Origin of the sequence: Rhodococcus sp. NPDC003318 (genome assembly GCF_042879035.1) — a bacterium.
In the GTDB taxonomy this organism is placed as follows: domain Bacteria; phylum Actinomycetota; class Actinomycetes; order Mycobacteriales; family Mycobacteriaceae; genus Rhodococcus_G.
Genome location: NZ_JBIAOU010000006.1, coordinates 169,376 through 226,070, shown reverse-complemented (window position 1 = coordinate 226,070; position 56,695 = coordinate 169,376). Strand labels below are relative to the sequence as shown.

Annotated in this window: 52 protein-coding genes and 1 tRNA gene (2 of these 53 cut by a window edge); 30 read left to right on the top strand and 23 right to left on the bottom strand. The window is 69.2% G+C overall.

The genetic code is table 11. The features are described 5' to 3' along the window. Positions 1–517 carry the 3' portion of a UDP-glucose dehydrogenase family protein gene (locus ACFYVR_RS13200; protein ID WP_387473571.1) on the top strand. The gene continues 806 nt to the left of window position 1, outside the view, so 517 of the gene's 1,323 nt are visible here — the last part of the coding sequence; its start codon lies beyond the left edge, outside the window; the stop codon is at positions 515–517. A 7-nt stretch (positions 518–524) separates the two neighbouring features. On the opposite strand, the gene ACFYVR_RS13195 is transcribed toward ACFYVR_RS13200, so the two are convergent. The 4 genes from ACFYVR_RS13195 to ACFYVR_RS13180 all read right to left on the bottom strand — a co-directional run bounded on the left by ACFYVR_RS13195 (position 525) and on the right by ACFYVR_RS13180 (position 6,331). Continuing rightward, complete coding sequence (locus ACFYVR_RS13195) at positions 525–1,196, bottom strand: MazG family protein (RefSeq protein ID WP_387473569.1); 672 nt, start codon at positions 1,194–1,196, stop codon at positions 525–527. After that, entirely contained in the window at positions 1,193–4,876 is a 3,684-nt protein-coding gene (gene mfd / locus ACFYVR_RS13190) for a transcription-repair coupling factor (protein WP_387473566.1), read from the bottom strand. The genes ACFYVR_RS13195 and mfd overlap by 4 nt, the downstream gene beginning before the upstream one ends. A 120-nt stretch (positions 4,877–4,996) precedes the next feature. After that, positions 4,997–5,632, bottom strand: coding sequence for a ScbR family autoregulator-binding transcription factor (locus ACFYVR_RS13185; protein WP_387473563.1), 636 nt, complete (start codon positions 5,630–5,632; stop codon positions 4,997–4,999). 108 nt (positions 5,633–5,740) lie between these two features. Beyond that, positions 5,741–6,331: a TetR/AcrR family transcriptional regulator gene (locus ACFYVR_RS13180; protein WP_387473702.1), complete on the bottom strand. Its 591-nt coding sequence runs from the start codon at positions 6,329–6,331 to the stop codon at positions 5,741–5,743. A 210-nt stretch (positions 6,332–6,541) separates the two neighbouring features. On the opposite strand from ACFYVR_RS13180, the gene ACFYVR_RS13175 reads away from it, so the two are divergent. The 6 genes from ACFYVR_RS13175 (at position 6,542) to gmd (ending at position 12,255) form a co-directional block, all read left to right on the top strand. After that, positions 6,542–6,612: transfer RNA gene (locus ACFYVR_RS13175), tRNA-Gln, on the top strand. Between the two features lie 81 nt (positions 6,613–6,693). After that, entirely contained in the window at positions 6,694–8,169 is a 1,476-nt protein-coding gene (gene glmU, locus ACFYVR_RS13170; protein ID WP_387473561.1) for a bifunctional UDP-N-acetylglucosamine diphosphorylase/glucosamine-1-phosphate N-acetyltransferase GlmU, read from the top strand. Further along, positions 8,166–9,146 (top strand): ribose-phosphate diphosphokinase, encoded by a 981-nt coding sequence (locus tag ACFYVR_RS13165; protein WP_387473559.1) that lies wholly within the window; start codon positions 8,166–8,168, stop codon positions 9,144–9,146. Before glmU ends, ACFYVR_RS13165 begins: the two co-directional genes overlap by 4 nt. Positions 9,147–9,170: 24 nt before the next feature. Then, positions 9,171–9,854, top strand: coding sequence for an SDR family oxidoreductase (locus ACFYVR_RS13160; RefSeq protein WP_387473556.1), 684 nt, complete (start codon positions 9,171–9,173; stop codon positions 9,852–9,854). Positions 9,855–9,940: 86 nt separating this feature from the next. Beyond that, positions 9,941–11,206 carry a glycosyltransferase family 4 protein gene (locus tag ACFYVR_RS13155; protein WP_387473553.1) on the top strand — a complete coding sequence of 422 codons (1,266 nt, stop codon included), beginning with the start codon at positions 9,941–9,943 and terminating at the stop codon, positions 11,204–11,206. Further along, positions 11,203–12,255: a GDP-mannose 4,6-dehydratase gene (gene gmd, locus ACFYVR_RS13150; protein WP_387473550.1), complete on the top strand. Its 1,053-nt coding sequence runs from the start codon at positions 11,203–11,205 to the stop codon at positions 12,253–12,255. The genes ACFYVR_RS13155 and gmd overlap by 4 nt, the downstream gene beginning before the upstream one ends. Here the strand turns inward: gmd and ACFYVR_RS13145 are convergent. Next, entirely contained in the window at positions 12,243–13,199 is a 957-nt protein-coding gene (locus ACFYVR_RS13145) for a GDP-L-fucose synthase family protein (RefSeq protein WP_387473548.1), read from the bottom strand. The two genes, gmd and ACFYVR_RS13145, sit on opposite strands and share 13 nt — an antisense overlap. A 49-nt stretch (positions 13,200–13,248) precedes the next feature. Between ACFYVR_RS13145 and ACFYVR_RS13140 the strand changes: the two genes are divergently transcribed. Then, positions 13,249–13,851, top strand: a complete 603-nt coding sequence (locus ACFYVR_RS13140; RefSeq protein ID WP_387473546.1) for a serine acetyltransferase — start codon at positions 13,249–13,251, stop codon at positions 13,849–13,851. Here ACFYVR_RS13140 and ACFYVR_RS13135 read toward each other — a convergent pair. Genes ACFYVR_RS13135 through ACFYVR_RS13125 form a run of 3 tightly spaced genes read right to left on the bottom strand, consistent with a single transcriptional unit; the run spans position 13,848 to position 17,271 of the window. Then, positions 13,848–15,167: a lipopolysaccharide biosynthesis protein gene (locus tag ACFYVR_RS13135; protein ID WP_387473544.1), complete on the bottom strand. Its 1,320-nt coding sequence runs from the start codon at positions 15,165–15,167 to the stop codon at positions 13,848–13,850. The genes ACFYVR_RS13140 and ACFYVR_RS13135 overlap by 4 nt on opposite strands. Next, the gene (locus tag ACFYVR_RS13130) at positions 15,164–16,081 is read right to left on the bottom strand and encodes a glycosyltransferase family 2 protein (RefSeq protein ID WP_387473542.1); all 918 of its coding nucleotides are present in this window, start codon (positions 16,079–16,081) and stop codon (positions 15,164–15,166) included. The genes ACFYVR_RS13135 and ACFYVR_RS13130 overlap by 4 nt, the downstream gene beginning before the upstream one ends. After that, on the bottom strand, positions 16,078–17,271 hold the full coding sequence (locus ACFYVR_RS13125; protein ID WP_387473540.1) for a hypothetical protein: 1,194 nt from the start codon (positions 17,269–17,271) through the stop codon (positions 16,078–16,080). The genes ACFYVR_RS13130 and ACFYVR_RS13125 overlap by 4 nt, the downstream gene beginning before the upstream one ends. A gap of 201 nt (positions 17,272–17,472) precedes the next feature. Here ACFYVR_RS13125 and ACFYVR_RS13120 point away from each other — a divergent pair, with 201 nt between their 5' ends. The 9 genes from ACFYVR_RS13120 (at position 17,473) to ACFYVR_RS13080 (ending at position 25,278) form a co-directional block, all read left to right on the top strand. Continuing rightward, positions 17,473–18,021: a DapH/DapD/GlmU-related protein gene (locus ACFYVR_RS13120; RefSeq protein WP_387473538.1), complete on the top strand. Its 549-nt coding sequence runs from the start codon at positions 17,473–17,475 to the stop codon at positions 18,019–18,021. A 5-nt stretch (positions 18,022–18,026) separates the two neighbouring features. Then, positions 18,027–19,160 carry a glycosyltransferase gene (locus ACFYVR_RS13115; RefSeq protein WP_387473535.1) on the top strand — a complete coding sequence of 378 codons (1,134 nt, stop codon included), beginning with the start codon at positions 18,027–18,029 and terminating at the stop codon, positions 19,158–19,160. Between the two features lie 26 nt (positions 19,161–19,186). After that, positions 19,187–19,822, top strand: coding sequence for an SGNH/GDSL hydrolase family protein (locus tag ACFYVR_RS13110; protein ID WP_387473533.1), 636 nt, complete (start codon positions 19,187–19,189; stop codon positions 19,820–19,822). Beyond that, on the top strand, positions 19,819–20,589 hold the full coding sequence (locus ACFYVR_RS13105; RefSeq protein ID WP_387473531.1) for an SGNH/GDSL hydrolase family protein: 771 nt from the start codon (positions 19,819–19,821) through the stop codon (positions 20,587–20,589). The genes ACFYVR_RS13110 and ACFYVR_RS13105 overlap by 4 nt, the downstream gene beginning before the upstream one ends. Continuing rightward, positions 20,586–21,905: a hypothetical protein gene (locus ACFYVR_RS13100; RefSeq protein ID WP_387473529.1), complete on the top strand. Its 1,320-nt coding sequence runs from the start codon at positions 20,586–20,588 to the stop codon at positions 21,903–21,905. Before ACFYVR_RS13105 ends, ACFYVR_RS13100 begins: the two co-directional genes overlap by 4 nt. After that, positions 21,902–23,233 carry a Wzz/FepE/Etk N-terminal domain-containing protein gene (locus ACFYVR_RS13095; RefSeq protein WP_387473526.1) on the top strand — a complete coding sequence of 444 codons (1,332 nt, stop codon included), beginning with the start codon at positions 21,902–21,904 and terminating at the stop codon, positions 23,231–23,233. Before ACFYVR_RS13100 ends, ACFYVR_RS13095 begins: the two co-directional genes overlap by 4 nt. Continuing rightward, positions 23,230–23,871, top strand: coding sequence for a DUF2461 domain-containing protein (locus tag ACFYVR_RS13090; RefSeq protein WP_387473524.1), 642 nt, complete (start codon positions 23,230–23,232; stop codon positions 23,869–23,871). The genes ACFYVR_RS13095 and ACFYVR_RS13090 overlap by 4 nt, the downstream gene beginning before the upstream one ends. A 164-nt stretch (positions 23,872–24,035) precedes the next feature. Continuing rightward, the gene (locus tag ACFYVR_RS13085) at positions 24,036–24,728 is read left to right on the top strand and encodes a hypothetical protein (RefSeq protein WP_387473521.1); all 693 of its coding nucleotides are present in this window, start codon (positions 24,036–24,038) and stop codon (positions 24,726–24,728) included. A gap of 61 nt (positions 24,729–24,789) precedes the next feature. Then, entirely contained in the window at positions 24,790–25,278 is a 489-nt protein-coding gene (locus tag ACFYVR_RS13080) for a GNAT family N-acetyltransferase (RefSeq protein WP_387473699.1), read from the top strand. A gap of 57 nt (positions 25,279–25,335) precedes the next feature. Here ACFYVR_RS13080 and ACFYVR_RS13075 read toward each other — a convergent pair whose 3' ends face one another. Further along, complete coding sequence (locus tag ACFYVR_RS13075; RefSeq protein ID WP_387473519.1) at positions 25,336–26,118, bottom strand: IclR family transcriptional regulator; 783 nt, start codon at positions 26,116–26,118, stop codon at positions 25,336–25,338. A gap of 706 nt (positions 26,119–26,824) precedes the next feature. Between ACFYVR_RS13075 and ACFYVR_RS13070 the strand changes: the two genes are divergently transcribed. Both ACFYVR_RS13070 and ACFYVR_RS13065 read left to right on the top strand, forming a co-directional pair. Then, on the top strand, positions 26,825–27,073 hold the full coding sequence (locus ACFYVR_RS13070) for a hypothetical protein (RefSeq protein WP_387473516.1): 249 nt from the start codon (positions 26,825–26,827) through the stop codon (positions 27,071–27,073). A 223-nt stretch (positions 27,074–27,296) separates the two neighbouring features. Further along, a complete protein-coding gene (locus ACFYVR_RS13065; RefSeq protein ID WP_387473514.1) occupies positions 27,297–27,446 on the top strand; it encodes a hypothetical protein in 150 nt (49 codons plus the stop codon). Positions 27,447–27,543: 97 nt separating this feature from the next. Here ACFYVR_RS13065 and egtD read toward each other — a convergent pair whose 3' ends face one another. The 4 genes from egtD to egtA are packed head-to-tail and all read right to left on the bottom strand — an operon-like array spanning position 27,544 to position 31,820. Beyond that, on the bottom strand, positions 27,544–28,521 hold the full coding sequence (gene egtD, locus ACFYVR_RS13060) for an L-histidine N(alpha)-methyltransferase (protein WP_387473512.1): 978 nt from the start codon (positions 28,519–28,521) through the stop codon (positions 27,544–27,546). Next, positions 28,518–29,285, bottom strand: coding sequence for an ergothioneine biosynthesis protein EgtC (gene egtC / locus ACFYVR_RS13055; protein WP_387473509.1), 768 nt, complete (start codon positions 29,283–29,285; stop codon positions 28,518–28,520). Before egtC ends, egtD begins: the two co-directional genes overlap by 4 nt. Further along, positions 29,278–30,597, bottom strand: a complete 1,320-nt coding sequence (gene egtB / locus ACFYVR_RS13050; protein ID WP_387473507.1) for an ergothioneine biosynthesis protein EgtB — start codon at positions 30,595–30,597, stop codon at positions 29,278–29,280. Before egtB ends, egtC begins: the two co-directional genes overlap by 8 nt. Further along, on the bottom strand, positions 30,594–31,820 hold the full coding sequence (gene egtA / locus ACFYVR_RS13045; protein ID WP_387473504.1) for an ergothioneine biosynthesis glutamate--cysteine ligase EgtA: 1,227 nt from the start codon (positions 31,818–31,820) through the stop codon (positions 30,594–30,596). Before egtA ends, egtB begins: the two co-directional genes overlap by 4 nt. Before the next feature lie 160 nt (positions 31,821–31,980). On the opposite strand from egtA, the gene ACFYVR_RS13040 reads away from it, so the two are divergent. Together ACFYVR_RS13040 and ACFYVR_RS13035 are read left to right on the top strand one after the other, a co-directional pair. After that, on the top strand, positions 31,981–33,150 hold the full coding sequence (locus tag ACFYVR_RS13040) for an aminotransferase class V-fold PLP-dependent enzyme (RefSeq protein WP_387473502.1): 1,170 nt from the start codon (positions 31,981–31,983) through the stop codon (positions 33,148–33,150). A gap of 53 nt (positions 33,151–33,203) precedes the next feature. After that, the gene (locus ACFYVR_RS13035; RefSeq protein ID WP_387473499.1) at positions 33,204–34,280 is read left to right on the top strand and encodes a CapA family protein; all 1,077 of its coding nucleotides are present in this window, start codon (positions 33,204–33,206) and stop codon (positions 34,278–34,280) included. 58 nt (positions 34,281–34,338) lie between these two features. On the opposite strand, the gene ACFYVR_RS13030 is transcribed toward ACFYVR_RS13035, so the two are convergent. After that, a complete protein-coding gene (locus ACFYVR_RS13030; protein WP_387473496.1) occupies positions 34,339–36,213 on the bottom strand; it encodes an NAD(P)-binding domain-containing protein in 1,875 nt (624 codons plus the stop codon). A 189-nt stretch (positions 36,214–36,402) separates the two neighbouring features. Between ACFYVR_RS13030 and ACFYVR_RS13025 the strand changes: the two genes are divergently transcribed. From ACFYVR_RS13025 to pth, 3 genes are all read left to right on the top strand, one after another. After that, the gene (locus tag ACFYVR_RS13025; protein ID WP_387473494.1) at positions 36,403–37,665 is read left to right on the top strand and encodes a GAF domain-containing protein; all 1,263 of its coding nucleotides are present in this window, start codon (positions 36,403–36,405) and stop codon (positions 37,663–37,665) included. 208 nt (positions 37,666–37,873) lie between these two features. Then, a complete protein-coding gene (locus ACFYVR_RS13020) occupies positions 37,874–38,497 on the top strand; it encodes a 50S ribosomal protein L25/general stress protein Ctc (RefSeq protein ID WP_387473491.1) in 624 nt (207 codons plus the stop codon). Positions 38,498–38,590: 93 nt separating this feature from the next. Continuing rightward, positions 38,591–39,169 carry an aminoacyl-tRNA hydrolase gene (gene pth / locus ACFYVR_RS13015; RefSeq protein WP_387473489.1) on the top strand — a complete coding sequence of 193 codons (579 nt, stop codon included), beginning with the start codon at positions 38,591–38,593 and terminating at the stop codon, positions 39,167–39,169. Between the two features lie 22 nt (positions 39,170–39,191). Here the strand turns inward: pth and ACFYVR_RS13010 are convergent, their stop codons facing one another. Next, the gene (locus ACFYVR_RS13010; protein WP_387473486.1) at positions 39,192–40,847 is read right to left on the bottom strand and encodes a class I adenylate-forming enzyme family protein; all 1,656 of its coding nucleotides are present in this window, start codon (positions 40,845–40,847) and stop codon (positions 39,192–39,194) included. Between the two features lie 89 nt (positions 40,848–40,936). On the opposite strand from ACFYVR_RS13010, the gene ACFYVR_RS13005 reads away from it, so the two are divergent. Together ACFYVR_RS13005 and ACFYVR_RS13000 are read left to right on the top strand one after the other, a co-directional pair. Next, positions 40,937–41,779 (top strand): TetR family transcriptional regulator, encoded by an 843-nt coding sequence (locus ACFYVR_RS13005; protein WP_387473483.1) that lies wholly within the window; start codon positions 40,937–40,939, stop codon positions 41,777–41,779. 146 nt (positions 41,780–41,925) lie between these two features. Continuing rightward, positions 41,926–43,638, top strand: coding sequence for a class I adenylate-forming enzyme family protein (locus ACFYVR_RS13000; protein ID WP_387473480.1), 1,713 nt, complete (start codon positions 41,926–41,928; stop codon positions 43,636–43,638). Positions 43,639–43,688: 50 nt separating this feature from the next. Here ACFYVR_RS13000 and ACFYVR_RS12995 read toward each other — a convergent pair whose 3' ends face one another. Further along, a complete protein-coding gene (locus tag ACFYVR_RS12995; RefSeq protein WP_387473478.1) occupies positions 43,689–44,798 on the bottom strand; it encodes an acyl-CoA dehydrogenase family protein in 1,110 nt (369 codons plus the stop codon). Continuing rightward, complete coding sequence (locus ACFYVR_RS12990) at positions 44,795–46,117, bottom strand: LLM class flavin-dependent oxidoreductase (protein ID WP_387473476.1); 1,323 nt, start codon at positions 46,115–46,117, stop codon at positions 44,795–44,797. Before ACFYVR_RS12990 ends, ACFYVR_RS12995 begins: the two co-directional genes overlap by 4 nt. Before the next feature lie 261 nt (positions 46,118–46,378). Here ACFYVR_RS12990 and ACFYVR_RS12985 point away from each other — a divergent pair, with 261 nt between their 5' ends. The 4 genes from ACFYVR_RS12985 to ACFYVR_RS12970 all read left to right on the top strand — a co-directional run bounded on the left by ACFYVR_RS12985 (position 46,379) and on the right by ACFYVR_RS12970 (position 50,367). Continuing rightward, on the top strand, positions 46,379–47,497 hold the full coding sequence (locus ACFYVR_RS12985) for an ABC transporter substrate-binding protein (RefSeq protein WP_387473474.1): 1,119 nt from the start codon (positions 46,379–46,381) through the stop codon (positions 47,495–47,497). Between the two features lie 111 nt (positions 47,498–47,608). Then, complete coding sequence (locus tag ACFYVR_RS12980; RefSeq protein ID WP_387473471.1) at positions 47,609–48,475, top strand: ABC transporter ATP-binding protein; 867 nt, start codon at positions 47,609–47,611, stop codon at positions 48,473–48,475. After that, positions 48,459–49,310, top strand: coding sequence for an ABC transporter permease (locus tag ACFYVR_RS12975; protein ID WP_387473469.1), 852 nt, complete (start codon positions 48,459–48,461; stop codon positions 49,308–49,310). Before ACFYVR_RS12980 ends, ACFYVR_RS12975 begins: the two co-directional genes overlap by 17 nt. Before the next feature lie 124 nt (positions 49,311–49,434). Beyond that, positions 49,435–50,367 carry a MetQ/NlpA family ABC transporter substrate-binding protein gene (locus ACFYVR_RS12970; protein WP_387473467.1) on the top strand — a complete coding sequence of 311 codons (933 nt, stop codon included), beginning with the start codon at positions 49,435–49,437 and terminating at the stop codon, positions 50,365–50,367. 99 nt (positions 50,368–50,466) lie between these two features. On the opposite strand, the gene ACFYVR_RS12965 is transcribed toward ACFYVR_RS12970, so the two are convergent. The 6 genes from ACFYVR_RS12965 to ACFYVR_RS12940 form a co-directional block, all read right to left on the bottom strand. Next, the gene (locus ACFYVR_RS12965) at positions 50,467–52,086 is read right to left on the bottom strand and encodes a copper resistance CopC/CopD family protein (protein ID WP_387473464.1); all 1,620 of its coding nucleotides are present in this window, start codon (positions 52,084–52,086) and stop codon (positions 50,467–50,469) included. Then, positions 52,070–52,822 (bottom strand): YcnI family protein, encoded by a 753-nt coding sequence (locus ACFYVR_RS12960; protein ID WP_387473696.1) that lies wholly within the window; start codon positions 52,820–52,822, stop codon positions 52,070–52,072. The genes ACFYVR_RS12965 and ACFYVR_RS12960 overlap by 17 nt, the downstream gene beginning before the upstream one ends. Before the next feature lie 5 nt (positions 52,823–52,827). Beyond that, a complete protein-coding gene (locus tag ACFYVR_RS12955) occupies positions 52,828–54,249 on the bottom strand; it encodes an NAD(P)-binding domain-containing protein (protein ID WP_387473462.1) in 1,422 nt (473 codons plus the stop codon). 227 nt (positions 54,250–54,476) lie between these two features. After that, positions 54,477–55,097 (bottom strand): TauD/TfdA dioxygenase family protein, encoded by a 621-nt coding sequence (locus ACFYVR_RS12950; RefSeq protein WP_387473694.1) that lies wholly within the window; start codon positions 55,095–55,097, stop codon positions 54,477–54,479. A gap of 101 nt (positions 55,098–55,198) precedes the next feature. Next, entirely contained in the window at positions 55,199–56,488 is a 1,290-nt protein-coding gene (locus tag ACFYVR_RS12945; protein WP_387473460.1) for an NtaA/DmoA family FMN-dependent monooxygenase, read from the bottom strand. Positions 56,489–56,514: 26 nt separating this feature from the next. Then, a protein-coding gene (locus tag ACFYVR_RS12940; RefSeq protein ID WP_387473457.1) for an acyl-CoA dehydrogenase family protein crosses the window boundary here: on the bottom strand, positions 56,515–56,695 show its 3' end. It continues 1,052 nt past the right edge of the window; only the last 181 of its 1,233 coding nucleotides appear in the window; its start codon lies off the right edge, out of view; its stop codon occupies positions 56,515–56,517.

Here is a 56,695-nt window from a genome sequence, read left to right as displayed (position 1 = left end):
GCCCAAGGACATTCGGGCGTTCATGGCGCGCGCGGGTGAGCTCGGCGCGAACGAGGCACTGACCTTTCTCCGTGAGGTCGACAACATCAACATGCGGCGCCGGACCCGGATGGTCGAGCTCGCGAGGGAAGCGTGCGGGTCCTTCCTCGGATCGCGGGTTGCGGTGCTCGGCGCGGCGTTCAAACCGGACTCCGACGACGTTCGCGACTCGCCCGCGCTCAACGTCGCCGGCCAGATCCAGCTGCAGGGCGCCGCGGTCAACGTGTACGACCCCAAGGCCATGGACAATTCGCACGCGCTGTTTCCCACATTGAACTACGCAGCGAGCACCCTGGAGGCGTGCGAGGGCGCTGATGTCGTGCTGGTGTTGACGGAGTGGCAGGAGTTTCGTCACCTCGAGCCCACCGCACTCGACGACGTCGTCCGCGAAAGGCAGATCATCGACGGCCGCAACTGCCTCGATCCGGACCAATGGCGTAAGTCGGGGTGGAGCTACCGAGGACTCGGTAGACCATGAGCGCGCCTCACCAGTAGGACTCCCACAATTCCGCCGAGAGCGGCCCCGACGCGGCCCCGGCCTCCCGCGCACCCGCCTCCGCCGCCCGGATCCGCGACGCGAATGCCAGCACCGCCATCCGCAACCTGTCTTCGGCGTTGCCCCCCTGACCGATCCGCACCACCCGCAACTCCTCCGGCACGAGCTCGGCAGGCAGTCCGGCCTTTGTGGCCCTCTCGATCACCTTCTCTGCCAACGCAAGTGCGGGCTGAGCCATCGCGATGCCGTCGAGGCACGAGGCCCGCGCCTTCTCCGCCGCCTTCGCGACCTCCCAGGCCCGTTCCTGCTCGGCGACGTCGATCGGTCCGGTGTGGCCGTTGGTCAGATGCGGGCTGCGCTGGGCGAGCTTGGTGACCAGTCCTCGGGCCACGTCGTCGACGGTGAACGGGTCGGTCGCCGATTCCTGCGCGATCCGCGAGTGGAACAGCACCTGCAGCAGCAGGTCGCCGAGCTCCTCGCGCAGGCCGACCGGGTCGCCCGCGTCGATCGCGTCGAGCAGTTCGTACGTCTCCTCGAGCAGGTAGCGGCGCAGCGAGTCGTGGGTCTGGGTGACCTCCCACCCCCCGAACCGCCACAGCCGATCCATCACCTCGGCGGCCTCGACCAGCCCGTCTCCGAGTCGCCCCGGCTCGGCGTTCACGCGGGCGCCCCCACTGCGACGGACACGTCGACCGCCCCCGCGGCCTTGCCGTCCATCGCCAGCAGGAAGTCGGCGATGTACTGCAGCAGCTGCACATCGCGCACCCGGTCGGAGCCGACACCACCGGTCCGCGGCAGCGGCATCTGCACCATGCCGGTGGTGGCGCGGTACTGCGCCGCGGAGTAGAGCCGCTTGAGCCGCAACTGTTTCGAGTCGGGAAGCTGCATCGGGGAGATCTTCAGCTGGGTTCCGGTCACGGCCACCTCGTCGATCTCGTACTGCCGGCACAGCAGCCGCAGCTTCGCCACCGACACCAGCCGGCCGACCTCCTCCGGCAGTGGGCCGTAGCGGTCGACGAGTTCGTCGATGACGGCGGTGATCTCGTCGTCGTTGCCCGCCGCCGCGAGTTTCCGGTACGCCTCGAGCCGCAGCCGGTCGCTGGTCACGTAGTCCGGCGGAATGTGCGCGTCCACCGGCAGGTCGATCCGCACCTCCTTCGGTGCCTCGTCGGTGGTGATCGGCCGACCGTCCGCGACCGCGCGGTACGCCTCGACCGCCTCCCCCACCAGACGCACGTACAGGTCGAAGCCGACGCCGGCGACGTGGCCGGACTGCTCGGCACCGAGGACGTTGCCGGCGCCGCGGATCTCGAGGTCCTTCATCGCGACGGCCATGCCGGCGCCGAGGTCGGAGTTCTGCGAGATGGTCGCGAGCCGGTCGTAGGCGGTCTCGGTGAGCGGCTTCTCCGGCGGGTACAGGAAGTACGCGTACCCACGTTCGCGGCTGCGTCCGACGCGACCGCGGAGCTGGTGCAGCTGCGACAGGCCGAGCGAGTCGGCCCGCTCCACGATCAGGGTGTTGGCGTTGGAGATGTCGAGGCCGGTCTCGATGATCGTGGTGCACACCAGCACGTCGAACTCGCGCTCCCAGAATCCCTGGACGGTCTTCTCGAGGGTTTCCTCGTTCATCTGACCGTGCGCCACGACCACCCGAGCCTCGGGTACCAGGTCACGAATTCGCTTGGCGGCCTTGTCGATCGAACTGACCCGGTTGTGCACGTAGAACACCTGGCCGTCACGCAGCAGCTCGCGCCGGATCGCGGCCGCGACCTGCTTGTCGGAGTAGGCGCCGACGTAGGTGAGGATCGGGTGCCGCTCCTCCGGCGGGGTGAGGATCGTCGACATCTCCCGGATGCCGGCCATGCTCATCTCCAGGGTGCGCGGAATCGGGGTGGCCGACATCGTGAGCACGTCGACGTGGGTACGCAGCGCCTTGATGTGCTCCTTGTGTTCGACACCGAACCGCTGCTCCTCGTCCACGACGACCAGCCCGAGGTCCTTCCAGCGGACTCCGGTCTGCAGCAGACGGTGGGTGCCGACCACGACGTCGATCTCGCCGTCCGCCAGCTGCGAAATGATCTCCTTCGACTCCCCCGGGTCGGTGAACCGGGACAGTCCGCGCACCTTGACCGGGAAGCTGGCCATCCGTTCGGTGAAGGTCTGCAGGTGCTGTTGCGCGAGAAGCGTTGTCGGCACCAGGACCGCCACCTGCTTGCCGTCCTGTACGGCCTTGAACGCGGCCCGGACCGCGACCTCGGTCTTGCCGTAGCCGACGTCGCCGATCACGACACGGTCCATCGGGACCGGCTTCTCCATGTCCGCCTTGACCTCGTCGATGACGGTCAGCTGGTCCTGCGTCTCGGTGAACGCGAAGGCGTCCTCCATCTCCTTCTGCCACGGGGTGTCCTGGCCGAAGGCGTGACCGGGCGCCGCCTGCCGGGCCGCGTACAGCTGGACGAGCTCACCGGCGATCTCCCGAACCGCTTTGCGCGCCTTGCGTTTCGTGTTCGCCCAGTCGGATCCGCCGAGTTTGCTCAGCGCGGGCATCTCGCCGCCGACGTAGCGGGAGAGCTGATCGAGGGACTCCATCGGGACGAACAACCGGTCCCCGGGGTGACCGCGCTTGCTCGCCGCGTACTCGATGACCAGGTACTCGCGGCGGGCGCCGCCGACGGTGCGTTCGACCATCTCCACGAACCGGCCGATGCCGTGTTGGTCGTGCACGACCATGTCGCCGGCGGTCAGGGCCAGCGGATCCACCTGGTTACGGCGCTTCGGCGGCAGCCGCCTGCCCTCGCCGGCCGCGGCGACGCGGTTGCCGGTGAGATCCGATTCCGAGATCAGCACCAGCCCGGCGTCCGGCCGTTCGGCCGGGAGCACGAGTCCGTTCTGCAGCGAACCGCACAGCACCGACACCTGGCCTCGTGCCGGTTCGGCGCCGGGCGCGAGTGTCACCGCGGGGACCTCGGCTTCCGACAGCCGTTCGACGGCGCGCTTCGCGGTGCCTGCGCCCGCCACCACGATCGCGGCCCGTCCACCGGTGGTCACGTGTGCGCGCAGCATCACGAACAGTTCGGCGAGCAGGTCGTCGGAGCCCCGGACCTCCGGCGCCGCCTGCAGGTCGAGCACCAGTTCGGTGTCGCTGCCCGAGGCCAGCGGGCTGACCGTCCACCAGGGTCGCCCCTGTTCCGTCACGCTCTGGTGCACCTGCCGCAGCGTCCGGTACGCCGACGCGGCGAGGTCGACCCCCGACACCCCGACGCTGGACGTGTCCAGCGTGGCGGTGTCGAGCGGGGCGGCGGCACCGATCGACGCCGCGGTCCAGGACGCCTCGAGGAACTCCTGCCCGGTGCGGACGAGATCGGTGGCCCGGGTCCGGATCTTCTCGGGGTCGCAGAGCAGGACGTGGGCGCCTTCGGGCAGCACCTCGGTGAGCAGCACCAACTCACCGCTCTGCAGCACCGGGAGCAGAGCCTCCATACCGTCGACGGGGATCCCGGCCGAGAGCTTGTCGAGCATCTCGACCAGCGCCGCGTCGGCCTGGTTGTCGCGCGCGAGGGCGGCGGCACGATCGCGCACCCTCGCCGTGAGCAGCAACTCCCGGCACGGCGGCGCGATGAGCGTGGTGACCGTCAGCTCCGGAATCGACCGCTGGTCGGCGACGGAGAAGGACCTCAGTTCGGTGACCTCGTCCCCCCAGAACTCGACGCGCACCGGGTGGTCCGCGGTCGGCGAGAAGATGTCGAGAATGCCGCCGCGGACGGCGAATTCGCCGCGCTTGCCGACCATGTCGACGCGTGTGTACGCCATCTCGACGAGCCGGGTGATCAGGTCGTCGAACGGAACCTCGGTGCCCACCCGCAACGTCACCGGTTCGATCTCGCCGAGGCCGGGCGCCATCGGCTGCACCAGCGACCGCACGGTGGTGACCACGACCCGCAACGGCGGACCGTAGTCGGCGTTCTCCGGGTGCGCCAGTCGGCGCAGCACCTCGAGCCGGCGACCGACGGTGTCCGCGCCGGGCGAGAGCCGCTCGTGCGGCAGGGTCTCCCACGACGGGAACTGGGCGACCGCGTCACCGAGGATCTCCCTCAGTTCCGTCGTCAGGTCGTCCGCCTCGCGCCCGGTCGCGGTGACCAGCAGCAACTGGCTGTGCTCGGCCATCGCCGTGGCGAGGAAGGGACGGACCGGGTTCGGCGCGACGAGCGCGAGGTCCGCGCGGCCGAGGGCCTGCCGGACCGGTTCGAAGGCTGCACTCTCGAGCGCGACCCGGGCGACGCCTGCGAGCGGGAGATGCGCCTGCCCGGAATCCGGGTTGGCCGTGGACAGCGTCGATGGCATGTGGTTGTGACCGCCCCTGGATCGCCGAACGAGGACTGGCCGCCGTCGGGCGGCCACGTCGATTCTAGGCCGGGGTACCGACGGTGCCCGATCCCGGTCACCGCCGCGAGCGGCGCGGTGTCACCGCCGCGAGCGGCGCAGGGCGAACTGCCGGAAGTAGTCGATCTTCGACGGGTCGACCAGGGCGGGAAGCATGTAGTGCCAGGCGCGCTCCAAGCGGGCGGGGAGTACGTCGAGCGTGCCGGTGGCGTGCGCGACGACCCGGGCTCCGAACAGCGTCCCGAACACGAAGGTTCCGATTTCGACGGGGTCGGCGTCGGGATCGAGGTCGCCTTCGGCCTGGCCCCGGCGGGTCAGGGCGATCTGGTTCTCCCGCCACGCGTCGACGATGTTTTTCCCGGTGCCTCGGTGGTCGCCGATCTCGTGGTGCAACCGGAACATCGCGCCGACGATCTGGTCTGCGGCCGCCACGTCGGTCACCAGGTAGGACAGCCCGATCATGACTTCGAGCGCCGGATCACGCAGGTCGGTCAGGGGCGCGCACGCGACCTGCATGCGTCGGACACCCTCGTCGATGACACCGCGAGCGAGATCCTCCTTGGACGCGAAGTGGAAGTACAGCGACCCTTTGGTGACGCCGGACTTGTCGATGATGTCGCTGAGATTCGCCGCGGCGTATCCGTCCCGCTCGAAGACGTCGGCCGCGGCCGCGAGTACCGCGTTCCGGGTCGCCTCGGCACGTTCCTGCCTGACCATGACCGCCTCTGGTGACCACGACGTGGAGCACCCTGCTCCATGTCGGACATGGACAAAACCTAACACGCGTCCGGAATTTCCGCCCTCTTCGAACCCCAGGTTTGTTGTTCACTCCCCGAGCTGCGGATCCGCCTCCAGGTTCGTCAGTCCGTTCCAGCACAGGTTCACCAGGTGCGCGGCCACGACCTCCTTGGACGGGGTGCGCACGTCCAGCCACCAGGTCGCGGTGGTCGCAACCATCCCGACCAGGGCCTGTGCGTACAGCGGCGCGAGTTCGGCGTCGAAACCGCGACGCGAGAAGTCGCCGGCCAGGATGTGGCCGACCTGGGACACCGCCTCGTTCAGCAGACTCGAGTACGTGCCGTCCTCGGCCGCCATCGGCGAGTCACGCACCAGGATCCGGAAGCCCTCGGTGCGTTCCTCGACGTAGGTGAGCAGGGCGAGCGCGGCGCGTTCGACGCGGATCCGGGAACGGTTCTGGGCGAGCGAGTTCGTCACCATCTCGAGGAGTACGGACATCTCGCGGTCGACCACCACGGCGTACAGGCCTTCCTTGCCGCCGAAATGCTCGTAGACGACCGGCTTGGACACGTTCGCGCGGGCGGAGATGTCCTCGATCGATGCGGCCTCGTAGCCGCGCTCGGCGAACACACTGCGTCCGATCTGGATCAGCTGCTCGCGGCGCTGGGTGCCGGTCATGCGGGTCCGGACGGGCTTGTCGGCCGGGGCCGGTTTGTCCGCGGAATCCTGCGGTGGTCTGGACATGCGATCCAGCGTATCGGCCGCCCGACGAGATCGACGGCGAGGCGGTTGGCACGGACGCGGGTGCTCGTGCGAGGATCGTGGGCGCACAGCGGACCGCCGAAGCCGGGGTTTCGATTCCTGGATGTTCTGCGAACCCGCAGGCAATCCGCCGTAGTGTAATGGCAGCACCTCTGATTTTGGTTCAGATAGTTCAGGTTCGAGTCCTGGCGGCGGAGCGAGGCGTGCGGAGTTTCCACGTTCACGGGGCACTCGCGAGCACGGGCTACGCCGACCGACCAGTCGATTCGAGGAGCTTCATGCCAACCGGAACCGCAGTGATCGTCCTCGCCGCCGGAGCAGGGACACGGATGCGGTCCAAGACCCCGAAGGTCCTGCACACCCTGGCCGGCCGGTCGATGCTCGCGCACTCGCTGTACGCGGCCGCCGAACTGGATCCGACGCACCTCGTCGTCGTCATCGGACACGAACGCGAGGCCGTCGCGGCCGCCGTCGCCGATGTCGCGACCGCGCTCGGCCGCGACATCGTGACCGCGGTCCAGGTTGAACAGAACGGCACCGGCGACGCGGTCGCATGCGGTCTGGCCGCACTGCCCGTCGACTTCGACGGCACCGTCGTCGTCACGTCCGCCGACGTCCCTCTGCTCGACGGCCACACTCTGCGCGGTCTCCTCGACGAACACCGGTCGGAACCGACCCCAGCCGGCGTCACGGTCCTGACCTTCGTGCCCGCCGACCCGAACGGGTACGGACGGATCGTGCGCGACGCCGCGGGCGAGGTCACCGAGATCGTCGAGCACGCCGACGCGACACCCGAGCAGGTGGCGATCACGGAGGTCAACTCCGGTGTCTACGCGTTCGACACCCAGGTGCTGCGGGACGCCCTGACGAAGCTCGACACCCACAACGCCCAGCGCGAGCTCTACCTCACCGATGTGTTGAAGATCGCGCGCGAGCTCGGACGTGACGTGTACGCCGCCCAGTTGGACGATCCGGCCAAGGTGGCGGGCGCGAACGACCGGGTGCAGCTCGCCGAGCTGGCACGGGATCTGAACCGTCGGATCCTCGATGCGCACATGCGTGCCGGGGTCACCGTCGTCGATCCGGCCTCGACCTGGGTCGACGTGGAGGTCACGATCGGCCAGGACGCCGTCCTGCGGCCGGGCGTGCAGCTGCACGGGCGCACCGCGATCGGCGAGGACGCGGTGATCGGACCGGAGTGCACGCTCACGGACGTGACGGTCGGCGCCGGCGCCAAGGTGGTCCGTACGCACGGGAACGAAGCGGTGATCGGCGCGGGCGCCACGGTCGGACCGTTCGCCTATCTGCGCCCGGGTACCGTGCTCGGCGAGTCCGGCAAGCTGGGAGCGTTCGTCGAGGTCAAGAATTCCGACATCGGCGACTACTCGAAGGTCCCCCACCTGACATACGTCGGGGACGCGACCATCGGGTCGCACAGCAACATCGGCGCGTCGAGCGTCTTCGTCAATTACGACGGGGTCAACAAGACCCGTACCGTGGTGGGGTCGCACGTGCGGACGGGGTCGGACACCATGTTCGTCGCCCCCGTCCGGGTCGGTGACGGCGCCTACACGGGTGCGGGCACCGTCCTGCGCGACGACGTGCCGCCGGGAGCGCTTGCCGTGTCCGGTGGCAAACAACGAAATATCGAGGGCTGGGTCGAACGCAATCGCCCCGGCACTCCGGCCGCCGAGGCGGCCGCATCCGCACAGCAGCACAACGAGAACACGAGCAAGGACGGCGAAGAGCAGTGACCTCGAATTGGATCGACAACCAGAAGAACCTCATGCTCTTCTCCGGTCGCGCGCATCCCGAACTGGCAGAGCAGGTGGCCAAGGAACTCGACATCCAGGTCACTCCGCAGACGGCGACCGACTTCGCCAACGGCGAGATCTTCGTCCGATTCGAGGAGTCGGTGCGCGGTTCGGACGCGTTCGTGCTGCAGAGCCACCCCGCCCCGCTGAACCAGTGGGTGATGGAGCAGCTGATCATGATCGACGCGCTCAAGCGGGGTTCCGCCAAGCGCATCACCGCGATCCTGCCGTTCTACCCGTACGCCCGCCAGGACAAGAAGCACCGTGGCCGTGAGCCGATCTCGGCGCGCCTGATCGCGGACATGCTCAAGACGGCCGGCGCGGACCGGATCATCACCGTCGACCTGCACACCGATCAGATCCAGGGTTTCTTCGACGGTCCCGTCGACCACATGCACGCTTTGGGTCAGCTGGCCGGCTACGTGCGTGAGAACTACGGCACCGACAACATCTGCGTCGTCTCCCCCGACGCCGGCCGCGTGAAGGTCGCCGAGAAGTGGGCCGACGCCCTCGACGGCGCCCCGCTGGCCTTCGTGCACAAGACTCGCGACCCGCTGGTCCCGAACCAGGTCAAGTCCAACCGCGTCGTCGGTGACGTCAAGGGCCGCACCTGCGTCCTGATCGACGACATGATCGACACCGGCGGCACCATCGCCGGCGCGGTGAAGGTGCTCAAGGACTCGGGCGCGGGTGACGTGATCATCGCGACCACCCACGGCGTGTTCTCCGATCCGGCGGCCGAGCGTCTCGCGACCTGCGGCGCGAAGGAGGTCATCGCGACCAACACGCTGCCGATCCCCGAGGAGAAGCGCTTCCCGACCCTGACGATCCTGTCGATCGCCCCGCTGCTGGCGCGGACGATCAAGGAGGTCTTCGAGAACGGCTCGGTGACCTCGCTGTTCAACGGCAGCGCGTAGCCCGCCGGGGTAGGCTGTTGGCCCATGCGGCCCACAGCCCTGATCACCGGCGCCAGTCGCGGGGTGGGTGCAGCCGTTGCCCGCGAGCTTGCATCCACCCATCAACTGCTTCTCGGGGCGACCTCCGCCGACTCGCTGTCGGGCATACTCGACGAGTTGCCTGGTGCAGTGGGATGGCCAGTGGACCTGACGGACTTCCAGAAGGTCGTCCGGATGGCAGAGCCCATCTCCAAGCTGGAAGTACTCGTCCATTGCGCGGCGGTGACGGAACTGTCGAGTGTCGCGGAGTCCGATCTCGGACAGTGGCGGCGCACACTCGAGCTGAATCTGGTCGCCATCGCGGAGCTGACCAGGCTCCTGTTGCCTGCGCTCCGGGCCGCCAATGGCCGTGTGGTGCTGATCAATTCAGGAGCCGGTCAGTACGTCAACCCCGGTCGCGGTATCTACGCCGCCAGCAAGTTCGGTTTGCGCGCCTGGGGCGATGCGCTGCGACTGGAAGAACCGGCCCTGCGCGTCACATCCATATTCCCTGGGCGTATCGATACCGACATGCAGCGACGCGTCGCCGAGACCGACGGTGACGAGTATCGTCCCGAGTTGTATCTGACTGCGCACACAGTGGCTCGCGCGGTGCGAGACGCGGTGGAAACGCCGGCCGATGGGCACCTCACCGAAATGGTGCTCCGTCCATACCCGCGCCAACACTAGCCGTCCCAGTTCTTCACACGCGGTCCCACAGCAAATCGAACAGATCGGCACGCGAAGACCAGCATGTGCCGACTACCCTCGATTCTGTGTCCGGTCGCCGGCTCCGCGTTGCCATACTCGGGATCAACTACGAACCCGAGTCGACCGGAATCGCCCCTTACACGACCGGTCTGGCCGCCGGCCTCGCCGCGCGTGGCCACGACGTCGAGGTACTGACCGGGTATCCGCACTACCCGCAGTGGCGACTCCGCGAGGGCTACCACGGGTTCCGCTCTCACGAGTTCCGCGACCGGGTGCACGTGCACCGATTGCGGCATTCCCTGCCCCGACGCTATTCCGGAATCGGACGAGCCTCGATGGAGCTCGCCTTCGGGATGCAGCTGCTGACCACCCGGTGGGGGCAGCCCGACGTCGTCGTGGGCGTGAGCCCGCCGCTGCTGGCCACCGCGATGGCGGCGGCCCGGGTCCGTCTCACCCCCGGCCGGCCGGCCCTCGGCATCATCGTGCACGACCTCTACAGCCGGGGCGTCGTCGAGACCGGGATGCTGTCGGGCCGGGCAGCGCGGGCCGTGCGCGTGGTCGAGTCCGCTGCCACCCGGTCCGCGGACGGTGTCGCCGTCATCCACTCCGGGTTCTGCGCCGATCTGGTGGATCAGCTCGGTGTCGATCCCGGCCGGATCAGCGTGATCCGGAACTGGACCCACGTCGAGTGCCCCGACCCCCGAGCGGCCGCGGCATTTCGCACCGCGCGGGGTTGGTCCCCCGACGACACCGTGGTCGTGCACGCCGGCAACATGGGCGCGAAGCAGGGCCTGGACAACGTGATCGCCGCTGCGCGCCTGGCCGGCCCTGCCCCGCCTCGGGTTCGGTTCGTCCTGCTCGGTGACGGCCACCAGCGGCCTCGACTGGAGGTGGCGGGAGCCGGGCTCCCCGCGCTCGAATTCCTGTCCCCCGTGCCCGAGGACGAGTTCCCCGCCGCACTCGGCGCCGCGGACGTCCTGCTGGTCAACGAGCTTCCCGGTGTCGCGCAGATGGCCGTGCCGAGCAAGCTGACGTCGTATTTCGCATCCGGTCGTCCGGTCCTCGCTGCCACCGATCCCGACGGGTTCACCGCCGGTGAGATCGACGCGTCCGGCGCCGGCGTCTGCGTACCTGCCGGACGGCCGGAACTGCTTCTGCGGGAGGCGATTCGACTGGGGCGGGACCACGACCTGGCAGACCGGCTGGGGACGGCGGGCCGCCGCTACGCGACGGAGCGGCTGTCCACGGTCGCGGCACTGGATCGATACGAACGGTGGGTCGGGGAACTCGCCGCGTCCCGGCGGGTCCGGACACAGGAGGTACCCCGATGACCCGACGCGCCCTCATCACGGGGATCACCGGCCAGGACGGTTCATACCTTGCGGAGCTTCTCCTCGCGAAGGACTACGAGGTGCACGGAATCATCCGCCGCGCATCGACGTTCAACACGGGCAGGATCGACCACCTTTACGTCGACCCGCACACGCCCGGCGCCCGACTGCACCTCCACTACGGCGACCTCCTGGACGGATCGCGGCTGGTCGCGCTGGTGGCCGAGATCGCCCCCGACGAGGTGTACAACCTCGGCGCGCAGTCGCACGTCCGAGTCAGCTTCGACGAGCCCGAGCTGACCTCGGAATCGACGGCGCTCGGCACGGTTCGCCTGCTCGAGGCGATCCGACAGGCCGGCCTGAACTGCCGCTTCTACCAGGCGTCGAGCTCCGAGATGTTCGGATCGTCACCGCCTCCGCAGAACGAGAACACCGCACTGCATCCCCGGTCTCCGTACGGCACCGCGAAACTCTTCTCGTACTGGTCGACCCGGAACTACCGGGAGGCGTACGGAATGTTCACCGTCAACGGAATCCTGTTCAATCACGAATCACCCCGTCGCGGAGAGACATTCGTGAGCAGGAAGATAACCCGGGCAGTCGCCCGGATCCGGGCCGGGCTGGATGAACACGTCTACCTGGGCAACATCGATGCGGTGCGGGACTGGGGGTACGCGCCCGAGTACGTCGACGGGATGTGGCGGATGCTCCAGGCGGATGCCCCCGACGATTACGTTCTGGCCACCGGAACCGGCCACTCGGTGCGGGAGTTCCTCACCGTGGCCTTCGACATCGTCGGTCTCGACTGGGAGAGACACGTGCGCTTCGACGATCGGTACCGGCGGCCCGCCGAAGTCGACACGGTCATCGGCGACGCCGCCAAAGCCCATGCGGCCCTGGGGTGGAAGCCTCAAGTTCTCATTCCCGAACTGGTCAAGATCATGGTCGAAGCCGACATCCGTGCGCTGGAGCCCGGAGGTAGCGCCCGCGTCGACCGCCCGGCGATACCGGGGTGGCCGAACGGCACCGAAGTGCATCACCTGCGGTAGTCGTCCCGATGCTCGAGGAACCACTCGTACGTCGACTTCACGCCGTCACGCAGTGGGATCCTCGCCCGCCAACCGAGGTCGGCCAGTCGTCCCACATCGAGGAGCTTCCTCGGTGTGCCGTCCGGTTTGGTCACGTCCCAGGTGATCTCACCGTCGAAACCGACGACCTCGGCCACGAGCTCGGCCAGCTCGGCGATCGTGAGATCCACCCCGGTACCGACATTGATCGGGAGCGCGTCGTCGTAGGAGTCGAGCAGGAAGTGGCACGCGGAGGCCAGATCGTCCACATGCAGGAACTCCCGTCGCGGGTGCCCGCTGCCCCAGCAGGTCACCGAGGACGCCCCATTGCGGGCCGCGTCGTCGAAACGGCGGATCATGGCGGGCAGGACGTGGCTGTCGCGGGCCACGAAATTGTCGCCGGGCCCGTACACGCTCGCGGGCATCACAGAGACGTACGGCAGCCCGTACTGGGCGCGGATCGCCTCGACCTGCACGATTCCGGCGAGCTTCGCGATCGCGTACGCCTCGTTGGTCTCCTCGAGCCGGCCGGTGAGCAGCGCCTCCTCCCGGAGAGGCTGCTCGGCGAACTTCGGATAGATGCAACTGGAGCCGAGGAACAGGAACCGTCGCACACCGGCCGCGCGGGCACCGTCGAGCAGGTTGAGTTGGATCCGCAGGTTGTCCGACAGGAACTGGGCCGGCCGGGTGGCGTTGGCGGCGATTCCCCCCACCCGCGCGGCGGCGTCGATCACGACATCGGGCCGCACGTCGTCGAGGAATGCGGTCGTGGCTCGAGTGTCGCGCAGGTCCAGTTCCGCGGACGTCCTGCCGATCAGGTTGCCGAAACCGGCCGCGGTGAAGTGCCGCCACAGTCCGGCCCCGACCAGTCCGCGGTGGCCGGCGATGTAGATACGGGTCTCCCGCGTCAGCACCTCGAGCGCCATGCGGCCATTGTTCCAGCACCGCGCCCGCCCGCGGCCCTAGAATCGGGCGATGATCGCTGGCGGGCGGCGGAAGGTTCTGCTCCGGCTGGCACGTGTGTGGGCCGCGCCGCTGTGGTTGTCGATCGGACGCGTCGGTGCTGCCGGGGTGGTGCGCGCGGACGTTGCCTGGTGGATCGAGTGCATCGACGACGACGGTCTCACCGAACTCGACGAATACTCACGATTCGCCTATCTGGCCGGCGCGCTCGCGGAGTTTCGCAGCCTCGTCCACTATCGGCTCCGCGCGGCCCCCTCGGGCACCCGAGCAGTGCTGCGCGGACTGTACCGTCCCGAGCGCACCCTGACCCTCGACGCGGACCGAATCGGCCCCGCGCTGTTCATCCAGCACGGCGTGGCGACGATCGTCACCGCGGAGTCGATCGGTAGTCACTGCTGGATCAATCAGCAGGTCACGATCGGCCACAACGCCCGGGGCCGTCCGACGATCGGGGACCGGGTCCGGGTGGGCGCCGGTGCCGTGGTGGTGGGTCCCGTCACGCTGCACGACGGCGCCACCGTTGGCGCCAACGCCACCGTCGTCCACGACGTCGCGCCCGGAGACACGGTCGTGGCGCCGCTCGCGCGGCCACTGCCCCGCGAAGGACAGCGCTAGGCCCGGGCGTCTGCGGGCCGCCGGCGGACCAGCGTCGGCACCCACAACAGGTCCGGAACAACCTGCGCCGCAGCGACTCCGATCGCCGCGGCGCACACCACCCCGACGGCACCCCACGGACCGGCCACCGCGAACCCGACACCGAGGCTGATTGCGGCCATGCCCGCGACGCAGCACGCCTGCCACCGCGCCTCCCGCGGCCGGGTCAGCAGGACACTGGCGGGCAGATGTAGCGCCTGCATCAGCAGCAGCGCGCCGAACGACACTGCCAGGCCGGTCGTCACGACGATGCTCCCACCCGAGAGGACCGACGCGGTCCACGGTCCCAGCGCCGCGAGGCCGGCGGCGGCGGCGACCGCTGCCGCACCGAAGTAGGCAGTCACTCGCCACCACATCCGTATCGTCTCTCCCCTGGCGCCGCGACGTTTGACGAACACCGGCCAGTACGCCATCCCCGCGGTCGAGAGCACCGCCCAGCAGGCGCCGTACATCTGCGCGACGAGCGCGTACCTCGACAACTCGTCCGCCGTCGACAGGTGGGCCAGCAGGATCCGTCCCGTCTGCAGTCCGACCGGAAGTCCGACTCCGACGAGAAACAGCCACAGGCTGCCCTCGAGCAATCGGGTCCCGGTGCCGCGGACGCGGGCGAACGCCGACCAGCCGAGCCCGGACAGACGCAGCGCCGCGGCGGTCCCGAGCAGGTGCCCGATCAACACGCCGCCGAGCGGCGACAGCGCGTACCAGATGCCCTGGACTCCGGTGGCGGACAATGCCACCGTCACGCACAGGGTGAATACCGCATTGCTCATCATGATCAGGGTGGCCAACTGATTCCGGTCCATCCCGATCAGTATCCGAACCCCCAGACCTGCCGGAATGGTCAAGGCGAAAAGAACTGCGGCACAAGTGATCGCCCATCGATCGTCCGGTCCGGTCGTGATACCCACCAGAGCCCCCCACCCGTCGACCGCCATCACGACGCACGCGACGACACCCAACGCGGCGGCGACGGCGAACAGCACCCGGTACGCGCGGCGGATGACGTCCGCCGCCGGGTCGCGGTCCGTCCCGGTCAGTCGTGCGCTCGCGCTCAGCACCACCGCACCGATCCCCAGGTCCGCGAAGGGGAACAGGAGGGTGACCGTGGCCACGAGCGAGACCAGTCCGTACACCGCTTCGCCGGTGTGCCGGACGACGACCGCGGTGTTCACGAGGCCGAGCACCGCCACAACCGGCGTGCCGAGTATCCGGTACAGGGTTCCCCGCACCAGTGCGCGCTGTTCCGCGGGCGCCAGGCCGCCGGATGCGACCGTCATCGACGACGCACCTCGAGTAGCACGATCCGGACGGCGCTCAGACCCGCGTACGCGAGTGCCCACGGACCGGGCCGACCGTGTCGCAGCGCAGCGACGACCGCTCGCCGCAGCCCGGAGAGCGATCGGGCGGACACGGCTGCGCTGACCGGGCTCGTGCACAGGTAGTCGCCGAGGATTCGCGCCGACTGGTCTCCCAAGTGACGCCGACCCCACTCCACGTACTCGTCGGTGCGGTCGCGGGTGCTGTGCGAGAGGGATTCGTCACCAACGTGATACGTGCACAGCGGCTGGGGCAACTGTTCGAAGTGCACCTCCGGCAGCGCCGCCTGCACGCGGAGGAGCCAGCTCGGTTCGTCGTGCGGCGCGTCCTCCTCGTCGTCCCAACGCACCTGCCGCGCGAGACCGGCAGGAAAACAGAGTGTCGATGTCATCAGCACGGCGCCACCGGACGTCAGATCGGTTCGGCGGAAGAGGTATTCGGACACCGGCTGGCGGCTTCGAATCAGGTGTCGAGGCCAGATCCTGCACTTGCCCGCCCCCGCGACAACCGCCCGCGACGACGCGACCCAGGGACCGTCGGCACAGTGCGCGACGGCGTCCAGCTGCCGCCTCAGCTTGTCCTGGCGCCATTCGTCGTCGTCGTCGAGCAGCGCGATCACCGATCCGGCAGCCCGGTCGATACCGAGCTGCCGGTGTATTCCCGATCCGGAGCCCGCCGCTGTTCGGAGTTCGACGATCCGATCGTCCCGCGGCAACGGCAGTGGCACCCCCACGTCGGCCACGACGAGGATCTCGGCGACCGGGTAGGTCTGGTCGAGCACCGAGCGCACCGCGCGTCCGAGCGTCGCGCGACCCACGGTCGGGATCACGACGCTGACCTTCGGTGACCACGACCCCTCCTCTGGTCGGTTCACGGCGGAGGGTGGGCGAGCGTGCGCCCGGAGAAGTGCCCGGCCAGGAAGAACAGGGCGATGCACGCGTACACCGGGAGGCTGTTGTAGTTCCAGGGCTCGTAGAACAGGTCCCACACACCCTGTACCGAGACGACGACCACGAGGGGGGCCCAGCGTCCGTAGCGGTCGCAGTTCCACACGAGCGCGAGGCAGGCGACGAGCACCCACACCGGCAGCAGGACGGCGAGGACGCCGCCCTCCGCCCAGGACCCCAGCACGACCGAATGCATGGCCGAATACTCCTGCGGCGGCAGGCGCCAGTACTCGGCGAAGGGAAAGGTCGGCGCGAACCCCATCCGGACCGCCAGGTGCTCGGCTGCGGTGTACACCTCCGGTGTGAGTCTCTGTGCGCTCCCCCACCCCAGGATCGGGCGATCCAGGATTGCGGTGAACAGCATCGGCGACTCGGTCCGGCCCGCGAGGAGAAGGTGCAAACCGGTGGCCTGTTGCTCGACGGTCTTGTGCTGCAATGCGGGACCGAACCAGCCCAGGCGGCCGGCGATCGGCATCGCGTAGGCGAAGACGATCCCGAGGATCGCGATCCCCCCGAACTGCCAGCCACGCGAGATCCTGGAGCCGAGGATCGCTCGCGTACCGAGGACGGCGCCGGAGATCAGGCACACCAGCGCGTGGGCACGGTAGTTCAACGCGAGACTACACGCGCCGAGGACCACGAGTGCCAGTGAGATGGACAGCCGTGACATCGTGCGGGACTTGATGATTCCGAACAGCAACAGAATTGTGACGGCTTGGGCAATGCCGTACTTCCACATGTCGAGGAAGCTCCCGGTCCGCGTCAGTTCGATGCCCCGAAACAGGAAGAAGATCGTCGTTCCCGCGGCGATCCCCGCCAACGCGCAGGCGATCGCATCCACCGTGCGGCCCGTGATCACGGCCAGACCGATCAGGTACAGCGAGAAGGCAGCTGGTGCAACAGAATTCGGCCACAAAATGCTGACGTGGTTGACGATGCCGGACGCGATGAACGAGAGCCACCCGAGGGCAGCCAACACCAGTGGCACCAGGTCGGCGCCACGATGTGCCATCAGCAGGAAGGCAGGCACCAGAGCAAGGCAGACCAGCGACAGCCCCGTGGCCGTGAAGTTCGCGATCGGCACCGCGGAGCTCGCGCCCACGGCGAACACGGCCACCTGCGTGGCGCTCGTCCGTCGAGACTCCCGCAGCTCCGTGTCAGTCCGGTGCCCGGAGATGCCCATCACCTCACCCCCTTCGCGATTCGGGGCGATCCGAGCGGGCTGCCCTCTCACGATAGCGATTTCTTGACACACCCGGGGCCGGATCTCGTACCGTTGATTGCTGAACCGGCCGCTCAGCGGCGTGGGGAGGTGCGCATGACCGAGGCGCGATCGACGAGATCGTTGGCTGCCCTACGCGGACGTTCCTACGACAAGGGCCGAGGGACCTTCGCGCAGGTGCTCTGGGTCGCGATCTCGACCCTGGTGTTCACCCAGGTGTGGTGCCCGAATCGGACTCGGTGCATGCTCCTGCGCGCATTCGGCGCGCGGGTCGGAACCGGGGTGCTGATCAAGCATCGGGTGAATGTGCAATGGCCGTGGAAACTTTCGATCGGCGACGACTCGTGGATCGGGACCGGGGTCGACCTGTACGACGTCGACCGGATCGCGATCGGTTCGAATGTGTGCATCTCCCAACACGCCTATCTGTGTACCGGAAGTCACGACCGGCGGTCACCGGTGTTCGAGTACGACAACGCGCCGATCGTGATCGAGGACGGTGCGTGGCTGTGTGCTCGATCGGTCGTGCTGCGCGGAGTGACGGTGGGCGCCGATTCGGTGGTCGGCGCGACCGCGGTGGTGTCGACGGATGTCCCCCCGGGCAGCCTGGTCCGTCCGCCTCGAGCGAGTGTCGCACCGGGCTGAGTGCCATGCGCATCCTGCAGGTGGTCACCCTGGTCAGTCCCGACGGCGCATACGGCGGACCTGCCAGGGTCGCCCTGAACCAGTCGGCGGGATTGCGGCAGTCCGGAACGGAGGCACTCGTCGCGGCGGCGACGCGTGGCTACCGGACGATTCCGTCCGACATCGCAGGCGTGCCCGTCCAACTCTTCCGATCCCGGACCATTGTCCCCGGAATCGGATTCGCCGGCCTCGGTGCGCCGGGCCTGTACAGGTGGTTCTCCAGACACCGCGCCGAATTCGACCTCGTCCACATCCACTTCGGACGCGATCTCGTCGTCCTCCCGATCGCCGCGGCGGCGCGGCGACATCGGATCGTGTACGCCCTGCAGACTCACGGCATGGTCGAGCCCAGCGATCACCCGCTCGCACGTCCGCTGGACTCGATGTGGACACGCAAGGTGCTGCGGGGCGCCGGCGCGGTCTTCTACCTCACGCCGTCCGAACGTGACCGACTCGTCGCGGTGGGGGGCGACGATCTGCGGCTCACCCACCTCCACAACGGCGTTCCGTCCTGTCCGCGCGGCACCACAATGCCACCGCCCACTTCCGACGCGCGCGATCCGGAGGTGTTGTTCGCGGCGCGTCTGCACCCCCGCAAGGGAGCGACGATCTTCGTGAAAATGGCCCGGATGCTGCTGGACACGGGCGTGCAGGCGCGGTTCACACTCGTCGGTCCGGACCAGGGCGAGGGCCGCGCGGTGCGCGAGGCCATCGGCGCGGAGCACCGCGTCGTGTGGGAGGGGCCGCTCGACTCGTCCGAGATGACCGCGCGGATGGCGTCGGCAAGTGTGTTCGTCCTGCCCTCCGTCCGCGAGCCGTACCCGATGGCCGTCCTCGAAGCGATGTCGGTCGGACTCCCGGTCGTCGTGTCGGACGACTGCGGGCTGGCCGCCACGGTCGCACGCGGTGGCTGTGGTCTCGTCGCGGCCCCCACTGTCGAGGCGATGGCCGATGCGGTCCGCGCGCTGCTCGCTGACCAGCGGCTGGCGCGGGAATCCGGCGAGCGCGGGCGGTCGATCGCGAATGCCGAATTCGGCATGGACGGTGTCGTGGCGACACTGTCTGCGACCTACTCGGATCTGGTCGGGGCGCGGCTGTGACGGCGCGCCGGTCCCGAGTCCTGACCATGGCGGCTGCTGCCACCGGGCTGGTTCTGGTCAGCGCGCTCGCGGCAACCGCACTCGTCGGTGACCGCGGCGGTGCCGCCGCCGACCCGGACAGACTGCGAGTCGCGGTTGTCGGCGACGGCTACTCTGCCGGTGTCCGGAATCGGGTGGTGTGGCCGACACTAATGGCCGAGCGCACCGGATGGGAGGTGTCGAATTTCGCGCTGCCCGGCACCGGATACGTGGCCGACGGAGCCGGTGGACAGGCGTTCACCTTCCAGGTGGACCGCGCGAGGGCAGCCGCACCCGATGTGATCGTGGTGTTCGGGGGTGTGGAGGACGCCGGACTCCCGGAGACCGACTCGATCGGCGTCGGCGCCGTCGACGCGATCAACAAGATCACCCTCGGCGGAGAACGGGCCCTGGTCATCGGGCCGCCGTGGTATCAGTACCCCGTCCCGGCGGCGGTGACCAGGGTGTCCGACGAGGTCGATCGGGTCGCCCGGTCGACGGGCACGCCGTACCTGGACGCCTCGAATCCGCCGCTGCTCACCCCCGATCTGATGCAAGCCGATCTCAGCTGGCCCTCCGACGACGGGCAGGCGGTACTGGCGGACCGGATCGCGGTGTGGATCCGATCGAAGGTGGGGCGATGATCCGCCGACCGAACCTCCTGCTCGCGGCGGTTGCCCTGCCCGCGGTCGTCGCCACCGTGATCGTTCTCGCCCCGGACGGCGCATCGGACCGCGTCGCGAGAACGACGGCCGGGACCGGCATCGGCTCTGCCGCGACCGCCCCTGCGCGGAGCGACGCGACCATGTCCGCCCTGTTCATCGGCGACTCCTACACCAAGAGCAGTCGTCTCGTCGAGTTGTCGTACGCCTGCCGCGCCGCTGTACAGATGAGATGGGCGTGCGACGTGTCGGCCGTCCCCGGAACCGGCTACGTCAGCGGCGGTGCCGCGAACCGGTTCCCGCTCGCCGGCGAGCCCGGATCCTCGACCTCGATCCCCGAACGAATCCCCACCCTGGCCATGGAGTACACGCCCGACGTGGTCGTCCTCGACGGCGGCCGCAACGACCTCTTCCCGCCCGCCGAGGACGTGGGCAAGTCCATGGCCTCCGCCCTCGGCGAGGCCCGCCGCCACTGGCCCGACGCCACACTGGTCTTCCTCCGCCCCCGCTACCTCGTGAACCCGAGCGACGACCTGGGGTTCGACGACGAATTCATGGCCCGACTGAAAGCCGACCCCGCCGCTGCCGGTGTGGTGTTCCTCGACCCGATCGCCGACTCGTTTGCCGGCACGGACACGTCGGCCCTGCTCGGACCGGACGGCAGGCACCCGAATGCCCTCGGAGAACAGCGACTCGCCGATGCGCTGGTCACTGCCCTGCGCCGCGGGGGCATCGGAGCGTCGTCGTGACCGGGGCCGTGCGCGCGTACGCGCGCATCCTGCGCGAGCGATGGCGGTTCGTGGCGGTCGCGGGCCTGGGCGCGCTCGCCGTCACCGCGATCGTCCTGTTGCTGGTCCCGTCGCTGTACCGGTCCGGGTTCACGGTGTTCGTCCGGACTCCCGGCGAGGTCAGCCAGGTGGAGGACGGCGGCGACAGCTACGCCCGGAGCCGCGCACAGTCCTACGCCGAGCTGGCCCACAGCCCGGACCTCGCCGCACGCGTGGTTCGAAACCTCGGACTCGACACCAGCCCCGAAGAGTTCGCCGGCCGCGTCACGGCGACCGCGCGGCCGGGGACGGTGCTGATCGACGTCACCTTGGCGGCCCCGACAGCCCGCGAGGCGAATCTGGCAGCGGCGGCATATGCCGGCGAGTTCGCGGAGACCGTGCAATCCCTCGAATCGGTACCCGGGTCCGTCCTGCCGCGCGCCGAGCTCGTCGTCGTCGATCCTCCCGGTCGACCCACCCGGGTGACGGAGTGGGGCCCACCGCCCATGTACCTGCTGCTCGGCGCTCTGCTGGCCGGCGCCCTCCTCGGTGCGGCGGCGGCCGTGCTGCGGTCGATCCACGCGCCGTCCCTCCGGGATCCGCGCGACGCGTCCCGGGTGGCCGGGCTGCCGGTGCTGGGCACGATCGGGGTCCCGACGGGTCGTACATCACCCGTGGACGCCCGCCTGACCTGGCGACGGTTGCTCTCGCTGCTCGGCGATCCCGACCGCGGCGTCATCGCGGTGACCGACTCCGGGAACGGAAGATGCGCCGCAGCAACGGCTCTCGCGCTCGCCGCCGCGGCGCGCACACGCGGCGACGTCACCCTTCTGGTCGATCTCGACCTCGACTCCCCGGAGTTGTCGCGACGCCTCGACGGCGGTGACGGTGCCGGAGTGGCGGACGTCCTGCTCGGTGACGCCACCGTGCCCACTGCTCTGTCGGTGGGTCCGTGGGGACCGGTGCTGACCGCCGGGTCCGCCGCCGGGCGGACCTCTGACCCGCTCCGCGACTCGGGGCTGTCCGACCTGCTCGACCACCTCCGCGCCGACCATCGCTGGGTGCTCCTCGCCTGCCCACCGATTCGTTCGGGCGCTCGCGCGTGCGACGTCATGGCGGACTGCGACGCGCTCGTCGTGACCGTTCGGTACGGGGTCACCACCGAACCGGAACTGCACGAGTCCGCACTGCTGAGACCCGCCCGGCCGGTGGCGGGTCTCGTCGTGTACTCGGAGCGCGAGCGCGGAGCGTCCACCTCCGACGACGCGGAACACCCGGAAAGGATGCGTGCGACGTGACTGCGGCAATGTTCTTCGGTGAAGTACGACGCCACTGGTTGCTTTTCGGTGCGGTCGTCGCGACCTGCGTCGGGATCGGAGTGGGGGTGTCCGTCCTGACGCCGGCCCGGTACGTCTCGACCACGCAGCTGCTGGTGTCGTCCCATGCGTCCGTCACCGCGACCAGCTACGACGAGTCCGCCGCGGTCTGGGACCGCGTCAACTCGTACGTCGCGCTGCTCACCAGCGACGTCGTCGGGCAGCGGGTGGTCGACGCGCTCGGACTGCCGATGTCGGCGAAAGAGTTCGCCGCCGACGTCAACCCCACCATCGTCCCGCCGCGGACGTCGGTGATCGACGTGGCGGTCTCGGCCGGCTCGCCGGAGGAGGCACAACGGCGGGCCGACGCCGTGGCCGGGGAGTTCGTCACCTACACCAAGGCACTCGAAGGGCCCGCCGGGGTCGACTCCCAACGCATCGAGACCACGGTCGTGTCGGCGGCGAGCGAGCCGCACCGGAGCCTGCCGGGGACGTGGGCGTTCGCACTGCTCGGCCTGGTCACCGGTCTGGTCCTCGGCTGCGTGGCGGTGTGGATCCGGAGCCGGCTCGACCCGGTTGTCCGGACCCCGGACCGGGCCGCGGGGGTGTCGGGTCTGCCGGTTGTCGGCACTGTCGTCCACGGCCCCGTCACCGGCGAGGACAACGAGGGATACTTCCGGCTCCGGGCGCGACTGCGCACCGTGCCCGGCCGTCCCGGCGCTCATGCCGAGAGTCGGATGTGGGTGATCACCTCCGCGGCCGGCGAGGCCGTGGAGGCGTCGGATGTGGCGACCAACCTGGGACGCGTCCTCGCCAGGTACGGAGACCACGTCCTGCTCGTCCGGACGGCCGACTCCGACCCCGGCGACGACGGGCCGGGATTGTCCGACGTCCTGACCGGACCGGATCGGATCGACCAGTCGATTCGCGTCGAGGCCGCCGGCAGTCCGGACCTGTTGCCCGCCGGATCGGCGGCGGACGTGCACGAACTGCTCGTCGGGGGCGGCATGCGTGAACTCGTCACGCGGCTACGCGGGCGCTACCGACACCTCGTGGTGGATTCGGAGCCGGTGCTCTCCACGCCGTCCGCGGAGGTACTCAGTGAGTACGCCGACGGCGTCCTGGTGGTGGTGGTCACAGGTACCACCACCCGCCGTGACCTGGCCGCGGCCGTCGACCGACTGCGAGCGATCGACGCTCCGCTGACCGGAATCGTCGCCTGCGAGCCATCGGTGACCGGTCCTGCCGAGGTGCTCCCACCCGCCGCAACCGGCTCCGACCGGGACGTCCCCAATAAACTCCAGGTATGACCGCCTTCACCGGTTTCCCCGTCGCCGCGCTCGACTTCTACGAGGACCTCGAGGCGGACAACAGCAAGAGCTTCTGGACCGCGCACAAGGCGCTTTACGACGAGTCGGTGCGGGCGCCGATGGTCGAACTGCTCGAGCAGCTGGAGCCGGAGTTCGGCGCGGGCAAGGTGTTCCGCCCGTACCGTGACGTGCGGTTCTCCAAGGACAAGGCGCCCTACAAGACCCATCAGGGCGGTTTCGTCCAGGTGTGTCCCGGTGCGGGGTGGTATGTGCAGGTCGACGCCCGTGGACTGTTCGTCGCGGGCGGTTTCTACGCGTCCTCACCGGCGCAGTTGGCGGCCTTCCGCGCGGCGGTCGACACCGACCTGCGCGGCGGACAGCTCGAGGCGATCACTGCCGATCTGGAGTCCGCCGGCTTCGAGATCGGCGGCGAGACGCTCAAGACGGCGCCCCGCGGGTTCTCCACCGACCACCCCCGCATCGACCTGTTGCGGCACAAGTCGCTCACCGCGGGGGTGCTGTTCGCGTCCCCCGACTGGATCGACACCGAGCGTACTCTCACCGAGGTCCGCACCGCGTGGGACGCGATGCGCCCGCTGGTCGAGTGGGTCATCGACGTGCTGGGTCCGGTGACGTAGCGCTCCGCGGCACCCGGAACCTCTTGCGGGACAAGAACTTGGCTGCTCACGGAACCCGACCCCACGCAAGTGAACATGAGATTGATCACGCCTGACGGAAGAATCCCAGGTTGATAACGATCCGGTGCGAACGGGCGGATCATTCTGCTCTATTGTCATGCGTCGTGATTGACGCGCAGACTCTCGATGTCCCGGCCGAAACCACGAAGCTGCACACGGTCCGGCCCACATCCAGAGCCTGGGTTCCCGGTGCATGCGTCTGGTGTGGCGACGACGATGCGGTCGAGATGTACCGCAACGAGCCGCGGTGCGGCACCTGCCGCGAGAAGGAAGAGATCATCGAGGGCGCCCGCCGCTTCCTCGGCATGTACGGTCTCCGCCCGCTCGGTGGCACGCTGCAGTCCGACGACGAGGAAGAGCGCGAGTGGCGCGTCAACGCCCGCGACGCCCGTCAGGTGCTCAATCAGATCAAGCTCGCGACCCCGCCGGACCCGGCACTGGTCCGCAAGGCCCTGCGCCCCCGTGCCGCAGCGGTCGTCGCCGAGTCGGCGGTCGCGACTCCCCGCGCCGTCACCGGAACCGCCACGCGCACGCCCTCTTCCACGCGCAGCACCCGCACGGCCGCCGCGCCCGCACCTGCGGCGGTACGCTCCGACGCCGTCGATCTCGAGGAGATCCAGTCGCGAGCACTGGCGCTGCTCGACCAGATGACCCAGGTCGACGCGCAGCTGGCCCAGGTCGCCGAACAGTCCGGCCTCGCGGCCCGCGCCCGGCGCAGCGATCTCGAGAAGCAGAAGGCGACGATCATGCGCACCCTCGGCGCACTCGAGAAGGCCCGGCAGAGCGCCCAGCGGTAGCACCGGAGTATTCGGCGGCAGGGCGTCGGGGCGGGTGCTGAGGCACCATGGAGCGGTGACCATCGAGATCCGCGACGCACGCGACGAGGACCTGCCGGGGATTCTGGAGATCCACAACGAGGCGGTCCGCAACACGACGGCGATCTGGGACGAGGAAACCGTCGACGTCGCGGACCGCCGCGCCTGGCTCGTGGACCGGCAGGCGAACGGCTTCCCCGTTCTGGTGGCCGTCTCCGCGGGCCGGGTCGCCGGGCACGCCTCGTACGGGGTGTGGCGAGCCAAGAGCGGATACCGCTACACCGTCGAGAACTCCGTCTACGTCCACCCGGACCACCACGGCCGCGGCATCGCCTCCGCCCTGATGACCGAGCTGATCTCCCGCGCCCGCACCGGCCGCGTCCACGTCATGGTCGCGAGCATCGAGTCCGGCAACACCGTCTCCATCGCCCTGCACGAACGCTTCGGCTTCCAGGTCGTCGGCGTGATGCCCGAGGTCGGCATCAAGTTCGGCCGCTGGCTGGACATGACCTACATGCAGTTGATTCTCTAGCCGCAGACGTGATCTCGGGTCGCTCAGACGGCGTGTCGCACCACCGGAAAGTGTGGGCTATTGGCCCAGCAGACGTACCTGTCCGCTGAGTTCCTCGGCCAGCGACACCAGCCGATCCGTGATCTCGTCGACCTCGACGGGCGCGACCATCGACTTGATGAGCACGACACTCACCGCCGCGACCACCCGATCGTCCCGGTCGAACACCGGGCAGGCGACGCCCTGGACCGACGGATCGACCTCACCACTGCTCATCGCATATCCGCGTTCCCGGATCTGCGCGAGGCGCTCGAGGATCGAGTCGACGTCGACCAGGGTGTTGCGATTGAACCGAGGAAGCGTCACTCCCGCCAACAGCTCACGCACGTCGGACTCCGGCAACCAGGCCAGAAGCACGAGCGCGGAGGCGCCGGCGTTGAGACTGAGCACGGTCCCACGCTCGTAGGACAGCCGGATGTACTGCTGGGGCGATTCCTCACGCTCGAGGCAGACGACGGACGTCCCCATCCGTTTGGTCAGCAGGACCGTCTGCTTGAACTCGAGCGCCAACTCCCGCATCGCGGGCCGGCAGATCTCGGACAGTCCGTAGCCACGTCGAGCGATCCTGGCCAGCTCCAGAATACGAAAGCCGAGAACGAACGTGCCGCGTCCGGTGTCGGCGAGAAACCCGGAACTTCCCAGGCTCTCCAAGTACCGGTACGCGGTCGATCGGGCCACTCCGAGGGAGGAGGCCACGTCGGCGGCAGTGATCTCGGTCCGGTCGTCGGTGAACATCTGCAGAAGGCTCAGCGTGCGGTCCGCGGTGCTGTTTCGCTCCCGGTAGCCCCCTGACTGTGTCATGCGAGTATTCAAGCAGATCACCTGGTCCGGCAAGGGCGCCCGGTCGGCCCGACGAGCGGCATCGGTGCGCCCACTTGTGCATCGCCACCGCACTCCTGCAGGCAGGCTATGCCGCTGTGCGGGTGATGATCTCGTACCAGGCACTCGAGTCGGTGGCGACGGCGCGACCATCGGCATGCTGACGGCCGTGTACTCGCTGCTGCCGCTGGTGGCAGCGATACCCATCGGGCGGGCTGTCGACACCTTCCACGCAGCTGCCGTCGTCCGCGACGGATCCCTCCTCGCCGTCCTCGCGATTGCCGCGATCCTGTTGAGCCCCAACCTGATCACACTCGCGGCCGGGAGCACCCTGCTCGGATTCGGCCAGATCCTGACGACCGTTGCCGGACAGGGGCTACATACCCTTGCTGTCGAAGCCGGACGAGTGCGACCGGCGCTTCGGCGGCTTCACAGTGTGGATTTTCGTCGGTCAAGCGGTCGGCATACCGGCCGTCGGACTGCTCACCACCCGCGGTCCCCCGGAGGTCGTCGACACGTCGACCGCACTGATCGTCATGCCGGTCCCTGCCGCGGGGGCGAGCGTCGTCACCCTGTCTCCGCAGTTCGTCACACCCGACTCGCCGTCGACCGGGGAACCGGCCGAGCGGTCGTCGGTGCACTGCTTGCGGTCGCCGGCTTCTTCTGGGGACTCGCGCAGCCGCTGGCGATGACCTGGGTGGCCGGACTCGCCTCCTCGACCAACCGCGCGTCCGCTCTGTCGCTTCGCCCGGCCGGGAACCGGCTCGGGCAGGTCGCCATCCCCCTCACCGCCGGTGCGGTCGCCGGGTCGACCGGGGCCGACGGAGTCTTCGTCCTGACGGGAGGACTCCTGGCGGGCGCCGCCGCGTCGACGTGGCGAGCACTCGGGTGGCCGAAGCCGGCCGACGCCGCCACGTCGGGTGCGAAGTCGGGCTGAAACCCGGGGGACAAAGCCGACAAACCGCCAGGCTGGAACGTGTCCGAGCGGGCGCGGAACAGCAAACGGAAGGTTACCCGTTACTGAACATTGATATTTTCGACCAGGAATTTCCCAGATAGTGGTATGGATCGTTACCGAGTTGTTTTCGTTGTGGTACGAATGTTGTCGACGCGTTGAGACATGCGTCACCCTCACCCCTCGAATACACAGGAGCCAGACAATGGGTTCTTCCCTCGATGCCGATACCCTCGCCACCCTCAAGCTGATCCAGCCGGTCGTCTCCGGCCTGGGCGGCGTCATCGTCGGCGCGGGTGCGCTCCTCGGCCTGGTCGGTGCAGTCTCGGCCGCTTCGGCCGGCAGCGCTGCCTAAGCTGACCGACACATCGTCGTTCACTGCTTGATCCTGTCCTCGACCAACCGGATTCGCCAGAGCCCCCCTCATAGGTCGGCGAATCCGGTTGGCGAGTTCAGGCCACCCGGTCGGCCAGTACGAGCGCGAAGCGCTCCCGGGGATCGGTCCATACCCGATCACTGCCGAATCCGGCGGCATCGAGTTCCTTGCAGATGCCGTCCACGTGAAACTTCGCAGATATCTCCGTCCGTATCTGCTCTCCCTCGGTGAAGTTCACCCCGAGATCCAGCTCCGGAATCCACACTTCGACGGATTCGGTTGCCTCCAATCGCATTTCGATCCACTGGTTGCGCTCGTCCCAGAGCGCGACGTGCCGGAAGGCCGTCGGGTCGAAGTTCGCTCCCAGCCTGTCGTTCAGCACCGACAGCACGTTCAGGTTGAACCGTGCCGTCACCCCCGCCGCGTCGTCGTAGGCGGGCACCATCACCGCCGGATCGGTGACCAGCCCGACACCGAGGAGCAACTGCTCGCCCTCCTCGAGGACCGCGGCGACCGAACCGAGGAACTCGGCTCGCTCCTCGGGCACGAGATTGCCCAGCGTTCCCCCGAGGAACGCGATCATCCGCCGGCCGCCGCGTGGCAGGTTGTGCAGGGTCTCGGTGAAGTCGCTGACGATGCCGTGCACCGTCAACGACGGGAACTCCCGCGCCAGCTGGTGCACCGCAGAATCCAGGGCCGCGTCCGACACGTCCTGCGGCACATACGTTTCCAGTGTCCCGTGCTCGGTCAGTGCACCGAGCAACAGCCGCGTCTTCTCCGACGACCCCGACCCCAGCTCGACCAGAATGCGAGCCGACGTCGCCTCGGCGACGTGCGCGGCGCTGACGCGCAGGAGTTCGCGTTCGGTGCGGGTCGGATAGTACTCCGGCAGCGTGGTGATCTGCTCGAACAGTTCGCTCCCGCGGGCGTCGTAGAACCACTTCGGCGGCAACCACTTCGGCGTCGCGGTCAACCCGATCCGGGCGTCGCTGCGCAGATTCTCCTGTAGCTGGTCCGGAGCCAGGTGGACCTCGATCGTCGGCTCTGTCGTCATCGTCCCTCCCGATACGCCGTCGGTGTCGTCAACTCGGTGATCGCCACATGTCCCGGCCGCGCCTCGACCGCGTGACCGTCCGGTACCGTCACCCACCCGTCGCGGTCGTCGATCGGCTCGGACGCCACCACCGCTGTGACGTCGTCGACCCGTACCGACAGCGCGTGGTCGACCGCGGTGGCCCACACCCCGGCGCCGTCGCAGAGCAGCAGGTTCAGCCGCGACGTGGGTGCCGCTTCCAGGACCTCGGCGACGACCTCACGCAGGGCGTCGGCGGGGGACGACGTTCCGAGCCTGCGCCGGACCAGCGTCCACAGCAACGCGGAATCGGTCAGGGCCGGCATCTTCAGCAACTCGACCGCGGGCAGCCATTCGGCGAGGGCGGCCACCGACTCCGGCCACCCGTCGATGCGGCCGTTGTGACTGAATGCCCACCGGCCGTCGGTGAAGGGGGCACAGGCGTCGGCCGTGATCGGCATGCCGACCGTTGCGGAGCGGACCGCCGCGACCACCCCGGACGAGCGCACCTGGGTGAGGATCCCGACCACCGCGGGATCCGTCCAGATCGGCGCCGCGTTCCGATACGCGGCCACCGTCTCGCCGCCCCCCGGCCACCACGCGACGCCGAACCCGTCGGCGTTGATCGTGCCGCCACCACGCATGTCCGCCGGCGCCCACGACTGTCGCAACAGGCTGTGCGGTCCCTCGGTGAGCACCTCGGCGACCGTGCGGGACGGACCCAGGTACCCGACGTGCCTACACATCGCCCTCCCCCGGCGCGAGATCCCGCGCGCAGCGGAACCCGGCGAAGATCTGCCGCCGGACGGGGTGGTCCCAGTTCCGGAAGGTGCCCCGGCACGCGACCTGGTCGGTGCCGAACGAGCCGCCGCGCAGCACCTTGTAGTCGCCGCCGTAGAACACATCCGAGTACTCCCGGTACGGGAACGCCGCGAAGCCGGGATACGGAAGAAAGTCCGAGGACGTCCACTCCCACACGTCCCCGATCAACTGGTGCACCCCGAGCGGACTCGCGCCGTCGGGGTACGCACCGACCTCGGCCGGCTCCAGGTGCCGCTGACCGAGGTTCGCGCGGGTCTCGGTCGGGTCGGCATCACCCCACGGGAAACGTCGGGACCGCCCCGTCACCGGATCCCACCGCGCGGCCCGCTCCCACTCGGCCTCCGTGGGGAGGCGCCTACCCGCCCACCGCGCGTAGGCCTGCGCCTCGAAGAAGCACACGTGCACCACCGGCCGGCGGAGCTGCAGCGGTCGCGTCACGCCGAACACCCGGTGAGCCCAGTCGTCGCGATCGGCCCGGACCCAGAACTGCGGTGCCTCGAGCCCGGCCGACATCCGGTGCGCCCAGCCGCGGTCGCTCCACAACTCCGGACGCCGGTAACCGCCGTCCGCGACGAACTCGACGTACTGGCCGTTGGTCACCGGCGCCGCGTCGATCGCGAACGCGGGCAGGGTCACCCGGTGCGCGGGGCGTTCGTTGTCCAGCGCCGCGGGATCGGTGGACGTCCCCATCTCGAACGTCCCTGCGGGCACGATCACCTCGCGCGCGGGGACGGTACGCGCGCCGGGAGCAGCCGGCGCGGTCAGCACCGGTGGGCCACTGCGCAGTTGATGGGTCGCGAGCATCGTCTCGTCGTGCTGCTGTTCGTGCTGCGCGATCATCGCGAACACGAAACCGTCCTGCTCCAGCGGCCTTCCACGCAACGCCGACCGGTCCAGGACGTCCCACACCTTCCCCCGGACCTCGGCGACATAGCTGCGGGCCTGCGCCGGATTCAACAGCGGCAGTGTCGGTCTCGTCGATCGAGGATGCCTGAACGCGTCGTAGAGCTCGTCGATGTCGCCGCGCACCGGGTCGCGCCCGCCGACGTCGCGGACCAACCACAGCTCCTCCTGATTGCCGATGTGCGCGAGGTCCCACACCAGCGGGCTCATCAGTGGCGAGTGCTGCGCCACCAGGTCGGCGTCGTCGACGCACTCGGTCAGGCTCCGGCTGCGCTCGCGGGCCCGGGCGAGATCCTCGGCGAGCCGGCTGCGAACCACTTCCGGTGCGGTCATCGGTCCCCCTCCTCGGTCACCGTGCGACCGCGGCGACATCGATGGACCGCCGCCTCGAGTTCCGATGCGAGCCACCGCGACCGCGACGCCGCCAGCTCCAGCAGTTCCACAGCGGCAGTGCGTAATTCGGTCTCCCGCAATCCGAACTCGGCGGCGCACCTCCAGCGGTCGGCCGTCGCCGCGGCCAGTGCCGTCGCCTCCGCGACCGTCTCCGGGTCGCCGAGCAGGGCATCGACCGCGGCTATCGGCACCCGCCACCGACCGCCGGGCTGCGCGTCGAGGTACCGCACCTCGAGGTGCCCGACCGCCCGCACCGGCGGAAACAGCGTGGTCAGGTGGTAGTCGAGGTCCGACCACCCGGGTCGGCGGCCGATGACCGCGTCGAGGTCGCCCGCGATCCAGTTCGCGAAACTCGCGTCCACGGGAAGGGACCAGTCGTCGCCTCGATCTGCGCAGCCGCCCCGCACACACAGCACGGGCGCCTCGACCGCCCAGCGTGCGTAGTCGCCGATCGGGTCGGTCAGCGCGGGTGGCTCCGTGCGCCCGCGGTCGAGTTCGAACCACGTCCGCATGCGTTGCGACGCCCAGTCCCCGGGCGGAATCCCGTGCAGTCGTGGGGAGCAGGCGAACGCCGCGAGGAGTGCGGGACCGATCGCGTACAGCGCCCGCCACCGCGCGGCGACCTCGGCGGTGTCTGCGCCGGCGTCGACGCTGACCTGCGTGGCGGTGGTGTTGCACATCATCAACCGGCCGTACGGGCCGATCGAGTCGAACCGGCGTTGCATCGCCCGGTATCGCGGTGCGGGAAGAATTCGGTGCGCGGGACGGTCGCGGTCGGCGGCACCGTCGTCGACGGCGATCCCCGCGCCGGCGAGCAGACCCCTCAGCTGCTCGGTGTCGGCGTCGAGGGCGGCACACAGGTCGTCGGCCGCGGCCATCGGGGCGCTGGAGAGTTCGATCTGGCCACCCGGTTCGAGGGTGACGACGCTGCCACCGGGCAGGGGCAGCGCGGGGGAATCGGGAGCGATGGTGGTGGGTGCGTGCGGGCCGAGTGCCGCCGCGAACTCCTCCGGGCCCGGACGTCCCCCGTCGCGGGTCCTCGTCAGCCATTCCAGCTCGGCGCCGATGAGCCGCGGCGGACCGAGCTTGAAACAGACACCACCGACGTACGCTTCCGCCGCGGCCCTGGTGGTCAGCCGGGCGGATCCTGTGTGAGTTGCCATGGTCATCGCCGTGCTCCGATCGTCGGACGGCAGTGCTGCAGCAGGTACGAATCACAGAACGTGACCGACAGTAGACCGATTTCGCTGTCCGTGTCACGACGAGCGCCCGTCGGCACGGGTAGCGTCGACGCCAGACTCGACCGTCACACGGGAGGACCGAATGCTCGATCAGGGCCGTGTCCGTGCCGACACCCCCGGCTGCGCCGACCAGGTGTTTCTCGACAGCGCCGGTTCCTCGCTGCCGCCGTCCGTCGTCGTCGACGAGGTCGTCGCCCACCTGCGCCGCGAGGCCGAGATCGGGGGTTACCGCGCCGCGGCGGAACGCGCGGAGGACCTGGCCGACGTCAAGGCCGCGCTCGGGGCACTGCTCGGAGCGCAGCCGGAGGATCTCGCCCTCGTCGAGAGTGCGACCCGCGCGTGGGCCGACTTCTTCTACGCCGTTCCGCTCTCCGCGGGCGACCGGATCCTGATCACCGAGGTCGAGTACGCGAGCAACGCGATCGCCGCGCTGCAGCGGGCGCGCGCGACGGGGGCGAGTGTCGAGGTGGTCCCCTCCACCCCGACCGGCGAGATCGACCTCGATGTCCTGCACCGGATGCTCGACGAGCGGGTGCGGGTGGTCTCGCTGGTCCAGGCACCGACGAACGGCGGTCTGCTGAACCCGGTCAGGGAGGTCGTCGACCTCGCGCACGCGGTCGGCGCCCTGGTCCTGCTCGACGCCTGCCAGTCCGTCGGCCAGGTCCCGGTCGACGTCCACGACCTCGGCGTCGACGCCCTGTCCGCGACCGGCCGCAAGTGGTTGCGCGGACCGCGGGGCACCGGGTTCCTGTACCTGCGACCCGAGCTGGCCCGGAGCATGGAACCGGCGGCTCTCGACCTGCACGGCGCCCAGTGGGCGGAGCAGACGGGCTACCGGCTCGCCCCGGACGCGTCCCGCTTCGAGTTCTGGGAGTGCTCGGTCGCCGGCCGGCTCGGGCTCGGCGCCGCCGTGCGGTACCTGCTCGACCTCGGTGTCGACGAGGTCGCGGCCGCCGTGTCGGCACGGGCGGAGTTCGCGCGCACCGAACTCGCGGCGGTACCCGGCGTCACCGTCCGCGACCTCGGCGCCCACCGCAGCGGCATCGTCTCGTTCACCGTCGACGGGCTCGACCCGAACACCGCGCGCGACGCGCTCGCGGACAACAAGATCACCGTCACGGTCAGCGGTCGCGGCTCCACGTACGTCGACATGACCCGCCGCGGCCTCGACGGTGTGCTGCGCGCGTCCCCGCACTACTTCAACACCTTCGACGACCTCGAGCGGCTGGTCGCGGCGGTCGCGGGACTGTGATCGGCCGCGCTCCACACTCTCCGCCCCCGCTTGAAGGACGCTAGCGTTGAAGTGTGCCGAGCACAGTGACACTGTTCCTCGCCGGGGACGTGATGACGGGACGGGGCGTCGATCAAATCCTGCCGCATCCGGGCAACCCACGGCTGCGCGAACGACTGGTGCGGGACGCACGAGACTACGTCGCACTGGCCGAACGAAAGAACGGACCGATCCCACACCCGGTCGGATTCGACCATCCGTGGGGTGTCGCGCTGTCCGTACTCGACGGCGCCGAGCCGGACGTACGGATCGTCAACCTCGAGACATCGGTGACCACGTCCCCGAACTACGCGCCGGGCAAGGGCATTCACTATCGGATGCATCCGGGAAACATCGGGGTGCTCGACATCGCGCGGATAGACGTGTGCGCGTTGGCGAACAATCACGTCCTCGACTTCGGCAGGCGCGGACTGCTCGAGACCGTGGACGTACTGGAGACCGCGGGCCTGCACCCCGTCGGCGCCGGCCGCGACGACCGCCGCGCGTGGGCGCCCGCGACGATCCCCGTTGGTTCCGGTCGGGTGCTGGTGTGGTCGACGGGATCGGCGTCCAGCGGAATCTCCCGCCGGTCCGCGGCCGCTCCGGGGCGTCCCGGGGTGGCACTGCTGCCGGACCTGTCGGACGCGACCGCTGCCCGTGTGCTCGACCGGATCGACGCGGTCCGTGGCCCCGCCGACCTCGCGGTGATCTCGGTGCACTGGGGATCGAACTGGGGATACGACGTTCCCGGCGACCAGGTTCGGTTCGCGCACCGACTCGTCGACGGCGGCGTCGACGTCGTGTACGGCCACTCGTCGCACCACCCGCGGCCGGTCGAGATTCATCACGGGCGCCCGGTGCTGTACGGCTGCGGTGACCTGATCAACGACTACGAGGGCATCGGCGGGTACGAGCGGTTCCGGGACGACCTGCGGCTGCTGTACCTGCCGGTCTTCGCCGCGGACACCCGGGAGCTGCGGGAGCTGCGGATGGTGCCGGTGCGGGCCCGGCGCATGCGGCTCGAGCACGCAACCCGGGAGGAGGCTCAGTGGTTGCGGGAGACGCTCGGGATGGGCGGCCCGAGCCGTCACGGGGTGTGGATCACCCCGTGACGGCTCGTCGGCATGTTTCGATCCGCGCCGGTGCCCCGGGTTCGAGGGGGAAAGCGGCTCAGCTGAGGTGGTGGACTTCCTGCAGTCCGTACACGGGTGTCGGGATGCCCTCGTAGCGCGCCTTGAGCTGCAGCGCCAGGTACAGCGAGTAGTGCCGAGACTGGTGCAGGTTGCCGCCGTGGAACCACAGCGCCTCCTGCTGGGTCGGCTTCCACATGTTGCGCTGCTCCCCCTCCCACGGGCCGGGGTCCTTGGTGGTGTCGGAGCCGAGTCCCCAGCACTTGCCGACCTTGTCGGCGATCTCCTGCCCCATCAGGTCGGCGGCCCAGCCGTTCATCGACCCGTAGCCGGTCGCGTAGACCACGACGTCGGCCTCGAGTTCGGTGCCGTCCTCGAGAATCACCGAGTTCTCGGTGAGTTCGCGGACGTTGCCGTGCGCGAGCTTGATGTCACCGTTCGCGACGAGTTCGGCGGCGCCGACGTCGATGTAGTAACCGGAGCCGCGGCGCAGGTACTTCATGAACAGCCCGGATCCGTCGTCGCCCCAGTCGTGCTCGAAGCCGGCCTTCTCGAGACGGTCGTAGAAGTCCTTGTCCCGCTCGCGAATTGCGTCGTACACGGGGATCTGGAACTCGTGCATGATCCGGTACGGCAGCGACGCGAACGTCAGATCCGCCTTGTGCGTGGTCATTCCGGCGGCGAGCGCCCGTTCGGAGTAGAGGTCACCGAGTCCGAGGTCCATCAGCGAATCCGACTTGACGATGTGTGTCGACGAGCGCTGCACCATCGTCACGTCGGCGCCGTGCTCCCACAGCGCGCCGCAGATGTCGTGGGCGGAGTTGTTGGCTCCGATGACGACGGCCTTCTTGCCCGCGTACGCGTCCGGACCGGGATGCCGGCTCGAATGATGTTGGTCGCCACGGAACCTGTCCATCCCGGGGAAGGACGGGACGTTCGCCTTGCCGGACATGCCGGTCGCCAGCACCAGCTGCTTCGGCCGCAGCGTGATCGGCTCGCCGTCGCGTTCCACCTCGACGGTCCAGACGCCGAGCTTCTCGTCATAGCTTGCGGACGTGCAGATGGTCTTCGACCAGTACGGCACCTCCATCACCTTCGTGTACATCTCCAGCCAGTCGCCGATCTTGTCCTTCGGCGCGAACACCGGCCAGTTCGCGGGGAACGGCAGGTACGGCAGGTGGTCGTACCAGACCGGGTCGTGCAGGCACAGCGACTTGTAACGCCCCCGCCACTGGTCGCCGGGACGGTCGTGCTTGTCCAGCACCAGGGTCGGCACCCCGAGCTGACGCATGCGGGCACCCAGGGCGATGCCACCCTGACCACCGCCGACGATCACGACGTACGGCTGCTCGGTGTACCCCAGCTCGCGCTCCTCGGCCGCACGCTTCTCCGACCAGGTGACGCGGTCGCGGTCCGCTCCGTGTTCGGCGCCCTTCGGCCGGCGCACGCCGAGACCCTCCTCGTGCCCCTCGAGTTCCTGCAGCGTGGTGAGCAGGGTCCACGCGACATCGCGTCCCTCCGCGTCGGGATCCTCCCGCAACCGCAGGTGCCCCTCGCCGCGCCCGGTCGCCGTCTCGAACGCAATCCACGCCGTGACGACGCCGTCCGCCTCCGTCGGCTCCTCCGTCGCCCGGAATCCGGACGGATCGGTGTCGTCGAGCCGCTCGCGCAGCATGTCGGCGACGCCCTCGCGACCCTCGACGGTCTTGATGTTCCAGGTGAACGACACCAGGTCGCGCCAGAAGCCGGCGGTCGCGAACAGGCCCGCCGCGGCGTCGACGTCACGGGCGGCGAGCGCCTGCTCGAACGACGTCAACCAGATGTCGACGCGCTGACGCGGGGTGCCCTGGTCGAGCCTGATCGCCGAGACATTCCCCGTCGCTTCGCTCGTGACCGGGTCCAGTGTCTGAGTCATGACGAGATCCCCTTCGCTGTTCGTGATGACACCGTTGTTCGTGTGACACAGAGCACACTCCCGGCCGAGGCTCGCAACAAGCGTTGCAGCGCGTTGCATCGCGCCGGCCGCGGTGTGTGACAGCCGACACATCCCGGCATATGCTCGCGGGGCCAGCAGCGAGACGGAGTTTCGAGGAAGACGGGGTTCGTGGGCAGCTTCAGCGCGATCGAGCCGGGTACGGACCTGTCCCGGCACGCACGCGACCTGGTGCGCATGCACGACGCCGTCATCGGCGGTGGTCGGTCGCCGTTGCAGCCTCGGGCCGTGGTGCAGCGGTCGTGGCGGCGGGTACTCGGCTCCGGACTCAACCCGGACGGGACCAATGCGCGGGCGCTGCTGTCGATCGACGACGTCGAGCGACGCCGACGCAGCACTCCCCTGGCGGACGTGATCGTCGAGCTCGAACAGGTGATCAGCGCGGTCGCGGACGTGTCCCACCTGCTGATGGTCGTGACCGATGCGGACGGCGTCATCCTGTGGCGCTCCGGATCGGCGAAGGTCCGCTCGCGCGCGGACTCGCTCGGCTTCCGCGAGGGCGCCGTCTGGACCGAGTCCGCGGTCGGCACCAACGCGATCGGCACGGCGATCGCCGAAGTTGCGCCCGTGCAGTTGTTCTCGGGCGAACACTTCGAACAGTCCCAGCACCCGTGGTACTGCACCGCCGCACCGATCCACGATCCGCGCACCGGCGAACTGCTCGGCGTCGTCGATGTCAGCGGACCCGCCCTGACCCTGCACCCCACCATCGCCGCCCTGGTCGAGACCGCCGTCCGGCTGGCGCAGGCGCAGCTCTGGCGGCACCACGAGACGCGCCTCGAGCGGCTCAGATCGTCCGCCGCGCCGCTGCTCGCGTCACTGTCCGGGCCGGTGCTGCTCGTCGACGACAACGGCTGGGTCGCGCACACGTCCGGCGTCGCGGCCACCAAGCGCATCGCGGCACCGCGGGGCGACCGCGCGCTGACCATTCCCGGACTCGGTCTGTGCACCCCGGAGCGGATCGCCGACGGCTGGCTCGTCCGCCCCGCCGGCGCGGCCGTGCAGATTGCGATGGACCTGGACCTGTCCGGTCCTCCGGTCGTCACCGTCACCGGAACCGAGGCGACGTGGCGGACCCCGCTGTCGGGCAGGCACGCCGAGATCCTCCTGCTGCTGCAGCGCGCCGGGACCCGCGGACTCTCCGTCACCGATTTGAGTTCCGGCATCTACGGCGACCCGGACCACGCAGTCGCGGTCCGCGCGGAGATCTCCCGGCTGCGGCGGGTCCTCGGATCGGTCGTCGACGGTCGGCCCTACCGTCTCGCCGACTCGGTGCAGTTGTCCCTGACCCTCGGGGACGCGGAGCGACTGGCGGACTGCGCCTTCGTCCGGCAGTCCGCGAGCCCCGCGGTCCGGGCACTGGCAGGCAATTAGCGGCCACGCCCGTTGTCCGGTAAGCTGCTACGCGTTGTCTCGGCGAGGGTGACCCGCTTGTGCGGCTCACCGTGATCGACGCGGCCATGGCTGATTCCTTCGAGCAAGTGCTCCGGGGCCGTGCGCGTCTGTCGCCCCCCGTTCGTAGGCGACACCCGAGTAGCGAGACCCCAGCAATTACTGATGTGAGCCGTAGGAGCCGTTTCCCATGTCGACCGACGTCAACAACCTCAAGGCCGCCGTCCGCACCGAGTTCGGCAAGGGTGCCGCCCGCCGCGCCCGCCGCGACGGCAACGTTCCCGCCGTCCTGTACGGCCACGGCACCGAGCCGCAGCACCTGAGCGTGAACGCCCGCGAATTCGCCGCGATCCTGCGCGCGCACGGCACCAACGCCGTCGTCACCCTGGACATCGAGGGCACCGAGCAGCTCGCGCTGACCAAGTCGGTCGTCGTCCACCCGATCCGCCGCCACATCGAGCACGCCGACCTGCTCGTCGTGCAGAAGGGCGAGAAGGTCACCGTCGAGGTGCCCGTCGTCGTCACCGGCGATGCCGCCTCCGGCACCCTGGTCACCCAGGACACCACCGTCATCGCGCTCGAGGCCGACGCGCTGAACATCCCCGAGCAGATCGAGGTCTCCGTCGAGGGCCTCGAGGCCGGCACCCAGATCCTCGCGGGCGCGGTCGAGCTGCCCGCCGGCGCCACCCTCGCGGGCGACGCGGAGGCGCTGGTCGTCAACGTCGTCGTCGCTCCGACCGCCGAGGCGCTCGAGTCCGAGGGCTCCGGCGAGGAGGGCGCTGCGGCTCCCGCCGAGGCCGAGGCCGAGGCCTGATCTCGCTCCCGCAACACATCAGTTGACGTCGACGACGCGTCGCCCACTTCGGGCGGCGCGTCGTCGCGTTTCCCTCCAGGACAGGACAGTGCGTTGAGCGACTCCACCGACACCGCCCTCGTCGTCGGACTGGGCAACCCCGGTCCGCAGTACGAGAAGACCCGGCACAACATCGGATTCATGGTGGTCGAGACCCTCGCGGACCGCGAACGAGCACGGCTGAGCGTGCACAAGAAATCCGGGGCCGAGGCCGTCACCGTCCGGATCGCCGGGCGGCAGGTGATCCTCGCCAAACCGCGGTCGTACATGAACCTGTCCGGCAAACCCGTCGCCGCACTCGCCCGCTTCTTCTCCGTCGAACCCGCGAACATCGTTGTCGTACACGACGAACTCGACCTCGACTTCGGCACGCTCCGTCTCAAACTCGGCGGCGGCGAGGGCGGGCACAACGGTCTGCGGTCGATCTCGCAGGCCCTCGGCACCAAGGACTACCTGCGCACCCGGGTCGGCATCGGCCGCCCGCCCGGCCGCATGGACCCCGCCGACTACGTGCTCAAGCCCTTCTCCTCCGTCGAACGCAAGGAACTGGACCTGATCCGCGAAGAGGCCGCGGACGCCGTCGAGTTGGTGCTGCGCGTCGGGCTCGAAGCCGCACAGAACCAACTGCACTGATCGCTGCAGGAAGGCCTGCCACTCATCCACGCAGCTTGCGCCGCAAGAGCTTCCCGGTCGCGGACCGGGGCAGCGAGCCCACCAGCTCGACCTCGCGCGGGTACTTGTACGCCGCCATTCGGTCGCGGCAGTACTCGACGAGCTCGGCCTCGCTGACCGCGCCACCGGACCGCAGGACGACGTAGGCCTTCGCGGACTCGCCCCGGTAGTCGTCGAGGATTCCGACGACCGCCGCCTCCGCGACGTCGGGATGCGCCGCGAGCACCGACTCGACCTCGTGCGGCCAGATCTTGTAGCCGGATGCGTTGATGACGTCAGTGCTCCGGTCCACGACGTAGAACCAGCCGTCGGCGTCCATGAAACCGATGTCGCCGGTGCGCAACTCGCCGCCGGTGAGCGCGGCCGCGGTCGCCTCCGGATCGTCCCAGTAGGAACCGATCACCTGAGGGCCGCTGGTGACGAGCTCGCCGATCTCACCGACGGGCAGATCGTGACCGTCGTCGTCGACGACCCGGACCACGGTGCTCGACACCGGCACCCCGACCGACAGCACCCCCGTCTCCGCGTCGACCGGCGACCGCAACTCGGGCGGCACGATGTGTGTCGGTGACGTCGACTCGGTCTGCCCGTAGATGTTGTGGATGTAACCGCCGAGCGCGACCTCGAGCCGGTCCACGACAGCGGGATCGACCGGTGCACCACCGGAGTAGCGCAACCGGAGAGGCGCCATCTCGGACGCGGTGATGTCGGACTCGTCGGCGAGCCCGATGTACGCGGTGATCGCGGCGACCGAGAACGCCGGACGGCGCTCCCGGATCGCGTCGGCGATCACACCCGGATGGATTCGATGGGTCAGCACCACGGGCGATCTCAGCAGCATCGCCAGCGTGACGGCGCCGACCAGGCCGGTCACGTGGAAGATCGGCGCCAGCGCGAGGACCGCTTCTCCCGGGCGCACTCCGGTCCAGTCGCGATACGTCTGGGTGTTGAAGGTCAGGTTCGCGTGACTGATCCGCGCGCCCTTCGGAAACCCCGTCGTTCCCGACGTGCCGAGCAGCGCGGCGACGTCGCCGGGCCCGACCGGGCGCCGCCGCGGCGCCGGACCGTCGTATCCGGCGATCAGCGCCGCGAGGTCGATCGTGTCGGGCGGACGGATCCGGTCGGTGCCGGCGAACAACCGGATGTCGTCGCGTGACTGGCCGTCCAGAGCGGATGCCGTCACCACGACGGGGACGGCGACGTCCGGATCCGCCGCCAGGACCGGACACACCACCTCGACGTACAACTCGGGCAGCGACAGCAGCGCCGCGGGCCGATAGCGGCGCAGGAACCGGTCGAACTCGTCGGCCTTGCTCATCGGACTGATCGCGGTCGGCACACCGCCGACCTTCCAGGTGGCGACCAGCCCGATCACGAAGGCCGGATCGTTCTGGAGGTACAGCGCACACCGGTCCCCGGGCCGGAACCCCCGCGCCACCAGCAGCGCGGCGAGCGCGTCCGATGCCCGATCCAGCTCCGCCCAGGTCGTCGTCGTGTCGAAGTAGTGCACCGCGGGGCCGTCCGGGACCGCCGCGACCGCGGCGTCGAACATGTCCATCGCGGTACCGAACTCGACGCGCAGGTTCGCCGGCCGGTCGCCGTAATGCGCGAGCCACGGCCGGTCGTCGTACGCGCTCACCCGACCCTCACTTCGTCACGCTCCTGTTCGGCCGACGTCGTCGCCGGCTGCAGTCCACGGCCGGCCCGGTCGGCGCTACCGTGTTCAGTATGGCCGAACAGAACCTCACCGGAGCCGCGGTGCGTCGGGCACGAGCGCAGTCCGGCTTGACGCTGCGGGCCCTGGCGGCCGGGATCGGCGTGAGTGTCGGGACGATGAGCGCGATCGAGAACGGAAAGGTGGCACTGACCATCGACCGGCTTCACGAGATCGCCCGGTACCTCGACGTCCCGGTCTCCCACCTGCTGCGCCCGCACCACGACCGGATGCCTACCGAAGCCCCGGCCGGACCGACCGACACGAGCTGGCGTCACTTCGCCGACCTCGACCTCGACCCCGCGCTCGAGGCGGCGGTCCAGGTCTTCACCGACCTCGGCTATCACGGCGCCACGATGCGCCTGGTGGCGCATGCCGCCGACAGCAGCGTGGCCGGCATCTACCACTATCACCGCAGCAAGCAGCAGCTTCTCGCCACGTTGATGACGCGAACCATGGACGACATGGAGTGGCGGGTCGCGGCCGCCGACGCCGAAGGCGGGTCGCCTGCCGAGCGGTTCGCGCTCATGGTCGAGGCGATCGCCCTGTGCCACACGGTCCGCCGGGACCTCGCGTTCATCACGGCCACCGAGATGCGGAGCCTCGAGGACCCCGACCGGAGCACCATCGCCGAGGCACGTCGACGCCTGCAGAAGCGGCTCGACGACGCGGCGGTCGCGGCCGCGGCCGACGGCTCCTTCACGACACCGGACCCGCGCAGCACGGCCCGGGCAGTGGCGACGATGTGCATGGCCCTGCCGTACTGGTTCTCCCCCACCGGACCGACGACTCCGGCCGAGGTCGCGCGCGACTACGCCGGCCACGCGCTGTCGATGATGCAGGTTCAGGCTCGCTGAACCGGGAAAGACACTGCCCGACAGAGGCTTTCGCTGCGCTTCACCACTTGACCGTCGCCGTGATTCGTGTGACCCTGGCCTCACTGAACCGGCCGAACGTTCGATCGAAGGGTTCATGACCGGAAACCCGAGCCAGAGAGACGCAGATGACCACGACCCCCGAACTCACCGACTCCCCGTCCGACAGCGGCAGTGATCGAGTGAACTACGTCGACCGGCCGTGGCTCGCCCGCTATCCGGAGGACAGCCCCACCGACATCGAGGTCGAGCACACGACCGCACTCGACGTCTTCGACACGGCGGTGTCGTCCGATCCCGACAGCCCGTTCCTGCACTACTTCGACACCACGTCGACTTTCGCCGAGGTGGACCGGGCCGCGAATGCACTCGCCTCGGCACTCGTCGCGGACGGTTTCACCGCGGGAGATCGACTGGCCGTGTACGTCCAGAACAATCCCGCGTACGTGATCGGCATCGTCGCGGCCTGGAAGGCAGGCGGGGTCGCGGTCGCGATCAACCCGATGAACCGGCAGCGCGAACTGACGTACATGTTGACCGACTCCGGGGCGACGGCTCTGCTCACCCTCGACGATCTCTACGCCGACGTCGCGAAGGAGGTGATCGGACCCGGAACCACATCGGTGCGGACGGTGTTCACGACGTCCGCGCTCGACTTCCAGACCAGGAACGACCCGCGGCTGTTCGGCGCGACCGGACGGCGTCGCGACGAGGGCACCCGCGACCTCGTCACGATCATCGAGTCGTACGACGGCACCCCCCTACCCGCACCGGCTCTGGGCGCAGACGACGTCGCCGTGCTCACCTACACCTCGGGAACGACCGGAGAACCCAAGGGCGCCATGAACACCCACGCCAATCTGGCGTTCAACGCGCAGACCTACCGGGACTGGACCGGGCTCGCACCCGGAGAGGGTGTGCTCGGGATCGCGCCCCTGTTCCACATCACCGGTCTCGTCGGGCACGTGATGGTGGCCATGCTGGCGCGGTCGCCGCTGGTGCTCACCCACCGCTTCGCGCCGGACGTGACGCTCGACGCGATCCGCGAGTGGAAGCCGGTGTTCACCGTCGCGGCGATCACCGCGTACAACGCGCTGTCCTCCGCACCCGGTGCCACACCCGAGGACTTCCGGAGCCTGCGTGTGCTCTACTCGGGGGGCGCCCCCATCGCGCCCGCCATGGCGGATCGTCTGGAGAAGGTGCTCGGCGCCTACATCCACAACATCTACGGCCTCACCGAGACGTCGTCACCCTCCCACGGCGTCCCGTTCGGTGTCCGCGCCCCCGTGGACCCGACGTCGGGTGCCCTGTCGGTGGGCGTCCCGGTGTTCAACACCGTCGTGCGTGTCGTCGGCGAGGACGGTCGGGACGTCCCGGTCGGCGAGATCGGCGAGTTCGTCACCTCGGGACCCCAGGTGGTGAGCGGGTACTGGAACAAGCCCGACCAGACCACAGAGTCGATCCCCGGCGGCGAACTCCGGACCGGTGATGTCGGATTCATGGACTCCGACGGCTGGTTCTACGTCGTCGACCGCAAGAAGGACATGATCAACGCCGCGGGGTACAAGGTGTGGCCGCGTGAGGTGGAGGACGTGCTCTACTCGCATCCCGCGGTGCGGGAGGCCGCGGTCGTCGGTGTGCCCGACGAGTACCGCGGCGAGACCGTCAAGGCGTACGTCTCACTGCAGAACGGGGCGGCGGTGGACGCGGACGAGCTCGTCGCGTACTGCAAGGAGCACATGGCCGCCTACAAGTACCCCCGGCAGGTGGAGTTCGTCGTCGACCTGCCGAAGACGGTCACCGGCAAGATCCTGCGACGGGAGCTGCGGGAGACACGTTGATCCCGTGCGCCGGTTGTGGTGGACGCCGAAGTTCCGGCGCCCACCCGGGGTCAGCGGACGTACTGCTCGAAATGTGCGGTACGCACCACCGGCGCGTTGCCGCGGACCTGGAAGAACTGCGCCGCCCTCGCCCGCACCTGCGCGATGTCGTCCCGGAGCAGACCGGCTCCACCCCGCGCGACGACGGCGGCGGTGGTCGCGCGGACCGCGATCTCGTTGAGCACCGCTCGCCACCGCGGATCCGGCAGCGGGGTCGAGACCACGGATTCGAGTTCGGCGGAGATCGCGTGCAGGGACGGATCGTCCGGGTACAGCGCAAGTGCGTCGTCGAGCGCCGCGCGGGCGAGCCCGTAGGCGCCCACCGGCGGGATCTTCGACGCCTCGGTGAGGTCGGCGTCGGGGTCGAGAACCTGGAGTCGGCGAATCTCGGGGCGCACCAGGCCGTCCCGGGCCTTCCACTCCGTCACCGACACCACCTCGGTGACGTACTCGTCGGGCAGGAAGAACCCGTCCAGGGTGAGCGAGGCGGTACGGGAACCGAACACCGCGGTCAGCGGGAGCACGGTACCGGTGACACCCGGTCGGTGCAGATCGCCGAGCCCGAAGACGTACTCCTCTCGGTCCTCGTCCACCGCGCCGAGCCAGATGATGTCGGTCAGACCCCACCCCGAGTGCCAGCCGATCTCCCCGTCGATTCGATATCCGCCGGGCACCCTGGTGGCGATCGTGCCGCGCTTGTGAGGCCAGGAACGGACGTGCCCCATGCCGGCGCCACCGATCAGCTCGCCCGACGCGAGCTTCGGCAGCACCGCCAGCGTCTCCGGTGTTCCTGCCTTGATCGCGGGAACGACCGGAGCCCCGTGCTGGGTGACGATGGTTGCGGTCGACGGGTCGGCACCGAACAACAGATCGTGCGCGGCACCGATGACGGCCTCGGGAACCTTGCGCCCGCCGTACTGCTCGGGCACGAACCAGCGGTGGTACCCGATCTCGCGCAGGGCCTCGATGTGCGACCGCGGCACGGCGGTGCGGTCGACTTCCACCGCACGCGGCGCGATCACCTCGTCGACGAGCCGGGCGAACTCGAGATACGCCGGATGGGTCCTGGGGTCCTGGGGGACGTCCGCGTCGAGAACGGAAGCGGATGCGGTCGTGGTCATGAGATCTCCTCGGTGACAGTCGGTGCGAGTCGCTCGGCGAGGCCGTAGTGACCGCGCAGAGTCGTCGCGTCGTACTCGCGGCGGAACAGGCCACGCCGCTGCAGGATCGGGACGACGTGGTCGACGAAGTCCTCCAGGCCGTCCGGATAGGCGTCGGCCATGAGGTTGAACCCGTCGGCGGCACCCCCGCGGTACCACTCCTCCATCGCGTCGGCGACCTGCTCGGGGGTGCCGGTGATCTTCCAGTGCCCGGCCGGACCCTCGGCAACGAGTTCCCGGACGGTCCGGTGCCGGTTCGCCTCCAGGTGGATGCGGGCAGAGCGGTCGAACCCCACCGAGAAGTAGGTGTCCCCGATGTCCCGGAGTTCGTGGAGCGGGAACGGCTTGTCGAGGTCGAGCACCGCCGGGTCGACGCCGATCCATCCGGCGAAGGCCGCCAATCGGTCCGCCTCCGGGACGAGTTCGTTGAGGTCGTCGCGGCGCCGCGTCGCCTCGGCCTCCGTGGAGCCGAGCGTGAAGACCAGGCCGGGGAGCACCGCGAGCGACTCGGGTGCTCGGCCGCGTTGCACCACAGCTTTTTTCAGATTCGTGTAGTACTCCCGCGCCGCCTCCGCGGTGACCTGGGAGGTGAACACGGCGTCCGCGTACCCGGCGGCGAGGTCGAGCCCACCCGACGACCCGCCGGCCTGCACGATGAGGGGACGCCCCTGCGGCGAGGGCGGCACCTGCAGCGGACCTGTGACCGAGAAATACTGGCCTACATGGTCGATCGGGTGGACGCGGGACTGGTCGACCTGGACGCCCGCGTCCCGGTCCGCGACGAGCGCACCCGGTTCCCAACTCCCCCACAGCCGGGTGACCACGTCGACCGACTCCGCCGCGCGGGCATAGCGTTCCTCGCGGGAAGGAAGGTCCGGGAAGCCGTAGTTGCGGCCGGCCGGTGGATTGCGGGTGGTGACCACGTTCCAGCCGGTCCGTCCGCCGGACAGGTGCTCGAGCGAGGCGAACGCCCGGGCGATCGTGTAGGGGTGGTGGAAGGTCGTCGACACCGACGCGATCAACCCGATGCGCGTGGTCGCCTGGGCCATCGCTGCCACCGTGATCAGAGGATCGAGGGCGGCCCCCGGCAGCGGCCCGGCGTGGAGGTAGGACTGGTCGGCGAGGAACACCGCGTCGAGCAGGCCCCGTTCGGCGATCCTGGCGTTGCGGACGTAGTGACCGGGGTCGTGGAACGCCCGGGCGCTCTCCTGCGAGCGGCGCCATGCACCGCGGTGCACGCCCGCGGTGGTGATGTTGACATTCAGGTGCATTGGACTCATCGATCGACACCGTAATCGCGCCGGCCGCGACAATTCACAATTGTCGTCTACGCGATTCTTGCTCCACCGTTAAGCAGCCCTTCAGGCAGGTGGCTCCATTCACGATGAATTTATTCGTAGGCGAAAAGTACTGCGGGACATACGGTTCTCTATCGAGCGGAGTGTTCCGCGGCTGCGACCGGCCGACGGGAAGCCGACACATCACACCCCCGAGAGAGGAAATGCCGTGAGCGGCAGAACAATGCACGGGAAGGCGCGCTCATGAAGGTCTTCCGCAGCAAGCGACTGACGAGGAGGCTGTCCGCGTGGTCGGCCCTGCTCGTCGCGGCGCCCCTGGTACTCGCCGGATGCAGCAGCAACGGCGGCGGCGACGACGGAGTGGTCACCTTCCGCTTCGCCAACTCCCCCACCGCGCTGTCCCTGGTCCGGATCGCGGACGAGCTGGGGTACTGGGACAACGCCGGTGTCCGCCCGGAATACGTCGGCCCCGCCACGGCCGTGCCCGCCGTCCAGCTGCTCGACCAGGGCGCCATCGACATCGCCACGGGCATGTTCAACGGCGACATCGACGGCAAGGTCAAGGGATTCAAATTCACCGCGATCGCCTCGAGCATGCTGGACCTGCCCGAAGAGCCGCACATGGCCTACTTCACCAAGGCCGGCTCGGACATCACCAAGGACAACCTGAAGGCGATCGAGGGCAAGACGATCGGGCTCAACGGCACGAACAGCTGCACCGATCTGGTGATCAAGCGGTACCTGCAGAACAACGGTGTCGACCTGAGCAAGGTCAACTTCCTGCAGCTCAAGCCCGAGCTCGTCGCGCCGGCGATCGAGCGGGGTGAGGTGGACCTCGGGGTCTTCCACCCGCCGCTGGTCGGTGTCCTGCTCAGCCAGCCGGACAAGTTCACCGAGGCCTTCACCTCGTTCGACGACTGGGGTCCGCTGGGCGGCCAGGCGCCGTACGTGGCGAGCAACGCGTGGCTGCAGAAGTACCCCGAGGCGGCACGGGAGTTCGTCGGCATCATCGCGAAGACCGCGAACTGGGCCAACGCCCATCCGAAGGAATCCGCGGAGATCGCCGGTAAGACGACGGGCTACCCGGTGGAGCAGACCACCAACTGGCACTACGCACCGAACGCGCTCCTGGACAAGGCGAGCCTCCAGTTGTGGTGGGACCTCGTCGATCAGGTCGGTCAACCGCTGGAGGGCTCGGAGAACCTGAAGCCGGAGGACATCGCGACCAACGCGTTCAACCCGTACGCGAAGTCCGCCGACCTCCTCGAGTCCCAGGAGGACAACACCACGATCATCGCCGACGAACAGAACGACGGGATCTTCAAGACGCACCTGGTGGACATCGAGGGCGCCGAAGAGTGATCCGACGCGCGGCAACGACCGAGCGCGTCATGTGAGTAGCACAGCCCGCCGGGCTCCGGCCGCAGCCCGAGCCCGGCGGCCTTCCGCACCCCCACACGAAAGTCAATCGACATGAGTCAGCAATTGCTCGTTGAGCAGCGCGAACAGTACGAGGCGCCGATCGATGCCCGGCCCGCCCCGGACTGGCAGATCGAGGCCCGCCACGTCACCAAGCTCTACCCCAGGCCCGGATCGAAGAGCGGCAAGGACACCACCGCGGTCCTCGACGGTTTCGACCTGCAGATCAGGAAGGGCGAGTTCCTCTCGCTGCTCGGCCCCAGTGGCTGCGGCAAGTCGACGTTCCTGAACATCCTGGCCGGCCTGGAGACCTACAACGGCGGCGCGGTCCTCGTGGACGGCAAGCGTGTCGACGGCGTCGACAAGAACGTCGGTGTCGTCTTCCAGGGCTACGCCCTGTTCCCCTGGCTCACCGCCCAGAAGAACGTCGAGGTGGGCCTCAAGATCCGTGGAGTTCCGAAGGCGGAGCGCAGGGAACGCGCCGCCGAGGTGCTCCGGAAGGTCGGTCTCGAGTCCGCTGCGCATCGGCTGCCCCATCAGCTGTCGGGTGGGATGCGCCAGCGTGTCGCGATCGCCCGGGTCCTCGCCTACGAGCCCGAGATCCTGGTCTTCGACGAACCCTTCGCGGCGCTGGACGCGCAGACGCGCGAGTTCCTGCAGGGCGAACTGCTCCGCATCTGGGAGTCCGGCGAGACGAAGAAGACCATCCTCTTCGTCACCCACTCGATCGACGAGGCCATCTTCCTGTCCGACCGGATCGCGGTCATGACGAAAGCTCCCGGCAAGGTCAAAACACTGTTCGACGTCGACCTGCCGCGTCCCCGCGACAGCGAGGCGCGCAGCTCGGAGGACTTCGTCCACATCCGTTCGCGCGTCGCGCGGATCCTCGAGGAGGAGGTGCGCATTGGCAACGCTCGTTGAGGACGTGGCACGCGCCGCGGACCGGCCGGACGAGGACCTCACACCGCCCAAGGTGCGCAACCCCTGGCTGGCGAAGTACGACGGGCTCGTCTACGGCACCATCGGACTGGTCACGTTCTTCGTCGTCTGGTGGTACGTCGTCGCGTTCGGGTTCGTCAGTGACCTGTACCTGTCGACGCCGCAGGACACGTTCGTGGCCTTCGTCGACGGCCTCGCGGACGGCAGCCTGCGGTCCGAGATCTGGCCGAGTGTGCAACGCGGCCTGATCGGGTTCGCGATCGCGCTCGTCGTCGGCATCACGCTCGGCATCGTGGTCGGCACCGTCCCGGTGTTCCAGAAGCTGGCCGAGCCGGTGCTGCTGTTCTTCCGCAATCTCTCCCTGCTGGCCCTGCTCCCGGTCTTCGTGGTGTTCCTGGGCATCGGCGAGGAGTCGAAGATCGCCATCGTGGTCTGGGCCTGCTTCTGGCCGATCTTCATCACCACGGTGGGCGCGGTCGGCGGTGTCGAACGCCTCCTGTTGAACGCGGCGCGCACACTCGGCGCCGGGCGGGCGTACATCTTCACCCGGGTCGTCCTGCCGGCGGCGATTCCGAACATCTTCCCCGGCATCCGCCTCGCCGCGTCGAACACGTTCACGGCACTGGTTGCCGCGGAGCTGGTCGGCGGCGCACACGGTGTGGGCATCTACATCAACAACGCCGCGCTGCGGTACCAGACCGCTCAGATGTACGCGGGCATCCTCGCACTCGGCCTGATCGGCATCCTCACCAACGCCGCGATGACCGCCGTCGAGTGGCGCCTGACTGCCTGGCAGCGCGGCCTGACGAACAAGTGACCTGTCCCCCGAATCCGGGCGACTCCGTTGAGGGGCGGAGTCGATCCCGGCGAACCGGCACCCGGGAGCTCGACTGAGTTCCCGGGTGCCGGCTCGATTCGTCTCTTCAGTGGAGTGAGATCAGATGCCAAGCCCATTTCGACGTCGCATCGTCGCGACCGTCGCGTTCACCCTCGCGACCGCGGTGGCCCTGTCCGCCTGCGGCTCCGACACGAAGGTGAGCTACGAACCCGCCGACCAGGGCGACGACGCACTGGTCGTCTACGTCGACGACGGCGCCGACCGCGAGATCCTCGAGAACGCGGTCGAGAACATCCTGGCGGACTCGGTGAAGGTGGAATTCGCCACGGCCGACGAGGATTCCAACAAGAAGGTCTCGGACGGGGAGGGCGACCTCGCCTACTACCAGCACCTTCCCGCGTTCGAAGCCGACGTCGACGAGAACTCCTACGACAACCTGAGCGTCGTGTCCGAGGTCAACGTCGTTCCCTACGGCCTGTATTCGTCGAGGTTCACGAATCTCGACGAGACGAACGACTGGGTCAACGTCGGTCTCGTCGCGGACCAGGTCACCGGCCGGAGCCTTCCGCACGGTGCGAAGGTGGTCCTGCCGACGACGCCCACGGGCTTCGCGCGCGGGCTCTACCTGTTGCAGAGCGCGAATCTGGTGACCCTGGACCGTCCGTTCGGTGGCACCACAGAACAGGACCTGACCATCACGCAGGCCAACGTGCTCGACTCCCAGCGGCACCTGTCGCTGCTGAATCTCAGTTACGACGACTACCTCCGGTCCATCTACGACAGCTACGACGCGGTGGTCCTCAGCCCCAAGGACGCGGCCTCGATCGGTTTGGATCCGGCGAAGGACGCCCTCGCGATCGAGCCGGGACCGGACAACCCGTACGCACACGTTCTGGTCGCCCCGTCACGGCTGGCGGGCGACCAGCGGGTGCTCGAACTCGCTCGCGCCCTGGAAAGCCCCGAGACGGCCCGGTTCCTGCAGTCGAAGTACCCCGGCACCAACATCGCCGTCGCGGCGGCCGCGCAGAGCCGATGAGGCGACCGGTGGCGCAGAGCCGATGAGGCGACCGGTGGCGCAGAGCCGATGAGGCGACCGGCCGCGCCGCGCACACGACGCGACGCGGCCACCAGCCGGCTAGAGGGCTTCGTACCCGAAGGAGGCGACCTTGGGTCCGTGGCTGCCGTCGAACCGCACGGTGACCTTCCACGCACCTGCCGCCGGCACGATGAGACCCTCGCTGCGCCAGGTGTACACGTCACCGTCGGGGCCGGACCTCGTCAGTTCGACCGGCATCCGGGCCACGTTCGCGGTGGCGGACGACAGCTCCACCGTGACGTCCGGGTCTTCGGCATCGGTGGCCGGGATTCGGAAGTGGACGGTCATGGTCCGGGGTCCGCGGCGAACCGAGTCGATCTGCACGTCCAGGACCTCCGACGCACCGAAGTCCAGCTCGGTCCGGACGTCCGTCGTGTAGCTCTCCTTGGCCGGCGTCACCGACGACAGCACCGATGTCACCGCGAGCACGGCGACCCCCAGAGCTGCCTCCGCGATCAGAATGCGCGAGCGTGTCTGCTGTCGGGGTGCGTCACCGGCCGCCCCGGCCGGTCGCTCCCGGTGCCGTCGGTACACGGTGGCACCTGCCGTCACGAGGAGCGCGACGAGCACCACCTTGAGGATCAGCACCAGCCCGTAGGGTGTGCGGATCAGTGCCCCGAACGGCCGGACCTGGACGACCGCCAGGATCACGCCCGCGAGGACGACGAGTACCACGTGACCGGTTGCGATCCGGTGCCACCGGCGCAGACCGGAGATCTCGTCGAGGACGAGAAGCAGCACGGCCACGCCGCCGAGCCACACCGCAGCGGCATACACGTGGATTGCGGTACCGACGAACGACAGTGGCCAGGTCTCCGTCGCGCCGCCGTGGCCACCGAGCGTGACGGCGGCGATTCCCGCGCCGGCCTGCGCGTATCCGACCGCGTTCGGGACCCGCCCGCGGCCGGGCGGGAACACGAGGACGAGGGCGCCGAGTACGGCAGCCACGACGAGAGCGACGCCCAGTCGACTGCCCAGAACCGTTGCCGCGGCCGACGCCGACACCGCATCGAGCCCGCCCGCCTGCTGCGCCACCTGCACCGTGAACCGGCCGAGCAGACCCACGACGAGCAGGGCCGCACCGACCCGGTACACGAGGCGGAACCGTCGACGGGACACCGTGTCCGGCCACACCCACCGTCCGGAGATCAGGAGTCCGGCCGACAGGACCAGGCCGAGGTAGACCGCCGTCTTGATCGGGTAGCCGAGGTACTGCTCGACGGCGGAGTCCGCGGTGCCGGCCTCGAGCGTCTCCCCGAACTGCGTGACCGAACCGACGGTGAAGCGGGTCGACAGCGACACCACGTGGGTGTCCGCGGAGATCACCCGTGCCGTCGCGAGGTACGCCTCGTCGGCCAGTTCGCCGTCGACCACCAGCACGATCCGACGGCCACCGTCCTCGAGCCGTTGCGCCGAGAACGCGTGCAGTCCCCCGGCGCTGTCGATCAGCTGGGCCGACCCCTCGACGAGGGTGACCGGCTCGTTGAGGTCGAAGGACAGTGTCGTCGGCGCGGTGTCGGCATGGGCGCCGTCCGTCGGTGTGGTGGCGACGACGGCGGCGTGCGCCGAGGCCGGCGCCGCCGCCCACACCGCCGTCGCGGCCACCACGAGCAGCAGCCAGAGGAACGCTCCGATCCGGGTCCTAGCTCGGGTCGCCATGACCTCGACGCAGGAGGGCGATCACCGCGCCGGTCGACCCCAGGGCGAGCAGGAGGGCGACCACGGCGATCGTCTGCCACAGCCATGCACTCGAGTCGTCGGTCGGTGCCGATGCCTCGGCGTGATCATCCGACTGCGATGTCCCGGCCGACGACGCACTCGCCGCTTCCGCGTGCCCGTCACCGTGACCGCTGCCGCCGGCCACCAGCGTCACGACGGGAGCCGGGTGCTCGGGTTCGGCACCTTCGTCCACCGCGACCTCGTTCCAGGACACCACGGATCCGTCGCTGTACGTCTGGTCGCTGGGCAGTGGGACCGAGTCGACGTTCTGCGGCCACGGGCCGGCGGACAGCGTGAACACGCCGAACTCCGACGCCTTCAGCCCGCTCGCGGGATCTGTCGCACGCCATGCGATCCGGGACACCCGCTCCCCGCTGCCGGACGGCTCACTCTCGATCGTCGCCGTCCACCCCGGTATCGGCTGGGTGCGGGCCGACGTCAGGTTCACGTCGTCGGGAATCGTGACGGTCACACCGACGGTCGACGCATCGTCGGACTCGGTGGGAACGATCAGGCGCACCACACCGTAACCGCCCTGCGACACCGGTTCACCGCTGTCGACGCGCACGTGCGCGGCCGCGGGTGAGGCGAGGCCCAGCGCCGCGAACCCGCCGAGCGCAGTGACCGCCGCGAGCCGCCGCACCCATCGAGCCGAGGTTCTTCTCGCGTTCGGCATCACGCTCACCGGCCCGCTCCGACCGCGACCGTGCGCGCCCGGTCCAGGTCGGCGAGGACCAGATCTCGCGTGATGGCGTCCACCAGGCGGGGAATGCCGACCCGGAGGCTGGGGATGTCGCCGACGGGGAGCCCGAAGCTGGTGCTGGCCCCGATGCTGAACACGTGGATGTCCGCAAGCCACGGCGCGGATCCCGGGACCTTCTCGGTGAATTCGTAGCCGGCACCGAGATACGGCGCCGAGCCGAGCAGGTCCGACTCGAGGCCCTCCGGTGGTGTGTACGCGTCGGACCAGCGCGCGATGTGCGGGGCGATCGCCGCCAGCTCCGGCCTGGTGGCCGGGTCCTGCTGGTATCCGGTACCGGCGATGACGAAGTCGAAGGTCCGGGCACCGTCGGCGGCATCGACGATCACCCGGCCGCGCCGCTGCGACGCCGACGTCCATTCGGCAGCGACGTGGAGGTGGTAGTTCGGGAACGCCGCGGCGCGCTCGACCGATTCGGGGGGAACGTTCGCGCCGCGCGCGGCCCACTCCCATCGCTGCCTCCAGCGCTCACCGTCGTCGACCAGGTGGAAGACGTCCTGCACCAGAGAATTCGGGCGCGCTCCGGCGATCGGAGCAACGACCAGCTCCGGGCGTCGCGTGTACACGTGCACCTCCGCTGCGCCCGCCTCGAGCGCAGTCGCGGCCGCGTCGAACGCGGACGAGGCGGCACCGAGGACGCCGACGGACTTGCCCCGCAGCGCCGCGAAATCGATCGCGTCCGCGGTGTGGGCGTACAGGTTCCGGGGCAGTGCCCTCACGACACGGGGGACGTTCGGCGTGCCGGTCCCCGAGACTCCGGTGGCGAGCACGACCTTGCGGGCGTCCTCCGTCCACGTCCGGTGCGCGTCGGCGAGGTGCAGCCGGATCCTGCCGGGCTCCACGGGCTCGACCCCGGTCACGCGGACGCCACGTCGCACCTCGACCCCGACCTGCCGCCGGAACCAGGTGAGGTAGTCCGCCCAGTCCGCCGTGGCGATCCGGTCGATCGCGTCGAAGGCCCCGGCCCCGTGGATGCTCTCGTACCAGGCCTGGAACGTCAGTGCCGGATTACCCAGTTCCGGACCGGAAATGGTCTTCGGTGTCCGCAGCGTGCGCATCCGTGCCCGCGCCCGCCAGGCCAGATCCGGCTCGCCGTCACCGGCGTCGAGGACGGTCACGTTGGACACACCCGCGCGCCGCAGCGCGTAGGCGGTCGTCACACCGCTCTGACCCCCGCCGACGATCGCGACGTCGTGCACGGCGTCGTCGAGCGGAGCGATCAGGTTGGCTCCGCCGTATCCCAGAAGGCGCAGGGACTCCTGGGCGGCGACGTCGTGGGCGGCCGTGCCGCTGCCCGTCCCACCGTCGAGAATGTGGGGTTTGCTGTTGTTGCGGTTCGTCATTGCGACCTGACCTCGTCGTTCCCTCGTGCGTGCGGCGATGAAGTGCCGTCGATGCCGGGCACGCGGATGCGACCCGGAAACGGCTGAGCACCAACGATGCTAGTGCCGAACACGGATCCGACAGAGGGTTCGGATCGCCGTGAAGGTTTCTCGAATGTTCATGAAACACACTGTTCTACAGTTTAATTCACTAGATCGACCACCGAGCGACCGGTTTCCTCCGTCCGTCAGAGTGCCTCGAACGGCTCACCCTCCAGAGCGACCGACGGACGCTCGTCCGGACCGACCGGCACGTCGCCGACCAGAGTGACGCGGTAGAGCCGGCGATCCTCGTCCGTCGTCAGGTCTCGCGGCGCCAGGTGAACCGTCGATCGGTTGTCCCAGAACGCCACCGACCCGGGTTCCCACCGGAATCTGACGGTGTACTCCGGTCGGACGAGTTCTTCGTAGAACAGTTCGAGGAGGCGCCGGCTCTCGTGCGGAGACACGCCGACAAGATGACTGGTGAATCCGGGATTGACGTACAACGCCCTTTCTCCGGTCTCCGGGTGGACCCGCACCACCGGGTGTTCGGTCAGCAGGGGACGTTCACTCACCCGCCGCAGGTAGTCGTCGGTGGGCTTGGATCCGGCACCCGGAGCGAATCGGTGCACCGCTCGCAACTTGTCGGCCAGCTCGCGCACCGGCTCGGACAGGCCCGCGTACGCGGCAACCGTGTTGGACCACTGCGTGTCGCCGCCGTAGGACGGCAGCGTCTCCGCACGCAGGATCGACGCCGCGGGCGGGTTCACCGCAGCGGTGACATCCGCATGCCATCCCGGTCGGTCGTATCCGGAACTCGACGAGATGCGCGCCTTGAATCGGTCCTTGAAGATCGGATAGATCGCGGGGTGGTTCGGATCGGCGATCGCGTCGAACAGTGGATGCGCGGGCGTCGGCGCACCACCGGCTATCGCGCCGGCTGGAGCAGCGGCAGGGGGACCCCGAACCGCTCGCGGAGGGTGGACTCCGTGTACTCGGAGGGGAACAGCCCTCGCCGACGCAGGATCGGGACGACGTGGTCGACGAAGTCGTCCAGTCCGGACGGAAGGGCATCGGGCATGAGGTTGAACCCGTCCGCCGCCTCGGCGCGGAACCACTCCTCGATGGTGTCGGCGACCTGCTCCGGCGTCCCGATCACCGCACGATGGCCACCACCACCGTTGAGCTCGCGAAGTAGTTGAGCGACGGTCAGATTGCGCTCCCGGGCCAGCCCGACCACGGACTCACGGAACCCGAGGGACCCGGCGAAGTTCGCCGGGTCGGGCGGGCCGTCGAGCAGTGCCGCGGGGACGGGCGCGTCCAGGTCGAGATCGTCGAGGGGCACCCCGAGTGTCAATTCGAGACGCTCCCAACCGAATCGGGGCGGCACGTGTGCGCGCAGCGATTCGTGCCGGGCGACGGCTTCCGCTTCGGTCGACCCGATCACGGTGATCAGGCCGGGAAGGATCTTGACGTGCTCCGGGTCCCGGCCCGCCGCCCGCGCCACGTCCTTGACATGCCGGTAGTGTCGACGACCCGCCTCCAGGGTCAGTTCGGCCGAGAACACTCCGTGCGCGGTGCGGCCGGCGAGCTCACGTCCGGCCGGCGATCCCCCGGCCTGGATGAACAGCGGCCGTCCCTGCACCGAGGGCGCCACCCGCAACCGGGCGTCGAGATCGAAGAACTCGCCGTGATGCGAGACCGACTGCCCGGTGACGGCGCTGTCCCACAACTCCTCGACGACGGCGACGAATTCCTCCGCCCGCCGGTATCGGTCGTCGCGACCGGGAATCCGGTCCAGGCCGAAGTTCGCGGCGACGGCCGGCGCGTACGTCGTCACGACGTTCCAGGCCACCCGGCCGGCGCTGATGTGGTCGAGAGACAGGAAGCGCTCCGCGAGGTCGTACGGATCGTTGAACGTCGTCGAAGCGGTGCCGATCAGTCCGATGTGCTCGGTTGCCGCCGCGACGGCCGCCAGGATCACCGTCGGTTCGAGTGCCCGCGTCGGCTTGACGCGGGGGTTCTCCCAGAATCCGGGGCCGTCCGCCAGGAAGAACCCGTCGAGGGTGCCCCGTTCCGCGATGCGGGCGACGTTCACGAAGTGGTCGAGATCGACGAACGAGTGCGCGTGTACGTCGTCACGCGTCCAGGCTCCGGGAGCTGTCCCCACGTCGAGCACGTTGACATTGAGGATCACCCGCCGCTGCGAATCACTCATCGGTACCTCCGTTTCTCGGGTGCAGCTCAGAAGAATCCGGTGTCGGGCAGCGGGGTGTCGTTGACCACGAGGTCGCCGATCACTCGCGCCTTGTACACGGTCGGGTTGTGCGAGAAGAGGGTTCGGAGGTTGCGCCAGTGTCGGTCGAAGTGGTTCGACTCCCGGGTCGCGGACGCGCCGCCGACCTCGAAGAGTCGTCCCGCGGCT

Excerpts from the sequence above, each read along its gene's own strand:
- mfd (WP_387473566.1), bottom strand. The coding sequence starts at position 4,876 with ATGCCATCGACGCTGTCCACGGCCAACCCGGATTCCGGGCAGGCGCAT.
- ACFYVR_RS13185 (WP_387473563.1), bottom strand. The coding sequence starts at position 5,632 with ATGGTCAGGCAGGAACGTGCCGAGGCGACCCGGAACGCGGTACTCGCG.
- ACFYVR_RS13180 (WP_387473702.1), bottom strand. The coding sequence starts at position 6,331 with ATGACCGGCACCCAGCGCCGCGAGCAGCTGATCCAGATCGGACGCAGT.
- glmU (WP_387473561.1), top strand. The coding sequence starts at position 6,694 with ATGCCAACCGGAACCGCAGTGATCGTCCTCGCCGCCGGAGCAGGGACA.
- ACFYVR_RS13160 (WP_387473556.1), top strand. The coding sequence starts at position 9,171 with ATGCGGCCCACAGCCCTGATCACCGGCGCCAGTCGCGGGGTGGGTGCA.
- gmd (WP_387473550.1), top strand. The coding sequence starts at position 11,203 with ATGACCCGACGCGCCCTCATCACGGGGATCACCGGCCAGGACGGTTCA.
- ACFYVR_RS13145 (WP_387473548.1), bottom strand. The coding sequence starts at position 13,199 with ATGGCGCTCGAGGTGCTGACGCGGGAGACCCGTATCTACATCGCCGGC.
- ACFYVR_RS13140 (WP_387473546.1), top strand. The coding sequence starts at position 13,249 with ATGATCGCTGGCGGGCGGCGGAAGGTTCTGCTCCGGCTGGCACGTGTG.
- ACFYVR_RS13135 (WP_387473544.1), bottom strand. The coding sequence starts at position 15,167 with ATGACGGTCGCATCCGGCGGCCTGGCGCCCGCGGAACAGCGCGCACTG.
- ACFYVR_RS13120 (WP_387473538.1), top strand. The coding sequence starts at position 17,473 with ATGACCGAGGCGCGATCGACGAGATCGTTGGCTGCCCTACGCGGACGT.
- ACFYVR_RS13115 (WP_387473535.1), top strand. The coding sequence starts at position 18,027 with ATGCGCATCCTGCAGGTGGTCACCCTGGTCAGTCCCGACGGCGCATAC.
- ACFYVR_RS13110 (WP_387473533.1), top strand. The coding sequence starts at position 19,187 with ATGGCGGCTGCTGCCACCGGGCTGGTTCTGGTCAGCGCGCTCGCGGCA.
- ACFYVR_RS13105 (WP_387473531.1), top strand. The coding sequence starts at position 19,819 with ATGATCCGCCGACCGAACCTCCTGCTCGCGGCGGTTGCCCTGCCCGCG.
- ACFYVR_RS13090 (WP_387473524.1), top strand. The coding sequence starts at position 23,230 with ATGACCGCCTTCACCGGTTTCCCCGTCGCCGCGCTCGACTTCTACGAG.
- ACFYVR_RS13075 (WP_387473519.1), bottom strand. The coding sequence starts at position 26,118 with ATGACACAGTCAGGGGGCTACCGGGAGCGAAACAGCACCGCGGACCGC.
- ACFYVR_RS13070 (WP_387473516.1), top strand. The coding sequence starts at position 26,825 with ATGACCTGGGTGGCCGGACTCGCCTCCTCGACCAACCGCGCGTCCGCT.
- ACFYVR_RS13065 (WP_387473514.1), top strand. The coding sequence starts at position 27,297 with ATGGGTTCTTCCCTCGATGCCGATACCCTCGCCACCCTCAAGCTGATC.
- egtD (WP_387473512.1), bottom strand. The coding sequence starts at position 28,521 with ATGACGACAGAGCCGACGATCGAGGTCCACCTGGCTCCGGACCAGCTA.
- egtC (WP_387473509.1), bottom strand. The coding sequence starts at position 29,285 with ATGTGTAGGCACGTCGGGTACCTGGGTCCGTCCCGCACGGTCGCCGAG.
- egtB (WP_387473507.1), bottom strand. The coding sequence starts at position 30,597 with ATGACCGCACCGGAAGTGGTTCGCAGCCGGCTCGCCGAGGATCTCGCC.
- egtA (WP_387473504.1), bottom strand. The coding sequence starts at position 31,820 with ATGGCAACTCACACAGGATCCGCCCGGCTGACCACCAGGGCCGCGGCG.
- ACFYVR_RS13040 (WP_387473502.1), top strand. The coding sequence starts at position 31,981 with ATGCTCGATCAGGGCCGTGTCCGTGCCGACACCCCCGGCTGCGCCGAC.
- ACFYVR_RS13030 (WP_387473496.1), bottom strand. The coding sequence starts at position 36,213 with ATGACTCAGACACTGGACCCGGTCACGAGCGAAGCGACGGGGAATGTC.
- ACFYVR_RS13020 (WP_387473491.1), top strand. The coding sequence starts at position 37,874 with ATGTCGACCGACGTCAACAACCTCAAGGCCGCCGTCCGCACCGAGTTC.
- ACFYVR_RS13005 (WP_387473483.1), top strand. The coding sequence starts at position 40,937 with ATGGCCGAACAGAACCTCACCGGAGCCGCGGTGCGTCGGGCACGAGCG.
- ACFYVR_RS13000 (WP_387473480.1), top strand. The coding sequence starts at position 41,926 with ATGACCACGACCCCCGAACTCACCGACTCCCCGTCCGACAGCGGCAGT.
- ACFYVR_RS12995 (WP_387473478.1), bottom strand. The coding sequence starts at position 44,798 with ATGACCACGACCGCATCCGCTTCCGTTCTCGACGCGGACGTCCCCCAG.
- ACFYVR_RS12990 (WP_387473476.1), bottom strand. The coding sequence starts at position 46,117 with ATGAGTCCAATGCACCTGAATGTCAACATCACCACCGCGGGCGTGCAC.
- ACFYVR_RS12985 (WP_387473474.1), top strand. The coding sequence starts at position 46,379 with ATGAAGGTCTTCCGCAGCAAGCGACTGACGAGGAGGCTGTCCGCGTGG.
- ACFYVR_RS12980 (WP_387473471.1), top strand. The coding sequence starts at position 47,609 with ATGAGTCAGCAATTGCTCGTTGAGCAGCGCGAACAGTACGAGGCGCCG.
- ACFYVR_RS12970 (WP_387473467.1), top strand. The coding sequence starts at position 49,435 with ATGCCAAGCCCATTTCGACGTCGCATCGTCGCGACCGTCGCGTTCACC.
- ACFYVR_RS12965 (WP_387473464.1), bottom strand. The coding sequence starts at position 52,086 with ATGGCGACCCGAGCTAGGACCCGGATCGGAGCGTTCCTCTGGCTGCTG.
- ACFYVR_RS12960 (WP_387473696.1), bottom strand. The coding sequence starts at position 52,822 with ATGCCGAACGCGAGAAGAACCTCGGCTCGATGGGTGCGGCGGCTCGCG.
- ACFYVR_RS12955 (WP_387473462.1), bottom strand. The coding sequence starts at position 54,249 with ATGACGAACCGCAACAACAGCAAACCCCACATTCTCGACGGTGGGACG.
- ACFYVR_RS12945 (WP_387473460.1), bottom strand. The coding sequence starts at position 56,488 with ATGAGTGATTCGCAGCGGCGGGTGATCCTCAATGTCAACGTGCTCGAC.